This is a genomic window from Paenibacillus xinjiangensis, assembly GCF_059686975.1.
In genome coordinates, this window is sequence record NZ_JCAALS010000014.1 from 57672 (window position 1) to 115342 (window position 57671).

The 57671-nt window shown below is 46.9% G+C and carries 44 protein-coding genes (2 of these 44 cut by a window edge); 30 read left to right on the top strand and 14 right to left on the bottom strand.

The genetic code is table 11. The features are described from left to right. Positions 1-78 carry the end of an allantoinase AllB gene (gene allB / locus AC6ESP_RS15335; RefSeq protein WP_497097596.1) on the top strand. Its footprint begins 1386 nt before the window's first position, so 78 of the gene's 1464 nt are visible here — the last part of the coding sequence; its start codon lies beyond the left edge, outside the window; it ends in the stop codon at positions 76-78. Between the two features lie 39 nt (positions 79-117). Continuing rightward, positions 118-519, top strand: a complete 402-nt coding sequence (locus AC6ESP_RS15340) for a PucR family transcriptional regulator (RefSeq protein WP_497097597.1) — start codon at positions 118-120, stop codon at positions 517-519. Positions 520-581: 62 nt separating this feature from the next. Here the strand turns inward: AC6ESP_RS15340 and AC6ESP_RS15345 are convergent, their stop codons facing one another. Continuing rightward, positions 582-1187 (bottom strand): TetR/AcrR family transcriptional regulator, encoded by a 606-nt coding sequence (locus AC6ESP_RS15345; RefSeq protein ID WP_497097598.1) that lies wholly within the window; start codon positions 1185-1187, stop codon positions 582-584. Between the two features lie 286 nt (positions 1188-1473). Here AC6ESP_RS15345 and AC6ESP_RS15350 point away from each other — a divergent pair, with 286 nt between their 5' ends. Beyond that, positions 1474-1965 (top strand): SDR family NAD(P)-dependent oxidoreductase, encoded by a 492-nt coding sequence (locus AC6ESP_RS15350; RefSeq protein WP_497097686.1) that lies wholly within the window; start codon positions 1474-1476, stop codon positions 1963-1965. Between the two features lie 122 nt (positions 1966-2087). Here AC6ESP_RS15350 and AC6ESP_RS15355 read toward each other — a convergent pair whose 3' ends face one another. Further along, positions 2088-4052 carry an AraC family transcriptional regulator gene (locus AC6ESP_RS15355; protein WP_497097599.1) on the bottom strand — a complete coding sequence of 655 codons (1965 nt, stop codon included), beginning with the start codon at positions 4050-4052 and terminating at the stop codon, positions 2088-2090. A 196-nt stretch (positions 4053-4248) separates the two neighbouring features. On the opposite strand from AC6ESP_RS15355, the gene AC6ESP_RS15360 reads away from it, so the two are divergent. From AC6ESP_RS15360 to AC6ESP_RS15370, 3 genes are all read left to right on the top strand, one after another. Further along, the gene (locus AC6ESP_RS15360) at positions 4249-5889 is read left to right on the top strand and encodes an AraC family transcriptional regulator (protein WP_497097600.1); all 1641 of its coding nucleotides are present in this window, start codon (positions 4249-4251) and stop codon (positions 5887-5889) included. A 104-nt stretch (positions 5890-5993) separates the two neighbouring features. Next, positions 5994-6953 (top strand): ABC transporter substrate-binding protein, encoded by a 960-nt coding sequence (locus tag AC6ESP_RS15365; RefSeq protein WP_497097601.1) that lies wholly within the window; start codon positions 5994-5996, stop codon positions 6951-6953. 22 nt (positions 6954-6975) lie between these two features. After that, a complete protein-coding gene (locus AC6ESP_RS15370; RefSeq protein ID WP_497097602.1) occupies positions 6976-7755 on the top strand; it encodes a hypothetical protein in 780 nt (259 codons plus the stop codon). Positions 7756-7840: 85 nt separating this feature from the next. Here AC6ESP_RS15370 and AC6ESP_RS15375 read toward each other — a convergent pair whose 3' ends face one another. Together AC6ESP_RS15375 and cysC are read right to left on the bottom strand one after the other, a co-directional pair. Beyond that, the gene (locus AC6ESP_RS15375; RefSeq protein ID WP_497097603.1) at positions 7841-8569 is read right to left on the bottom strand and encodes a sulfotransferase family 2 domain-containing protein; all 729 of its coding nucleotides are present in this window, start codon (positions 8567-8569) and stop codon (positions 7841-7843) included. After that, positions 8566-9168: an adenylyl-sulfate kinase gene (cysC, locus tag AC6ESP_RS15380; RefSeq protein ID WP_497097604.1), complete on the bottom strand. Its 603-nt coding sequence runs from the start codon at positions 9166-9168 to the stop codon at positions 8566-8568. Before cysC ends, AC6ESP_RS15375 begins: the two co-directional genes overlap by 4 nt. A gap of 176 nt (positions 9169-9344) precedes the next feature. On the opposite strand from cysC, the gene AC6ESP_RS15385 reads away from it, so the two are divergent. The 6 genes from AC6ESP_RS15385 to AC6ESP_RS15410 all read left to right on the top strand — a co-directional run bounded on the left by AC6ESP_RS15385 (position 9345) and on the right by AC6ESP_RS15410 (position 21493). Then, a complete protein-coding gene (locus AC6ESP_RS15385; RefSeq protein ID WP_497097605.1) occupies positions 9345-9935 on the top strand; it encodes a hypothetical protein in 591 nt (196 codons plus the stop codon). A 313-nt stretch (positions 9936-10248) separates the two neighbouring features. Continuing rightward, on the top strand, positions 10249-17757 hold the full coding sequence (locus tag AC6ESP_RS15390) for a pullulanase (protein WP_497097606.1): 7509 nt from the start codon (positions 10249-10251) through the stop codon (positions 17755-17757). A 391-nt stretch (positions 17758-18148) separates the two neighbouring features. Continuing rightward, positions 18149-18814, top strand: coding sequence for a deoxyribose-phosphate aldolase (gene deoC, locus AC6ESP_RS15395; RefSeq protein WP_497097687.1), 666 nt, complete (start codon positions 18149-18151; stop codon positions 18812-18814). A 346-nt stretch (positions 18815-19160) separates the two neighbouring features. Further along, positions 19161-19445 carry a CD3324 family protein gene (locus AC6ESP_RS15400; RefSeq protein WP_497097607.1) on the top strand — a complete coding sequence of 95 codons (285 nt, stop codon included), beginning with the start codon at positions 19161-19163 and terminating at the stop codon, positions 19443-19445. A 121-nt stretch (positions 19446-19566) separates the two neighbouring features. Further along, a complete protein-coding gene (locus AC6ESP_RS15405) occupies positions 19567-21042 on the top strand; it encodes an amidase family protein (RefSeq protein WP_497097608.1) in 1476 nt (491 codons plus the stop codon). Positions 21043-21160: 118 nt separating this feature from the next. After that, the gene (locus AC6ESP_RS15410) at positions 21161-21493 is read left to right on the top strand and encodes an antibiotic biosynthesis monooxygenase family protein (RefSeq protein WP_497097609.1); all 333 of its coding nucleotides are present in this window, start codon (positions 21161-21163) and stop codon (positions 21491-21493) included. Positions 21494-21563: 70 nt separating this feature from the next. Here AC6ESP_RS15410 and AC6ESP_RS15415 read toward each other — a convergent pair whose 3' ends face one another. Together AC6ESP_RS15415 and AC6ESP_RS15420 are read right to left on the bottom strand one after the other, a co-directional pair. Continuing rightward, complete coding sequence (locus tag AC6ESP_RS15415) at positions 21564-21950, bottom strand: SET domain-containing protein (RefSeq protein ID WP_497097610.1); 387 nt, start codon at positions 21948-21950, stop codon at positions 21564-21566. 150 nt (positions 21951-22100) lie between these two features. Continuing rightward, on the bottom strand, positions 22101-22988 hold the full coding sequence (locus AC6ESP_RS15420) for a LysR family transcriptional regulator (protein WP_497097611.1): 888 nt from the start codon (positions 22986-22988) through the stop codon (positions 22101-22103). 122 nt (positions 22989-23110) lie between these two features. On the opposite strand from AC6ESP_RS15420, the gene aroC reads away from it, so the two are divergent. Together aroC and AC6ESP_RS15430 are read left to right on the top strand one after the other, a co-directional pair. Then, on the top strand, positions 23111-24166 hold the full coding sequence (gene aroC / locus AC6ESP_RS15425; protein ID WP_497097612.1) for a chorismate synthase: 1056 nt from the start codon (positions 23111-23113) through the stop codon (positions 24164-24166). Positions 24167-24349: 183 nt separating this feature from the next. Further along, positions 24350-24718: a DUF1304 domain-containing protein gene (locus tag AC6ESP_RS15430; protein ID WP_497097613.1), complete on the top strand. Its 369-nt coding sequence runs from the start codon at positions 24350-24352 to the stop codon at positions 24716-24718. Positions 24719-24777: 59 nt separating this feature from the next. On the opposite strand, the gene AC6ESP_RS15435 is transcribed toward AC6ESP_RS15430, so the two are convergent. The 3 genes from AC6ESP_RS15435 to AC6ESP_RS15445 all read right to left on the bottom strand — a co-directional run bounded on the left by AC6ESP_RS15435 (position 24778) and on the right by AC6ESP_RS15445 (position 28332). After that, on the bottom strand, positions 24778-25659 hold the full coding sequence (locus tag AC6ESP_RS15435; protein ID WP_497097614.1) for a DMT family transporter: 882 nt from the start codon (positions 25657-25659) through the stop codon (positions 24778-24780). Positions 25660-25946: 287 nt separating this feature from the next. Beyond that, positions 25947-26996, bottom strand: coding sequence for a cytochrome d ubiquinol oxidase subunit II (locus AC6ESP_RS15440; protein ID WP_497097615.1), 1050 nt, complete (start codon positions 26994-26996; stop codon positions 25947-25949). 4 nt (positions 26997-27000) lie between these two features. After that, positions 27001-28332: a cytochrome ubiquinol oxidase subunit I gene (locus tag AC6ESP_RS15445; RefSeq protein ID WP_497097616.1), complete on the bottom strand. Its 1332-nt coding sequence runs from the start codon at positions 28330-28332 to the stop codon at positions 27001-27003. Positions 28333-29125: 793 nt separating this feature from the next. Here AC6ESP_RS15445 and AC6ESP_RS15450 point away from each other — a divergent pair. Beyond that, entirely contained in the window at positions 29126-29614 is a 489-nt protein-coding gene (locus AC6ESP_RS15450) for an NEAT domain-containing protein (RefSeq protein WP_497097617.1), read from the top strand. A gap of 124 nt (positions 29615-29738) precedes the next feature. Next, positions 29739-33065, top strand: a complete 3327-nt coding sequence (locus tag AC6ESP_RS15455) for an NEAT domain-containing protein (RefSeq protein WP_497097618.1) — start codon at positions 29739-29741, stop codon at positions 33063-33065. A gap of 68 nt (positions 33066-33133) precedes the next feature. On the opposite strand, the gene AC6ESP_RS15460 is transcribed toward AC6ESP_RS15455, so the two are convergent. Further along, on the bottom strand, positions 33134-33898 hold the full coding sequence (locus AC6ESP_RS15460; RefSeq protein WP_497097619.1) for an exodeoxyribonuclease III: 765 nt from the start codon (positions 33896-33898) through the stop codon (positions 33134-33136). 335 nt (positions 33899-34233) lie between these two features. On the opposite strand from AC6ESP_RS15460, the gene AC6ESP_RS15465 reads away from it, so the two are divergent. Both AC6ESP_RS15465 and gdhA read left to right on the top strand, forming a co-directional pair. Then, positions 34234-35220 (top strand): diaminopimelate dehydrogenase, encoded by a 987-nt coding sequence (locus tag AC6ESP_RS15465; protein ID WP_497097620.1) that lies wholly within the window; start codon positions 34234-34236, stop codon positions 35218-35220. 202 nt (positions 35221-35422) lie between these two features. Next, positions 35423-36799: an NADP-specific glutamate dehydrogenase gene (gene gdhA, locus AC6ESP_RS15470; RefSeq protein WP_497097621.1), complete on the top strand. Its 1377-nt coding sequence runs from the start codon at positions 35423-35425 to the stop codon at positions 36797-36799. A gap of 109 nt (positions 36800-36908) precedes the next feature. Here the strand turns inward: gdhA and AC6ESP_RS15475 are convergent, their stop codons facing one another. Together AC6ESP_RS15475 and AC6ESP_RS15480 are read right to left on the bottom strand one after the other, a co-directional pair. After that, positions 36909-37682, bottom strand: a complete 774-nt coding sequence (locus AC6ESP_RS15475) for a 3'-5' exonuclease (RefSeq protein ID WP_497097622.1) — start codon at positions 37680-37682, stop codon at positions 36909-36911. 129 nt (positions 37683-37811) lie between these two features. Beyond that, positions 37812-38498: a PDDEXK family nuclease gene (locus tag AC6ESP_RS15480; protein ID WP_497097688.1), complete on the bottom strand. Its 687-nt coding sequence runs from the start codon at positions 38496-38498 to the stop codon at positions 37812-37814. Positions 38499-39261: 763 nt separating this feature from the next. Between AC6ESP_RS15480 and AC6ESP_RS15485 the strand changes: the two genes are divergently transcribed. The 4 genes from AC6ESP_RS15485 to AC6ESP_RS15500 all read left to right on the top strand — a co-directional run bounded on the left by AC6ESP_RS15485 (position 39262) and on the right by AC6ESP_RS15500 (position 41463). Next, positions 39262-40251 (top strand): phosphotransferase, encoded by a 990-nt coding sequence (locus tag AC6ESP_RS15485; protein ID WP_497097623.1) that lies wholly within the window; start codon positions 39262-39264, stop codon positions 40249-40251. A gap of 54 nt (positions 40252-40305) precedes the next feature. After that, a complete protein-coding gene (locus AC6ESP_RS15490; RefSeq protein WP_497097624.1) occupies positions 40306-40599 on the top strand; it encodes a 4a-hydroxytetrahydrobiopterin dehydratase in 294 nt (97 codons plus the stop codon). A gap of 78 nt (positions 40600-40677) precedes the next feature. Further along, on the top strand, positions 40678-41124 hold the full coding sequence (locus tag AC6ESP_RS15495; protein ID WP_497097625.1) for a DUF4395 domain-containing protein: 447 nt from the start codon (positions 40678-40680) through the stop codon (positions 41122-41124). Between the two features lie 27 nt (positions 41125-41151). Beyond that, positions 41152-41463, top strand: coding sequence for a Dabb family protein (locus tag AC6ESP_RS15500; RefSeq protein WP_497097626.1), 312 nt, complete (start codon positions 41152-41154; stop codon positions 41461-41463). A 66-nt stretch (positions 41464-41529) separates the two neighbouring features. On the opposite strand, the gene AC6ESP_RS15505 is transcribed toward AC6ESP_RS15500, so the two are convergent. Beyond that, positions 41530-41754, bottom strand: a complete 225-nt coding sequence (locus AC6ESP_RS15505; RefSeq protein WP_497097627.1) for a hypothetical protein — start codon at positions 41752-41754, stop codon at positions 41530-41532. A gap of 166 nt (positions 41755-41920) precedes the next feature. On the opposite strand from AC6ESP_RS15505, the gene AC6ESP_RS15510 reads away from it, so the two are divergent. Then, positions 41921-42589 (top strand): bifunctional 2-keto-4-hydroxyglutarate aldolase/2-keto-3-deoxy-6-phosphogluconate aldolase, encoded by a 669-nt coding sequence (locus AC6ESP_RS15510; protein WP_497097628.1) that lies wholly within the window; start codon positions 41921-41923, stop codon positions 42587-42589. 387 nt (positions 42590-42976) lie between these two features. Then, a complete protein-coding gene (gene fumC, locus AC6ESP_RS15515) occupies positions 42977-44362 on the top strand; it encodes a class II fumarate hydratase (RefSeq protein WP_497097629.1) in 1386 nt (461 codons plus the stop codon). Positions 44363-44451: 89 nt separating this feature from the next. Here the strand turns inward: fumC and AC6ESP_RS15520 are convergent, their stop codons facing one another. Further along, positions 44452-45315, bottom strand: a complete 864-nt coding sequence (locus AC6ESP_RS15520; RefSeq protein WP_497097630.1) for a Crp/Fnr family transcriptional regulator — start codon at positions 45313-45315, stop codon at positions 44452-44454. Positions 45316-45421: 106 nt separating this feature from the next. On the opposite strand from AC6ESP_RS15520, the gene AC6ESP_RS15525 reads away from it, so the two are divergent. The 6 genes from AC6ESP_RS15525 to AC6ESP_RS15550 form a co-directional block, all read left to right on the top strand. Further along, positions 45422-45904: a hypothetical protein gene (locus AC6ESP_RS15525; RefSeq protein WP_497097631.1), complete on the top strand. Its 483-nt coding sequence runs from the start codon at positions 45422-45424 to the stop codon at positions 45902-45904. Next, positions 45876-46535, top strand: coding sequence for a response regulator transcription factor (locus AC6ESP_RS15530; RefSeq protein ID WP_497097632.1), 660 nt, complete (start codon positions 45876-45878; stop codon positions 46533-46535). The genes AC6ESP_RS15525 and AC6ESP_RS15530 overlap by 29 nt, the downstream gene beginning before the upstream one ends. Positions 46536-46599: 64 nt before the next feature. After that, a complete protein-coding gene (locus AC6ESP_RS15535) occupies positions 46600-47670 on the top strand; it encodes a PAS domain-containing sensor histidine kinase (protein WP_497097689.1) in 1071 nt (356 codons plus the stop codon). 716 nt (positions 47671-48386) lie between these two features. Then, positions 48387-55487, top strand: coding sequence for a 5'-nucleotidase C-terminal domain-containing protein (locus tag AC6ESP_RS15540; protein WP_497097633.1), 7101 nt, complete (start codon positions 48387-48389; stop codon positions 55485-55487). Between the two features lie 115 nt (positions 55488-55602). After that, on the top strand, positions 55603-56352 hold the full coding sequence (locus AC6ESP_RS15545) for an SDR family NAD(P)-dependent oxidoreductase (protein WP_497097634.1): 750 nt from the start codon (positions 55603-55605) through the stop codon (positions 56350-56352). Positions 56353-56476: 124 nt separating this feature from the next. Continuing rightward, positions 56477-57671 carry the 5' portion of an ABC-F family ATP-binding cassette domain-containing protein gene (locus tag AC6ESP_RS15550; protein ID WP_497097635.1) on the top strand. 764 nt of this gene lie beyond the right edge of the window, so only the first 1195 of its 1959 coding nucleotides appear in the window; it begins with the start codon at positions 56477-56479; its stop codon lies beyond the right edge, outside the window.

Sequence of the window (57671 nt, forward strand, 5' to 3'; positions counted from 1 at the left end):
ATCCAGCTAGAACGTGCGGGGCTTGAATGCTCCTTAGGTTTGTCGAGAGAGTTATGTGGACCTTGGTATATGACGTAAGCAAGATCAACACTCGGAACGCTCTTGGAGGTTGATGCAGTGAAAGCTATTGTGAACAGGGAAGCGGAAAGAAATGATTTGGATAAAGAGTGGATGGAATTATTCGGGAAGCTGCCTCTTGCATGCAGAGAGGAATATGTTGAGACTTATCTCAGTAAATTATTGCCTGACAGCTCGAAGGTTTCGGAAACAAGGCGGAACCTGAAGGAACGGAATGAGAGAAGGCATCGAGCAGAGCTTCTGCTGACACTCGAAACCATCGTCGCTTGTGATGGGAATATGAACGAAATGGCTAGACAGCTATTCATACATCGCAATACGGCATCCTATCGGATTGATAAGCTGGAGAAGCTGCTTGGTATGCCGCTTAAGCAAGAGGATAACCTGCTTCGATTAAAGTTAGCATTCTTATTCCGAGATATGCCGGATGCACGTATGTAAGCTGACAAGTTGGAGCAGCAATACTAAGGAAAGGGCTCGACCATGATGGTCGGGCCTTTTCCTTAATTCGTGTTATGTTTGAATACGATATAGTCCATTTTGCTATTGATCAGCGTAATGAGCTGCTCCGCCATATAGCTGGCTGAATATTTGAAGTTGGTCTCTGACCAATGCATGATGACGCCTACGGTTGCTGACATCTGGTAGCTTAGCATGATTTCATAATCAATAGGCGGATCGCTCGCTTCCATCTCAATGTGCATATCCTCCCGCATCGATTCCCGCAGCCGATCGAACAGCTCAACCGTCATTCTGCCTCTTCCTACAGAGGATAATGCCTTGAACTCGTCTTTGTGGTTCTCCACATATTCGAACAGCTGGAGGGTAGACGGGTAGATCTTCGTAGCTTCAATACGATCCATCCCACTATATGGATTAAGCAATGTCTCGGCAAAGCCGCTTAGGAATTCATCGTGAATGTCCTGCAGCAGATTTTCTTTACTGAAGAAGTGTTTATAAAAGGTTCCTCGGTTATAGTCTGCTCGGCTTGCCACATCCATAATCGTAACCGAATCATAACCCTTCTCGAGTACCAGTTCAACGAATGCTGATTTCAAAGCTTGGCGGGTTCTTCTCGTTCTTCTGTCTAGTGTTTCTTCCAGTACCAATAGAATCTGCCTCCAAATAAGAATGTTGTTAGTATGATGAATGTGTGGATATATTAGCTGACCGTATTGTCTTAGCTGAGCTCTTCTAAAGGTAACAAAATAGACACAAATGTTCAACATGAATGGGAAAGAGTGACACTTGCCCACAAGGGTGTCGGTTAGCTGACATTAGCTGATTTATTGATTATTGAAGAGGCTGAGTAATGGGTGTAGCCTATTACTTAGAGAGAGGATAATCTTCTCGCCGACTATACTTGATATAGCCAATTCAACATAAAGGAAGCGAATATATAATGAGTGCAACACAAGTGAAAACAGCTGTCACCAAGCTCTTGACCTTGTCTATAATGTGAACGTACGTGGTGTATTCTTAGGTCTGCATTATGTCATTCCTGTGATGAAACGACAAAATTCCGGCGCTATTCTCAATACTTCGTCTCTGGCGGGCTTGATGGGTGCTCCTGGTATGTCTCCTTATATTATGTCCAAGCATGCTGTAATTGGTCTGACTCGCGTAACGGCTAACGAGCTTGCGCCACATGGCATCCGTGTCAATGCGGTATTGCCAGGAACGATTAACACCCAAATGATGCGTAAGATCGAGAATAACTTCGGCAGCGCAGAAGCTTTCAAAGCCGCTAACGAAGCTGCAACTCCAATGGGCCGCTATGGTGAGCCACACGAGGTCGCTGCTGTGATGAACTTCCTTCAATCTGATGAAGCATCATTCGTAACGGGTTCCTTGTATACTGTTGATGGCGGTATGATTGGACAATAATATCTAGGATAAGCGACTTTCGCTAGCAATGAGTAAAAGGGCGTTCCAACTGCAGTGGCATGATGATGCACTGTAGGAGGGACGCCCTTTTTGATCGACCATTTATCCTTTAAGGCAATTGTTTATTTCTTAGGTGCTTTGTCCAGCAGCTGCTCCATGATGAAGTCCAGCTGCTTATCAAGAGAGTAGATATCACTGTAGTAAGATAAGCCGAAGCTCAGCTCGATTAGTCGGCCTTCCTTAATAGCCGGAATGTTGTTCCAGATGGGGTTGTCTGATAAATCATCCATTCCTTCATAGGAGGAGCGGATAACAAAGTCTCCGATATAGTCAGGAAGCACCTCCATGGAGACCGAATCACCGGTAGCTTCTGTTGCTACATCAATCTTCTCCTGAATGATCGCAGGAGCTTTCAAGCCAAGATATTCATAAATAATCTGTGAGCCACGTCCGAATTGCTTGCTGGCGATAACAGCCATTTCTTTTCGTCCGCCTTCGATGATCGTTACCGTCTTGTCCATCAGGCCAGCTGCTTCCAGAGTCTGTTTGCTCTCTTCAACCTTGGTGGTGAAGTTGTCCAGCAGCGTCTGCATTTCCTGTTCCTTGCCGAATGTTTCGCCTAGCATCGCAAGTCTTTCCTCCGTTGTCATCGTTGCAAAGGGAACGATGACGGTTGGTGCAATATCCTTCAGCTTCTCATACGTTTCCTCAGAAGGAACGATGATGAGATCTGGATTAAGTGCCAGCACTTCCTCGGGATCGGGCTCGAACCAAGTACCCAGCGTCTGGATGCCCGTTAGCTCCTGTTCGAATGCAGCACCCTCAGACACATCAGAGACACCTACAGGCTTGATCCCCATGGCAATAATGTCTCCAAGCAAATAGAGTACAACAATCCGCTGTGGGTTAGCGGGGACCTCGATATCGCCTTTAATCGTAGACACGATTCTTGTCGTTGCTTCGCTTGCCTGATTCGTACTCTGCTCAGTCGTGTTGGCAGGAGCCGCTGCGGAGCCTCCGTTATTGCTGCTTGTTACCCCTGTAGAGCAGGCTCCCAGCAGAAGTGTTAGGCTTAGCAGTAAGCTTATAGCCAGACTTGTTGTCGTATTTCTTTTCATTCGTATAGACCCTCCACGTTTATATTGATAACGGTTATCATCGCCGTTATCAATATACCGTTTCAGTCTGGGTGATCCAATGGACAATCTGGTTACTCTGAATGGATGATCTTCTGATGTACGCTGCTTATGCTCTCCCTTCCGGAAGCCTGCCGGTGATACACCTTTGTATTTTTTGAAAATACGGCTGAAATAATAGGAGTCTGAATAGCCCACGGCGAGGGCAATTTCTTGTAGATCCTTATCCGTACGGAGCAGAAGCTCCGCAGCATGATGCATCCGTACCTGAATCAGATAATGAATGGGGCCGCAGCCGGTCTGCTCCTTAAACTTCATGGATAGATGGCTGGGGCTGTAATTCAGCGTCTCCGCGATCGATTCCAGCGTTATATTCTGTTGATAGTGTGCATCGATATAGCGGATAGCTTGCGCAACAAGATCAGGCTTCGGCTTGCCAATCTCCTGATTCATAAGCTGCTGCATCAGCTCATGAATGAACTGGTAGAAGAGTCCTGTAATAAGCAGCCGGTCCAGACTCTTGACATGATCCCAACGTTGTTCCATCTGAGTCAGGTATTGCAGCAATGGAAGAGGCTCCTCCGGCTGGAAGCCATACTGGAGCGAGAATGGGTGATGGCGATCGAGCAGCGAAGCTATATGGTTAATTCGAGGGAAGGGATAAGCGGTTCTATAGAACAGAATATAATAGTCGAAAGGCTCTACAGCCTCTATATCAAGGGGCATTCCTTTGCCCCCGTGCAGCATGTGGAATTGTCTTGCCTCATGTCTGACACCATCTAGCTGCAGAATGGCTGAGCCTCGAACACTATAGATGAAGCTGCTGGCGGGGAGCCTATAACCCTCAAGCAGCTCACCAGGATTCATGATGACATGACGAATATCTAATAGCTTAACTGCGGCATGATTCCATAACGTAATATGCTCTTCCAGATTCAATTGCGTTCTCATCTCCGATTCATCGCCCTGATATTGCAGATAGGGCGGAGCTGCGTAACAGCTCTACGATGTATCTATTGTAATTGATAATAATTATCAATTACAATATTAATTTAGTGAAGCAGCAGAGGCAGGAAGCCGTAATTGCTATAAGCAGGATAGACATTTACAATGTTTCTTAACAGGCACGGAAGACGGAGGTGTAGGCATGAACGATATAGAAAGGGACAAGGTCTATAAGGACTATGGCTCACTTGATGGCATGTGGTTCAGGCTTCGGGAGGTGGAGCAGCTTAGAAGTCAATTGAAAAAATGGCAGCTGAGGCTTCAATTTCTTGAATCCCATATGCTTCTTGTAGCGGCGAGCGGCCAAGGCTGGCTGACTATTGATGGGCAATTCATTGAGCTGAGACAAGGCAAGGTGTACATATGTAAGCCTGGTCAGCTTGTAGAGGCTGAGGTGCATTCCTATGATGAGCGTGGATTATATCATTTACGGTTCGATGTTTGCTTTGATTCCGGTGTGGCAGTGCATCCTATAAAGATTGTGAAGCGGGACAGCCAGTTCCCCGTCAGAGGGGAGGTCATTACTGCTTCGCCGGTTGCAGTCAATGAGAGGTGTGAAATGATACATGGCTGCCTGCAAGATACATCCCCATTGGAACGCTTCCGAGGTCAAATTCTGTTTCAAGAATTGCTGTATACCATCTTGCAGGATGCGCTCTATGTGGAGGGCAACGATGTGGAGAAAGGGCTTGAATCGGTCAAAGCCTATATCGAGCAGCATTATCGGGAAGAGCTCACAATCGAGCATTTGGCGGGAGTAGCAGGAATTAGCTCTCGTCATTTCATGCGATTATTCAAAAAAAGATATGGCAGTAGTGCAATAGATTATTTGACAGCCTTTCGGATTGGACAAGCACAGCAGTTAATGAGGATGGGCGAGCATTATCGGCTAAAGGATATTGCAAGGCATGTAGGCTATCATGACGATATTTATTTCAGACGGAAATTCAAACAGATATCAGGCATTCCTCCAGCGGCTTTCATGAGGAACAGCAGGCAGAAAATTGCCGCCTATCATTCCTTCAATATCGGTCAGCTTCTTGCCCTTCATGTTAGACCTAGTGCGGCACCTGGCGATCACCCATGGACGGATTATTATCAACGCAAGTATCGGACGGAATCTGTGCTGCCGCTCAGCTCTGTCGATGAGATTAAGAGAGAGGAGCTTAGGCTTGCTCAGCCCGAGTATATTATTGGCATTGACGTATTGGTGCCTGCTGAGGAACAGGCTTTGCTTCGCGAGATCGCTCCCGTTTTTTTTGTGCCTTGGATAGAGCAAGATTGGCGTGGACATCTGCGCTCAATCGCACAGTTTCTTGGCAGGGAGGCCATAGCTGAAGTCTGGCTGGATAATTATGAGCGTAAAGTGCGTTTTGCAAGAGAACAAGTGAGAGAGGTTGTTAAGGAAGATTGTCTGCTTATCCTGAGAATAACCGGAGAGAGCTGCCATGTACTTGGGAACAGGAGTCTGGGAACGGTGTTCTATGATGATCTGTACATAGCTTCTGCCAGCGGGTTCGATCGCTTGAAACAGGACGAGGAGGTGACACATTCACAGCTGGCAGATTTCGATGCGGATCGACTGCTCGTTATTGTGGATGAAGACTCTGTCTCGCAATCAGCATGGCAGGCACTCATACACTCCGAACTATGGGGTGATCTGAAGGCAGTCCAGAATGGACGTGTGGACTTCCTTCCTCCATACCCTTGGGTAGAATATACGGCATTTACCCATGAGCTATTGCTGGGTGAAGTATTAAAGCTATGGCAGAATCGTACATAGAATAATGTCGGTATCGTCAATATTCCGTAAACACAAAATCATTTATACTCCTGTTAGACGATAATGATTATCAATTTTAATTATAAGCAGGGGGATATCAGAGAATGAAGCGGTACGGGTATTGGAAAATGGGACTAGTTGCCCTATTAGCAGTAATCATGCTGTCGGCTTGTGGAGCTATGAATAATGAGCCAGACCAGACGAATACAGAGGCTTCCGATCAGGAGCGTTTTGTAAAGACCTCGAAAGGAGACATCAGCATACCGGTTAAACCTGAGAGAATCATCGGTTTGTCCGTTGTATATCCTGAATTTTTATATGCGCTTGGAGTAATACCGATAGCTGTACAGAACTATCATGAGGAGTTCCCGTCATATTTGCAGGAGCCCTTCAAGGATTCAGTGAAGATGGGTATTGCAGAGACGCCTAATTTCGAAGCGATTCTAGCTGCTGATCCAGACTTGATTATTGCACCTGAATGGTGGTCTGAGAAGGACTATGATCAGCTCACCAAAATCGCACCGACCGTACTATTGCCGCAGCGAGATGATTGGCGAGATGAACTGATTGATATTAGCGAGGTTCTTGATAAAAAAGAAATAGCTGAGAAGGTGATTCAGGATTTGAAGGACAAAGTGGCTGCAGCGAAGGTCAAGCTTGATATCCTTGTCGGTGAAGAGAAGGTCATGTATATGATGATTATGGCGAAGGAGCTTGTTATTTATGGGGAGAATATTGACCGTGGTAGCTTCATTCATAAAGAGCTGGGCTTAAATTCGATCACAGAAATTCCAGTGAGTGAGAACAGCGTCTCAATCTCATTGGAGAAATTGCCGGAGTATAATCCGGATCATATTATTCTGCAGCTTGATGACGAGGGTAGTGAAGAGGTACAGAATAGGTATAAGGCTTTAATGGAAAGCTCTCTATGGAAGAACATGACTGCAGTGAAGAACAAGCAAGTATACATGATGGGCGGCAAGGAATGGTTCAGCTTGGGCATGTCTCCATTAGCAGATAGCTTCGCTATTGATCAGGTTGTAGAAGCTTTTGAGAATAGGTAATAGAGGATAGGAGCTGGGCACAGTGGACCTGACACATCTGGAAGAGAAGTTTTTTCTCACTGTGCATGAACCAGAAGCTCCCGTGCTTATAATGCCTGGAGTCGATCTGCTCCATGCCGACAAGCTGCTGAACCTATTAGATGTATACAGTTCACTAATAAAGACAGATGAACGCTCGACGACGGCAGCTTTTCTATGCAGCTGGTATGCGGGAGTATGCGTTGCTATGCACAGTATGCTGGTGTATGAGGATGCTGAAGTCATGCTGGATTTATCGCTGTCCAATCTATCCGTTCAGTTATACAGAGTGAACCAATACCCATTATTTTCATTCAAAATGAATAAGATAAGCTATATTTCTTTGCCAAGTAAAAAACTTGATCGCGATGTGTGGTGCAAGAATGAGCTCTCTATCTTCTATCGGGTACAAGTAACGCCTGTGGTCGAGCTGCTGACCCGACTGACTGGCATAAGGGCGATTGATTTATGGGGACAAATCGTTAATGCGCTGCATGATTACGTGCAAGAAGAGATGCTGGGAGCAAGGGATAAGGACAGTAAGGAGAGTATTGGTAATCAATTCAGGGCACTCTCTCTTAGTGTTGATAGCAGCGCCTTCAGACTTCGCAGCAATCCGCTGATCGTTCCACTTCGATTCATTGAAAGCCAGAGCGATCCTGATCAGCAGGTGCTTGTCAAAGCGGCGTGCTGCTTAGCCTACCGTCTGAATACGGAGTTCGGCTACTGTTATACTTGCCCACGACTGAAAGAGACGAATCGAGCATTGCTAAGAGTGAGATAATTCCAACAAATGAGCACCTATATTGCGGACATTGGCTGTGCCCTAGAGCTCAGCGAATGAAAGCGACAGGGTGCTTTTTGGCATGCTAATTGTCCTGCTTATACTGACTAAGCTCACTCTGCTCAGCAGGAGAAAGGGAACGGAGTCTTTTGTCCAGCAGCTGGGCAGCGAAATGATATAGCTCCATATCAAGCTTGTTTTTGTTCATGATGAGCTCCAAAGTTTCGGAAGAAACCTGAGTTGCAAGTGGGCGGTAGGGGGTGGCGTTCAGTCTAGGGCAGCTAGCAAGCTCCCAATTCCTATCCTTCATGAACAGAAATTGTGATTCTACATACCTCTCGGTAATGCCGACAAAAGAAAAATGCCGAGCTAAGTTCGCTTTGGCTTTCTTAAGATTAGGGGTGGTGCTGCCGAGCTCCCCGCTAATGAGACGAGTCTGGAGGTTGATATATTCTTGATCGAAGCGGGAATCATGGATGAAGTCGCCAAGTGTTAAGCTCATATTGCAAAATTTGGATCGATGATTTCGATATTTGAAATAGAAGAAGGAAATAATCTGCTCGATAGGATCACGAAGCATCGTAATATAATGGCATGGGCGATCCGTCAAGGTATGAATACCGAATGGGAAATGACCGCAGAGGGCGTCTGCATCTCTTAAGCAATGTCTGATCTTCTCATCGTGGCTCGCAACCTCGAAGTAATAAACAAATCTCGGGCAATGATGGATAATGCTCTGTGTGAAGGAGGTTCCTCCTGTTTTAGGGATATGCACATATAGCAGTAGGGGGCTTGAAGCAGAATCAAGGCTCATAAATATCCGCCGTCCCACAAATAATCCATAATGATTTTGACCGATTCCTGTATCGTTTTTTTATCGCTCTCAATGGTGATTTCAGGATGCTCCGGCTTCTCATAGGGTGCTGATATTCCCGTGAAATACTGAATCTCTCCAGTACGAGCTTTCTTGTATAGCCCCTTCGGGTCTCTGCGTTCGCACTCCTCAGTCGAGCATCGCACATAAACCTCAATATACTCATTGGCTTCAAACAGAGCACGCAGTCGTCGGCGATCGGCAAGGTAAGGTGATATGGCAGCTGCCAATACGATAATGCCCGCATCGACGAACAGTCTTGCTGTCTCTCCCATCCTGCGAATATTTTCCGAGCGGTCACGCGGACTGAAGCCGAGTCCTAAGTTCAAACCTTGACGAAGATTATCACCATCTAGAACATAGCTGCGGATGTGGCGTTGATGCAGCTCGAGCTCGACTTCTGCTGCAAGGGTGGACTTGCCTGAGCCAGATAGACCCGTGAGCCAAATCACGCAGCTTTTATGACCATTTAACTGCTGTCTATCCTCTTTCTTCAGCTTGGATGAATGCCACATGATATTGGATTCCTCGGGAATCATCCCATCACCTCACTTCTAGTGGCCCTTGAATGGCCCTCTATTTATTACTATATGTAACAGCATCACGTGAGTTAATAGATTATTAAAAATAGGTGCCTCGTAGTCAAGCATGAACCTACACACCATTCTATTAATTTCCATACACTATTAGCAATTCACAAAAAGGAGATGATAGAATGTCACAAAAAGAAGGCTCCAAAAGCTCGGGCAGTCGAGACTATGGAAGCAAAGGCTCTAAAAGTCGCAGCTATGGAAGTAAATATTCAGGTGACAAAAGCTCAGGCAGTAAATACGACAAGGACAAAAGCTCGGGCAACAAATGCGACAAAGACAAAAGCTCAGGCAACAAATGCTGCAAGGACAAGAGCTCGGGTAACAAATGCTGTGAGGACAAAAGCTCAGGCTACAAGTGCTACAAGGACAAAAGCTCAGGCAACAAGTGCGACAAAAACAAGAGCTCAGGCCACAAGTACGACAAGAACAAAAGCTCAGGTCACAAGTACGACAAGGACAAAAGCTCAGGCAACAAAAGCGGGAGCAGCCATGTGCTAGCCATACTGTCACGAATTGGAGTAGGGACTCCTAATATCCGAATTCACTATAATGGTTTCTCTCCAGTTGGCGTGTTTTTAGGAATAACGGATGGTAGTGTCGTTCTGAATGTGAAGGGTGTTGTTACCTATATTAAAGTTTCCGTTATTGCTGCTGTAGAAGTCGGTGTTGTTGTCAAACGAAAAGTAAAATTTAGATGCAGAAAAGGTTGTTAAGCTTCTCAGACTAAGGAGAATGACGGTACAGTTGCTGTACCGTCATTATTTCTATACTAGAAAACCATTGACAACGCTTTAACGGCAGTATTAATATGGAAATTAAGCAAACGCTTACATCACGAGTTTTTTTATGCAGATAGAGCTTGGAGTCTTTTTTTTTACTCAATGCGCAAACGTTTGCGCAAACGGTTGAACAGGGCAGTAGAGTTTGCAGGAGGTGTTGTATCGGTAACAGAGGAGCAGCTTATAGCAGCTCTTGGTGCATGAGAAGTACAAGCTCTTACGAATGATTTGAGGAGGTTTGTGGGGAATGGGTATAACGATGAAACGCAAGAGGATGCTGTCTATTACACTAATTGCAGCTATGATCTTGTCCTTAATTGGCATGAATCCTTATCAAGCTTATGCTGCTGATGAAGCGCCGGTTACGGCTTTTCTGGTTGGGGATCTGCAGAGTGAGCTGGGAGCAGACCGTGATTGGAATGAAGCAGCGATTGAGACCCAGATGACTGATCTGGGCAACGGCTATTATAGCTTAACGGGTGATCTGCCAGCAGGCACTTATCAATACAAGGTAGCGCTGAATGGCAGCGAGGCTGAGAGCTACGGATCTGGCAGTTACACGAATCCAGACGGGGAATCGGAAGGCGGCAATATTAAATTGACGCTAACGGAAGCTGCCACCGTTACTTTTTACTATAATGACAACTCGAACAAAATCGCAGATTCGACCTATTATACGCCGATAGCTGCTGATAAGCTTCCTCGCGTTGTAGGCAACATACAGACATCCATTGGCGATGATGAGAATTGGAATCCGGCACTTGCTCAGTCGCTGCTGGAGGACAATGACTATGACAATACGTATTCGATTACCACAGATGTCCCTCAAGGCAGCTATGAATACAAACTTGCTCTAGGGAATGACTGGAGTACAGCATATCCTGCAGATAATCTACTACTGGAGCTCGCACATGATCTGCCTGTGACCTTCACATACGATGCTGACAGCCATGCTGTATCGGCAACGTATACAGAGCCAGAAGTGCCAGAAGAAGTGGTAGATCCTATTCCGGCTAACCATCTGCGCGTTCACTACAGCAGAACGGATGGGGAATTCGTCAACCAAGCCTTGTGGCTATGGGGTGATGTTGCTGCTCCATCGACTACTTGGCCTACTGCTGCAACCGCTTTCCCAGAAGGGAAGGTGGATGATTATGGCGTTTACGTGGATATACCGCTAGCAGCTAATGCCAAGCTTGTTCAATTTCTTGTCGTTAATCAAATAAGCGGTAATAAGGACGGTGGAGATAAAGCGATCACGCTAAACCTTCCTGGCCTGAATGAAGTTTGGATTAAGCAAGGCTCTGATAAGGTATATAACTATATACCGGCAGATCTTCCCGCCAATACGATAAGGATTTATTATGACCGGGCAGACAACAACGAAAAGGCCTTTGGTGTATGGTCATGGGATGACGTTGCGGTTCCATCAGATACTATCAATTACCCTGAAGCTGCTGCTGCCTTCACTGGAAAAAATCGCTACGGCGGCTATGTGGATCTGCCACTCAAAGAAAATGCGAAGCAGATCAGCTTCCTGCTCGTGAATCGTTCGACAGAAGCGAAAGACGGTGACAACCGTACCTTCACTTTGCTTGATAGCTATGACCAACTGTGGATTAAAGAAGGAGATAACAGACTATATATCTCGCCATATTGGGAGCTTCCTGTCAATCTATCATCTGCGGATGTCATTAACGAGAGTAAGCTTAGTCTTACATTCACGACTACTGAAGGACTCACAGCGAGTGCTCTGAAGGATGAACTTGTTATTCTAGACAAGAATGGCAAGCCTGTTGCCGTTAGCACAGTCGTTCTGAAGGCAGACAAGAAAACGGCTGAGGTATATGTGAATATTCAGTTGGACGATGCTCCACTGAGTGTAACCTATCAGACGAATACAGTCTCTGCCGCTGCAGGCTGGAGAATGCTTGATGAGTTGTATACTTACGAAGGGGATGACCTTGGTGCAACCTATAGCTCTGGCAGTGTGTCCTTGAAGCTATGGGCTCCTAAGGCAAGCTCAGTCACAGCCAATGTCTATGATAAGAATGACTCGACCGAGCTAGTGGGCAGCGTAGATCTGACGCTGGGCGAGAAAGGTGTATGGTCAGCCGCCATTGCACCAGCTGATCTAGACAACGAGGGCATAACGGATTTGAAGGGCTATTATTATCAGTACGAAGTAACGAATGACGGTGTGACCAAGAGCGTATTGGACCCCTATGCCAAATCGATGGCAGAATTCAGAACCAATACGAAGGGCGAAGCTGGACCAGATGGTGATCTTGTCGGCAAGGCGGCCATTGTTGATCTAAGCGGAACTGATCCTGTAGCTGATTATGATTTTGCTGATATTGATGGTTTTGAGAAAAGAGAAGATGCAATCATCTACGAGGTTCATACCCGGGACTTTACATCTGATCCTACTATCGCAGATGATCTGAATGCACGGTTCGGTACCTTCACAGCATTCAAGGACAAGCTGGGATATCTTAAATCACTAGGTGTTACCCATATTCAGCTGCTTCCTATTATGGCGTGGTATTATGGCGACGAAGCGAATATGGACGAAAGAGAACTTAACTATTCAACGAAAGACAATGAATACAACTGGGGCTACGATCCGCATAACTATTTCTCACCGGATGGTGCTTATTCGGCCGATGCCAAGGACCCCGAGCTGAGGATTAAAGAATTCAAGGATCTTGTTCATGCGATCCATGAAGCCGGTATGGGAGTCGTGCTTGATGTCGTATATACCCATATGGCCAAAGCAAGCCTTCTTGAGGATATCGTTCCGAACTATTATGCCTTCAAAGATGAGAAAGGCAACAATGTAGGCGAGTTCGGCAACAATCTGGCTACTTCGCACACAATGGCTGAGAAGCTAATGCTTGATTCTGTAGCTTATTGGTTCAATGAATACAAAATCGACGGTATGCGCTTTGATATGATGGGTGACGCCACCTATGGCTCCATCCAGAATGCTTATGATACAGCTGCTGCTATCAATCCCGATGCGCTATTCATCGGCGAAGGCTGGGATTCATTCGAAGGACACAAATCCGAGCCTGAACTAGCGGGCATGGGTGCAGAGATGAAATGGATGGATAAAACGGACAACGTCGGTGTATTCTCCGATGAGATACGCAATGAGCTGAAGTCTGGTTACGGCGCGGAAGGGGAGCCACGGTTCATCACGGGCGGCAAGAGAAGCATTACGACGATTCTGAACAATATCAAGGCACAGCCGAGCAATGTGCCGGCTGATGATCCAGGTGATATCGTTCCTTATATTGAAGCTCATGACAATCTAACCTTGTACGATATTATTGCGCAGTCCATTAAGAAAGATCCGGCTGTACCAGCCAATGATCTGGAGATTCATCAGCGTGTAAGACTGGGTAATTTGATCGTTCTGACTTCACAAGGAACTGCCTTCCTGCATGCGGGACAAGAATATGGGAGGACCAAGCAGTGGTTAGGAGAGGGAACACCAGAGCACAAATACCATGACCTAACCGATGAGAATGGCGTTTCGTTTGGTTATTTCGTTCACGACTCCTATGATTCTACGGACATCATTAATAGGTTCGATTGGCAAAAGGCTGATAATGCCGACAGCTATCCTATTAATCATGTGACGAAGGAATATACAGCAGGTCTTATCGAGCTTAGGAAGAGCACAGACGCATTCCGTCTGGGAGACAAGGATCTTGTTGACTCCAACGTGACACTTGTTCCATCAACGGATATTGCGACGGAAGATTTAGTTATTGGTTACAAAAATAAAGCAACAGACGGCACAGGCCATTATTATGTTTTCATTAATGCAGACAATACGGCAAGAACGTTGACCTTGTCTGAGGATCTTACGACAGGTACGGTGCTTGTTGATAGTGATGAAGCGGGCATTCAGGCTGTCGCTGAGCCATCTGGCTTTGTTTTGACAGCGAACGCAATTGAGCTTGCTCCTCTAACTGCAGTCATTATTAAGGTTGATGCAGACGCTCCGATATTCGCAGGACTTGAACTGGATAGCAATAGTTATCCGCTGAAGACTGGCGATACTCATCAGACGGTCACATACGCCAAATATAGTGATGGCAGCAAGAAGAGAGTAACAAGTGGCGTTGTATACACATCCAGCAATACAGCAGTGGCTACGGTAACAGCGAACGGCCTTGTCAAAGGAACCGGTGACGGCCAAGCAACGATTACCGCAACGTATGAGGGTGCATCTGTAAGCGCAGTTGTATCTGTATTATTGAAGAGCTATGTTCAGATCAATTACAGCAGACCGGATAAAGATTATACGGACTGGAATCTGTGGGTCTGGGGTACCGGAGCTAAGGTTGATCGAATAGATTTCGATAAAGTCGAGAAGGGTGTAGCGACGGTTCTACTGGAGATATCCCCTTACGCAACAGATATTGGCTTCCTTATGCGTAAAGGAAATTGGGTTGAGCAGGACATTAAGGATGATCGAGTCATTAACATCAAGCCTGGCACAGCCTTTACGAAGGTGAATATTACGAGTCAGGTCAAAGAGCTGGATATTCTGCCTACACTCAACGGACCGATACTGAATGACGGCAACATCACATTCGAGTACAGGGATTCCGGCTTGTTCCAGCAAGGTCAATCCGCTGACTTGACGAATGTTAAGGTGAAGGTTGATGGTGCAGAGCACGTAATGACCTACAATGCGGCGAAGGAATTGTACACGTACACACTTGAAGGTGTGGAGATCGGTACGTATGAATATTCATTCCTTGCCACCAAGAAGGGCAAAGGGGAGGTAGAGGTTACTGATCCGGCCAATACGGTAGATGGCAAGTCTCTCGTTACGTATCGCAAGCCTGCCGTTACGATGTCCTCCTCGGTCAATCCTATGGCGATCTCGTACAATGAGAGCGCGGTGCTGACAATCGTGCCAACCGCTTCAGAGGAGACAGCTTATCGGGAAGGGTATCTGGACCTAACAGCTGTTGGAGGACCTGCTAATGTCGCATTCGATACGAAGCTGATGGCGCAATCCATCACAGTGAAGGATACGATTACTGCGGGCAACAAGAATATACCGATTACGCTTATAGATCAGTATGGCAATAAACACAAGCACGTAGGCAAGCTGATCGTGAAGGCAAGAACGTCTACAGGTACTCTGGACTTTGATTGGGATGAGGCTCGGATCTATTTCGCACTAACCGATCGATTCGCGGACGGTGACGTGGCGAATAATGAGAATGTGGACAAAGATCAGATCGATGCTTACCATGGCGGAGATTTCAGAGGCATGATCGACAAGCTGGATTATTTGCAGGAGCTTGGCATTAATACACTCTGGATCACACCAATTGTTGATAACATCGACTTCAACAAGCGTACAGAGGAGAGCCCGCAGTATGGCTACCATGGCTATTGGGCGAAGGACTTTACAGCACTCGATGAGCATCTGGGTGATATGGATACGTTCAAGGAGCTGATCGATAAGGCACATGACAGGGGCATTAAAATTATGGTTGATGTCGTGCTCAATCACACAGGGTATGGTCTGAAGCCAGATGATAATGAACCGAGCATTACAGCAGAGGATAAAGCGCGTTTTGAAGACATGCTCAGAACGAATGGTGTAGCAGCTTCTGTGAATCCAATCGAAGGCGAGCTGGATGGGCTTCCTGACTTCAAGACAGAGGACCCATCTATACGAGAAACGGTCATTGGCTGGCAAACAGACTGGCTGGAGAATGCAAGAACAGAGCGCGGAGATACGATTGATTACTTCCGTGTAGATACAGTGAAGCATGTGGAGGAGACGACTTGGAAGGCATTCAGGAACAAGCTGACCTCGATTGATCCGTCCTTCAAGCTGATGGGTGAATTCTTCGGAGCGACGATTGACGGCAACGGAGGCAAGCTGAGCAGCGGCCAGATGGACAGTCTTCTTGATTTCAGCTTCAATAATGAAGCAAGTAACTTCGCGAACGGCTCTATCGATTCTGTTGATGCTTACTTAGCGAACAGAGAATTGAAGATGGACAACACAAGAACGATGGCACAATTCCTTAGCAGCCATGATGAGGACGGGTTCCTGAATCCACTCGTGAAGGGAGATAAAGGAAAGCTTCAGGTTGCAGCAGCTCTGCAAATTACGGCTAAGGGGCAGCCAGTCATTTATTATGGGGAAGAGCTGGGACGCTCTGGCTCTAACGATAAGAGCCAGAATCGCACCGATATGCCATGGGATAAGCTCGATGAAGAGCAAGTGCTTCATGATCATTACACGAAGCTGCTTAACATCAGAGCTAAATTCTCCAAGGTCTATTCCAAAGGGGCACGCACGAAGCTTGCAGGCTCTGATGCATTAGGTTATCTGGCATTTAACAAAACATATGCTGGGGTTGATGTTGTTACCGTTATTAATACCTCAGTTGACAGCCAATCTGTAACGCTTAAGGTTCCATTCTTGGTCGGAACAGAGGTAACGGATGAATATAGCGGAGCAACGTATAAGGTATCTGCAACTGGTGATGTTACCATTGATGTACCAGGCAGGAACGAAGGTGGAACGGTCATTCTAAGCGGCAACTCCTCTCCTGTTTCGGTTCCGGGCACATCAGGAGGGACGGTGACACCAACAGAGTCGGATGTTCTGTTCATTGAGGAAGGCAGCCTGAAGAACGGCAAGGATGGCAAAGTATCGATTCAACTGACTGAAGGCAAACGAGCAGCGTCCCTGCCGCTTGCATCATTGGACGCACTTGCAGGCAATGATCTGGAGCTGAAGGCAAGTGGAGTGACTGTTACATTGCCTAATGAATTACTAGCCTCCATTCAGAAGCTAGTGGCAGCTGATGAGTTAGATGGGGCACAGCTTGTACTTGATGTTAAGCAGCTGAAAGCAGCTGAAGCTGCAGGTCTGATTGGAAAGCTAGGCTTGAATCAGACCGGTGTGAAGCTTGGATCTGGCATCTATGACTTCACCTTGACTATTAAGCTTAAGAATGGGAATGTCATTCCAGTTACGGAATTCGCTGATCCGATTACGCTATCCTTCCAATTGAGTGGAGAGGTTAATCAGGATTTGATCGGCGTCTACTATCTGGGTGAAGATGGACAAATTATGTTCCTAGGCGGCACGGTGGAAGCCGGTGTAATAACTACGGATGTCTACCATTTCAGCATCTATGCGGTTCTGGAATATGACAAAACCTTCACGGATGTGCCTGCAAGTCACTGGGCGTTCAATGCAATTAGATCATTGGCTTCCAAGCATATTGTGACGGGTATTACGGATACGAAATTTGCTCCAGAAGCGAATGTAACCCGTGCAGAATTCGCAGCCTTGCTCGTACGTGCACTTGGCGTTCAAGCAGAAGGCACTTCAAGCTTCGCGGATGTGGAGGCGGACAAATGGTATTCGGCATACGTAGCAACAGCTGCTGAGCTGGGCATTGTCAAAGGACGCAGTGATACAGCATTTGCGCCTAACGCTACCATCAGTCGTGAGGAAATGGCTGTCATGATCGTTAGGGCGTATGAGTTCGACCAAGGGCAGGCGGTTGCTGGATCAACTTCAGTGACGGCATTCTCTGATCAGAACGAGATTAGCTCATGGGCGATTGACTACGTGGCAGTTGCTGCAGATCTTGGACTCGTTCAAGGTCGGGCGAATCAACTATTTGCACCACAGGGAACGATGACACGCGCCGAGAGCGCACAAGTGATATTCAATCTGCTAGGCAATTAAATACCAGTATGTATAAGAGGGATCCCCTTCCTAGAAGGGGATCTTCTTTTTTTGTGGCTCGCAAGCTCAACTATCTGAACAAAAGTTGATTTTAATATTATCATATGTTCATTTTAGTGTAAGCAATGTAATAAGAATTATCTCACCCAGCCGAAGTAATGCGCGAATAGGGTGCGGAAAGGCCCGAATAAGCTCAAAAACGACCAAAGAAGCCCCAACCTCCCCCTCAAACGGAGCAATAAGCCGCGAATCGACCTTAGCTCATCCCGACCAATGGATTCAGAAGTCATAATATAATCATATGTAAATGGACTTGTTTACACATGTTCATTCTCGTGATATTATAGGCATTAATTTAAGCAATGCTAGAGGGAAAGGTGACTGGATAATGTTGAACATAGCAGGAATGATTGATCATACACTTTTGCGCGCGGACGCCATACATGGTGATATTACACAGTTAACAGAAGAAGCAAATAAATATAGCTTTGCTTCCGTTTGCGTCAATCCAGCTTGGGTTGCGCATGCTGCGGAGCAATTGGTCAATAGCACAGTTAAGGTTTGTACAGTAATTGGGTTCCCGCTAGGCGCGGCGTCTCCTGAGACAAAAGGCTTCGAAGCAGGGAACGCTATTGCTAATGGCGCGACAGAGGTAGATATGGTCATTAACATCGGTGCGCTGAAGGATGGCGATGATGCCCATGTAGAGAAAGATATCCGAGCTGTAGTGCAAGCGGCAGCTGGTAAGGCCATCGTTAAGGTCATTATCGAGACTTCCCTGCTGACAGATGAAGAGAAGGTTCGTGCATGCCAATTGTCGGTCAAGGCTGGAGCTGATTTTGTGAAAACCTCTACGGGTTTCTCAACTGGCGGGGCAACCGCTGCTGATGTAGCGCTTATGCGGAGTGTAGTCGGAGATAAGCTAGGCGTTAAGGCTTCCGGAGGAATTCGCAGCCTAGAGGATATGGAGAAAATGATAGCAGCTGGAGCATCAAGAATTGGTGCCAGCTCAGGTGTGAAGATTATGGAAGGCCAGCAATCGACCTCCTCGTATTAGTAATAGAAGTCAGCCACTATACCGCTCCTTTTCTTGTAGGAGTGGTAGGGTGGCTGTTTTTTATGGACAGATGCTGAAGCTTTACAGTATTTTACTAATTATAGTAAAGTGAAAGAGCAGACGATTCATGCTATCGCTGTGTAGGGAGGTAGACGATGAAGAGCTATAAAAAGACAGCAAATGACACGCTCCATGCAGAGTCTATATGAAGGACAGGCAGTGGTCTGAATGGAGCTTAGAAGGAGCTGCCCGTCGTTGGCCTTGTGCTAACGCGATAGGAATATGGTTCGGCTTATAGGCTCTGCATCCTTATAACGCTAAAATTCGTTTAAGGAGCGGAGATAGGATGAAATATACCAAAGCCTCGGCGATCTTCCCGGAAGAGCTGCTGAAGGAAATTCAGAAATATGTACATGGAGAAATGATCTATATCCCTAACCCTGAGGGGCTGCGCAAGAAGTGGGGAGAGCATTCAGGAAGCAGGCAATCTATCCGTGACAGGAATGAGAGCATTCGTTCACAGTATGCATCAGGCATGACGGTTGATGAGCTCGCCTCTGACTATTACTTATCTCGAGACAGCATTAGGAAAATTGTCTATAACAGGAATGAAGAAACACGCGGGAGCTGATCCCGCGTGTTTCTTTGTAGGAGAGTATTTATAAGAACTGTTTTATCTATTTCACAATAACCCTGAGCGTTGTATGGTTAGTACAAGAATGACTGACATGAGGGGGCTGCTCACAACCATGATGAGACTAGAACAACAAATAATAGAAGCGGATATTCCAGCGCTTCAAGCGATGATGGAAGCTGGAAGCATAAGCTCGTTAGAGCTGGTGCAAGTGTATATGGAGCGGATTCGCAGGCATGACAGCAAGCTTCGATCCATCATTGAGATGAATCCAGATGCCTTGTCCATTGCGCAGCAATTGGATCAGGAGCGCGCTGAACAGGGTATCCGAGGCCCACTCCATGGCATACCTATTCTACTCAAGGACAATATCGATACTGGCGACAGCATGCATACGAGTGCAGGGACATTGGCGTTAGCTGAATCCATCGCTGCAAGAGATTCTTACGTTGCATCACAGCTTCGCAAGGCGGGAGCTGTCTTGCTCGGCAAAGCGAATATGACGGAGTGGGCGAACTTTATGTCGGATACGATGTGGGCGGGCTACAGCACAAGAGGTGGTCTTGTATTGAATCCCTATGGTCCGGGCGAGCTGTTCATAGGTGGTTCGAGCTCAGGCTCCGCTGCAGCAGCTGCGGCGAATTTGACGACAGCCGCGATTGGCACAGAGACCTCCGGTTCCATCATTAGTCCGGCAAGCCAGACCAATCTGGTAGGGATCAAGCCTACAATTGGATTGGTGAGTCGTTCAGGCATTATTCCAATTTCTCGAACGCAGGATACAGCAGGCCCAATGGCGAGAACAGTTACAGATGCAGCTATCATTCTCGGAGCTCTGACGGGTGTAGATGAACGGGATGCAGCAACGCAAGCGAGCGTGGATCACTTGGGCCAGGATTATACGGCCTATCTGGATATCGACTATTTGCAGCATGCGCGCATAGGGATTCCGAGATTTTATTATAAAGAATTGGATGAGGAGAGACTTGCTATTGTAGAGGCTGCTATTCAAGTTCTGAGGGAAGCGGGGGCGACCCTTATTGATCCTGTTGAGCTGCCGTGTGAGCATGTGCAATGGGATTGGGATCTGATGCGGTATGAATTCAAGGCTGGTGTGAATGAGTATTTGAGTGAGCTTCCTGCAAGTGTGCCTGTTCACTCCTTACAGGAGGTCATTGCCTATAATGAGCAGCATGCTGATCAAGCATTGAAGTATGGGCAGGGCACGCTCATCTGGTCGGAGGAAACGAGCGGTACACTTACGGAGCAAGCCTACTTGGATAGTAAAAGAAGAAATAAAGAGCAGGCCGGCAAGCTAGGCATTGACGCTGCATTAGTGGCACATCAATTGGATGCGCTGCTGTTTCTTGGAGATGAAGGTGGAGACGATCTGGCGGCGAGAGCGGGCTATCCGGTTATTACAGTTCCTGGAGGATACGCAAAGACGGGGATTCTTGCGCCAGGCGGGTACACAACGAAGGGGCCACAGGGCATCTCGTTTATTGGTACAGCGTTCAGTGAGCCGACATTAATTCGAATCGCTTACGGCTTCGAGCAACGGACGCAGCATCGTTTCCCTCCTGAGTTGGATTAACATGCAAATAAGTGATGCTGAGAATCGATTACATTCATTTTATTAATAGATGGACAGTTATTATAATGAATGGAGAATGTAGATAAGATGTGAGTTAGAAGAAGGAGGTCCCAGCATCATGGTTGGAACAACTAAGGCGCCTGAAGCTCCCTATTATGCTGTTGTTTTTAGCAGCAAGCGCACAGAAGGGGATAACGGCTATGGCCATATGGCGGATGCTATGGAGCATCTTGCCGCTCAGCAGCCTGGCTTCTTAGGTGTGGAGAGCGCAAGAGATACGTCTGGATACGGTATAACCATTTCCTATTGGGACAGTCTTGAGGCGATCAGCAGCTGGAAGCAGAATAAAGCCCATGGCGAAGCGCAATCACAAGGCAAGCAGCAATGGTATGAGAATTATGCTGTGAAAATATGCAAAGTGGAGCGGGAGTATTCTTTTGGCAGGGAATAAGTGTGGATGGAAATAAGAAAGACTGCCAGACTTGCGCTGACAGTCTTGTACGGTTAAGGGGAGGTGCAGCTTATTCGCTGTCCTTCTCATTGAACCAGAGCGGATCATCAATATCGACTTCGCCATTGTAATTGATCAACAGCTCATCGCCCGCTTGAATATCCGTATAGGCAAAAAAATCAACAGTGTGGTTATCGAAGTTGAGCTCGTAATAAGTATTAGGTGTATAAGAATGGTTGAACAGCATGCCATATCCTAATAGGATGGCAGTATGGTTAGCGCCATATTCGAATACATAGTCGGCAAGCAATGTTTGTTCTATGTGGACATGCTCCTCATTCGGATATGGAATGACGGGTGCTTCATGGATAAGAGTATCTTTGGCAATATCGACTTTCGCGAATACGCCTCTGTTATGCTCCCCATCACTTAGTGTGGATGTTTTAACCTCAATCATGTTCGTCACCTCTGCGATCTATAGTCTATCTTATTCCTAGCTTATGATCCATACGGGTAAGTAAGGAAGAAGGTAATCATTGTAACGTACCTCTCGTATTATGGCAATGTACGGCGAGACTATTCTCCCCATGTGAACTTTTCTCCTAGGCTACTTCTCCTCCGCGGCAAGCAATTCCATGAAATAATTGGCGACAATAGATAAGGAAGCGCTGCGCCTCGTTGCAACCCCAATTCCGCGAACGGGTATTGGCTCGGTTGTGTGCAGCTCGAAGAGCTTGCCGCTTCTTAGCTCTTTCTGGACGAAGGAGCGGGTCACGAAGGCTGCTCCATAGCCATGCTGGGCTAATTCAATGAGCATATCCGAGCTGTTGAGCTCAATATCGACATCAACCGTGTAGCCCTGTGCGGCGAGCCATCGTTCAATGAATTGTCTCGTGCTGCTCTCATGGGTATGAAGCAGCAGCGGAATGCTGATGAGCTCTGCAGTTGTGATTGGCTGCTCTGCCAGCTTGCGGTATGCGGGACCGACAACGAAGCAATCCTCAATAAGCGCGAGCTCCTCAATATGGAGGCTCGCATCTGTTAAGGGCAGATGCACGAAGCCGAGATCAATCTGTCCATCGGTAAGTCTGGCTGTGATATCAGCTGTCTTGCCTTGAGATAGCCGAATGCGAATGTCGGGGTACTGCTCCCGTAGCTTGTCCAGCGGAGATAAGAGCAAATGCTTAATGATCGGGCCGCTTGCTCCAATCCGGAGCTCTCCGGTCATGAGGTTCTTCAGCGCTGCCATTTGTCTTTCTCCTGAATCTAGAAGGGACAAGGATTGCTCCACATACTCCAAGAGAGCTCTGCCCTCGGCAGTGAGCGACACCCCTTTGGACAGCCGGTCGAACAGCTTCACACCGAGCCCCTCTTCTAACTGCTTAATCGCATAGCTGACGGAGGGCTGGGTAATCAGCAGCTCTTGTGCTGCTCTGGTCAGATTGCCAAGCCTAGCTGTATGCAGAAAAATACGATACCATTCTAAATTCATCATTGGTTTGATATAGAACACCTCTATGCCAAGGGATAGAAATCGCGATTTCATTTATTTCATTGAAGGTATTATAATCGAGACAAAGGAATTCGTCAAAAGATGAAGCATGGAGGTACACAACAATGGCAGGTAATTCATATGGTGATCTATTTAAAATAACGACGTTCGGTGAATCTCATGGTGAAGCAGTCGGTGTGATCGTAGATGGCGTAACGCCAGGAGTGGAGCTGGACGAGAGCTATATTCAGACGCAGATGAATCGCAGGAGACCAGGGCAATCCTCAGTCACAACTCCAAGGAAGGAATATGATATCATTCATATTCTGTCCGGTATTTATGAAGGGAAGACGACGGGAACTCCGCTCTTTATTATTCTGTACAACAAGGATATGCAGCCCTCTGCCTACAGCAGTATTGAAGAAATGTTCCGCCCAGGGCATGCCGATTTCACCTATTTGAAGAAATATGGTATTCGGGATCATCGGGGGAGCGGAAGAGCTTCAGGCCGAGAGACGGCAGCCAGAGTTGCTGGAGGAGCCGTTGCGCGCAAGCTGCTAGAGAACAGAGGCGTCAGCGTGGTTGCTTATACGAAAGAGCTTGGCGGCATCATATGCAACTCTTTTGTGGAGAGCGAGATTGAGAACAACATCGTTAGAGCATGCGACCCTATAGCTGCAGAGAGCATGGTAGAGAAGATCAACGATCTGGCTGCCAAGGGAGACAGCTGCGGCGGGATTGTTGAATGTAGAATTAGAGGCGTGCAGCCGGGGATCGGGGAGCCTGTATTCGACAAGCTCGATGCTGAGCTTGCCAAAGCGATGCTGTCGATTGGAGCGGTCAAAGGTATTGAATTCGGTGCAGGCTTTGCTGCGGCCGATATGCTGGGCAGCGAGCATAATGATCAGATGAATGAGGATGGCTTCATGAGCAACAATGCAGGCGGCATTATTGGCGGCATTAGCACTGGTGAAGAGATTGTGTTCCGTGTGGCCGTTAAGCCAACGTCCTCCATCTCCAAGCCACAGCAGACGATTAATATTCACGGTGAGAATGAAACGATCGTAACTGAGGGAAGGCATGATCCTTGTATCTGCCCGAGAATTGTTCCTATCATTGAAGCGATGGCTTGCATGGTCGTTGAGGATCATTACAAGCGTCAAGCGGCTATGCATAGTTAGCAGGGGATTGACCGGTAGTCTTTTAGGGACTGCCGGTTTTTTATTTGCTAACAAAAAATTTTCATATAAATACTAATGGGCTATACTGAACGATAGTTAAATTGTCTTTTTCTATATTTTTTTAGAAGGGCTATGGATATAATAGTCATAGTAATACGAAGAAATATTCTAGGAGTGTGAATTATGCTGATATTATCAGCCATTTTGGTTGCTATTGTAGCTGTAGAGCATGTGTACATATTAATTATGGAAATGTTCCTATGGACGACGGATAGAGTACGCAAAACGTTTGGGACGACAGAGGCTTTCGCAGAGGCATCGAAGGGTCTCGCTGCTAATCAAGGCTTGTACAATGGGTTTCTTGCTGCTGGTCTAGTATGGGGATTGCTTCATCCATCTGCCGGAACAGGCTATCAGATCCAGCTGTTCTTCCTTATCTGTGTGCTGATTGCAGCAGTATACGGAAGCTTGACGGCTAAACGTTCCATTCTTGTCACGCAGGGGGCTCCGGCACTGCTTGCACTTATTTTCGTCATCATTGCGAATGCATAAGCATAACGCAACGACAAAGGCCAGGAGTTCAATTGAGCTTCTGGCCTTTGTCGTTGCGATTAGGCATGCTTGCTGTGGCGCATAGCGAGCCAGACCCCGAATAGAATAAATAGGCCTGCTCCCATCTGGTAAACGGTCAGGGCTTCCTTGAGGAGCATCCATGCCAGCAATGAGGCAATGACCGGTTCCCCCAGAACTGCCATAGACACAGCTGTCGGATTCATATATTTAAGCAGCCAGTTGAATAGATAGTGACCGAATAATGTCGGCACGATCGCTAGCAGCAGGAATATTCCCCACTCATTCAAGCTGTAGCCGGTGAAAGCATTTCCTTGAACTAGATTGTAGAGAGCCAGCGCTGTTGCAGCGATAGAAAATACCCAAAAATTGTAAGCAAACGCACTCATATCTTGTCTGAGCTGCGTGCCGATGAGCATGTGTATAGCAACTGCAATGGTCCCTAATAAAGACAGGACATCACCAAGCAGCGCATCGCTGGATAGCTTGAAATCCCCCGAGCCAATGATGACAGAGCCAATGACGGCAATCCCCATCCCGATCAGCATCATGCGATTGGATTTGTTGCGGAACAAGAGGTAGGAGCCGAGCATGACGAGAACGGGCTCTAATGTTAGAATAACGGTCGAACTGGCGACGGTCGTGAGTCTAAGCGAAGCCATCCAGAGTAGAAAATGAAGGCCGAGCATAACACCTGATGCGGCGAGCAGACGCCATTGTCTGGCTGTTAAATAGAATAGCTCCTGTCGGTATTTCCATACTAAAGGAAGCATAATCAGGTTGGTGAGATACAGCCGGTACATAGCGATGACAGCAACGTCAGCGTTAGACCAGCGGACAAAAATAGATGAGAACGAGATAGCGATAATACCTACGATGTATAGCAGCTCATAGGCAGGCAAAGGCTTGTTGATGCGGTTCATAGTTGCAGCTTCTCCAATGCTTGAATGAATAGTGGCCGGTCAGTTCCGCATGTTATCTTACTATAGGACCCGCCCAACAAGCAATTGCGTGCTGTCATCGAGAGTGAATCTATGGCCTAGCGCTGGTATGCTCGAAGCGGAGGGGACAGCACAGAAGCTGCTCGCCAGCAACGAATCGTTCTGTAAGCTATGGTACGGCGACGAGAACTAGGCATGCAATGGGAATGACCGGGCAGCAGCTCTCATACGTGCTGCCCGGTCTTTTTGTTACGCGGCACGACTTTGCTCTATGATCTGGGCTCTGTATCCGGCTCCTGACGAATATATTTCTTGTCCTTGAGGAACAGCCTCCAGAATAGATAAAAGCCTGGAGCAAGCACGGCTATGCCAATCGTATAGGAGATAAGCAGCGAGTGGAATATGGACAGATTCGTGACTGCCTGCTCAATCGTCAAGTACGGGTAGATGAGGTAGGGGAGATGGGCGATTCCATACCCAATACTCGCGAAAAAATATTGACCGATAATAAACGTAATAGCCAGCCTTGGACGGCCAGGTGCTTCCTGCTTGCTCTTGAACCATAGGGCACTGTAGCCAATGCCGAAGGAAATCGCGGATAAGACGAACCAAGGCCATTGCTGACCTAATCGAGAGACGATCCATTCGGCCTCAGGCGCCATCGAGAAAGTGGTAATGACAGCTGTCGCAAGGGTTAACGGACCTAGAAGCTTGGCTGCCTTCCGATATACGCGATAAGCGGGATAATCATCAGCTTCATGCGCATAGTCGGACAGGAACAAGGCGGCAAGGAACAGCTCAGAGGAGATGCCGAATGCCAGATGGGCGTACTCCGTAGGTGAGCGCAGCAGCTGGCCGAACAGCAGCTGGGGCTGCGAGTCTCCCGACACTTCAACAAAGCCGCCTAAGGAAATAGGAAGGACGCTAAGGAGCAGACCTGGGATCAATACACCAGTCAAGCCCGAAATCCAGCGGAGCAAGCGGCTGAAGCGGCTGGTGGAGTAGCTGTACACCATGAAGCTGCTTCGGATCGTCAGCAAGAGCAGCACGAGACTGACGGGAACGATCAGAATAGAACCGAACCAGTAAGCACCCTTGGGAAAGAAGCCTACAACAGCTACCGCGATAAGCACCAGAAATACATTCGTGACCTCCCAAGAGGGAGAGAGGTAACGGTTCGCGATCTGAGCAGCCCTCGTATCGGACTTGCGGTCATAGACGAGTGCCCAGAATCCAGCTCCGAAATCAACAGAGCCAAGAATGGCGTAGGCAAAAATCAGTCCCCATACGATGGAGATGGCTACAGTGGCATGATCCATAAGGTTACCTTCCTTCTAGTGGAGCGAGTTCACGCCCCACAGGTCTTCTGCGGAAATAAAAGCGCATGACGAATATGGTAATAATCATCAGCATCGTGTAGAGACCGATGAACAGTACGAACAGCTTGCCGATGTCCTGCGACCTTGTAGCGGCGTCGGCTGTCAGCTGAATGCCGCTAATAACCCAAGGCTGTCTGCCCGTACAGCTGAATATCCATCCGGTCTCGATACCGATGATAGAGAGCGGACCAGCAGTGACGAGCACGGTTAGCAGCCATTTGGGCAAGGGACGCTTGCGGATGAAGGTGATGAACAGCGATAGGAAGGAGAGTGCCAGCAAGAAGCCTCCGATGACAACCATCAGGTTGAACAAGGTGTGGACATAGAGAGGCGGCCAGAGCTCCTGTGGGAAATCATTAAGCCCTCGGACGACACCATCGAAGCGATTCGTTGCTAAGAAGCTCAGCACCCAAGGAATCTGAATCCCCCCTGTCACGCTCTGCTGCTCTATATTCGTACTGCCGAATATCTCAAGAGGGGCATAAGCCATCGTCTCGAATAAGCCCTCTGCCGCAGCCAGCTTCAGCGGCAAATAATGATGGAGCATCTGTGCGGTTGCGTGGCCATTAAGCGCAGTGATTAACGAGCAGACAAACCCGACGGATAGAGCGAGCTGCAGACTTCTGCGGTGATAGGAACGCTCACGCTCTGTCTGCCCGCGCTTCAGCAGCTTGAATGCGGCAATCGAACCGACACAGAATGCGCCAGTCATGAAGGCTGACGCAACGACGTGAATAGCTGTAACTGCGAAGCTGGGATTCAATACAGCTTGAGCCGGATGAACATCGGTTACAGCACCATTCACCATTCTGAATCCGGTCGGTGTATTCATCCAAGCATGTACATTCGTAATGAGAACCGCAGATGCTGCTGAGCCTATGGATACCATAATGACACTGAATATTCTGAGCTTGCGGGACAAGCGGTCTGCGGCATAGATATAGATAGACATGAACAATGCTTCAAGGAAAAAAGCCCAGATCTCAATCTGGAAGGGCACAGCAATAACTTGCCCTACAATTTCCATGAATCCCGGCCATAGCAAGGATAGCATAACGCCGACAATCGTCCCTGACGGTATAGCGACGCCAAGCAGAATGGCCTGTGCCTTTGTCCATCTTTTAGCCATAACCGAATAGTCGGGGTTCTTCGTAATAGCCCCCATTATTTCTGCGAATACAATCATTAATGGGACGCCGACACCGAGGGTGGCGAAAATAATATGAAAAGCCATAGAGGTTCCGAATAAGGATCGAGCTAACACGACGTTGTCCACAGTTCCAACTCCTTCTAGATTTGAATGTCTATGGGGTAGTATGGCTTCTCAATTGGAATTTATGTGCAATTTGTAGAGAATAGCGATTCTCAAGGAGTCTATTGGACATTGCTATAGCGAGGTGTTTTGGTGGAAAAGAGTGGTTCGAGGTGACTAATCAGAGGTGAAAAGGGGAGTGCAAATACGAGAGAAAAGGGGGAATAAGTGAAAAGATGGGGTAATTATTTTTGGAGTTTAATTGAGAATAATAATCATTATTAGTACTGAAATTATTTGAATGTTATTTATTTATATTATAATAGAAAAGAGTATGACTTATAAATAATAATATTTATATTAAAATATATGTATAATATATCGAAATAATTAATTATTAATAATTAAATAAATCTATTAAATTGCTATAAGATGAGAATTACTATAAATTAAATAGAAATTTATGGTTGACAATATTTAGATATATAGGCTAGAATCAAGCTGTCGAATAGCGAAGGGATTCATATCCGACATCTGAAGGTGCTGCTGGCGGAGTAATCAAGCACACTTTTGTCATAGAAAGGGATATTTTTTTAAGCATCAATTGATAATGATAATCATTAACGTAGTTGATGTTTATCTATTTCTATGACGCACATCTGATCATGAGAGAGGAGGATTTCTTGTTACTGGGTAATCGTTCAATGGTCGTATTCCCTTCAACGCCGAAGGATTAAAAAAGCCATTATTCTTATCAGGTTCTGATCTTGTGAGACTGCAAACCAAATCCAATAACAATTAAGGGAGTGTATATAATATGGTGAAATCGATGATGCAAAAAGGGTTGGCTATGCTGATGTTGATGTTTGTTGTTGTGGCTTTTGTTCAAGTATCTCCGGTATCTGCTGCTTATCCAGGTGACGGGAACTACGAGATTGACTATCAAGTGATCAAAGCAAGCCCAGATGACAGTGTGTCTTCGATGGATGCTTATGTGACGGGTCCTGCAAAGCTTGTCGTTAGCGGCAGCGGAACGGTGAAGACTGTAACGGTTGAATTCTCCAGCACTAGCTACATCGAGTCCTTGAGCGTATATAACGACGCTACTGCTGCATATGAGGTTGCTTCCAGTGCTACGCCTTCCGTTACAGGCAACTATGCATTCAGCTTCGAAGTAGCAGATTTCTCTGAGTATGTAAAAATTCAAGCTCATATCAACATTCCATACCCAGTGCCAGGCTTCCCGAATGGCTACAATGTAACGCGTGAAGCTCGCCTAGCATTCGATGAAGACAGCGTTAACTAATAGTTAGCAGCTAGAATTGCCATTAATCCGTGTAAAGCGATCTGCCTTCTGGTAGATCGCTTTCATTGAGTACATATACTCATGAGAATGAAGTGAAGAAGAGGTTAAGAGGGAGGTAACAGAGGTGAGTAAGAAGTTTAACCGAATACTTGCAAGCCTATTGGCCATTGTATTATTCTTATCAACCGTTCAGCTGACTACGACCGTAAAGGCTGCGACAGCTGTACCAGATGGTGAATACGAGATAGGCTTCCGATATGTGAAAGACGGAGTTGCGACCGACTCTGTGATGCAGGGCTACGTTGTAGCTGGTACAGGGAAGCTGATCGTAAGTGGTGGCAAATTTCAGTTCCAGAATGAATTCAAAGATTACACCGCATTTAAGCATTTCTCTGCTCGTATCGATGGGAATGCAAAGGCTGTTATTAATGGTCAATCGATCATTGGCATGGAGGGCTATGAAGCTGTAGTAACAACCCCTGCAGGTGACGGAACAGACGAGGATCATGTCATTGGCCGTATGAATATTACAGATATAACGAAAATGCAGGATGTCCTCATTCATATCGTTATACCGGATATTGCTTATGACAATTGGTATAACGTGCAGCTGGAGCTGGACACGAGCACACTTCCTACTGCACCAGTTGAAGGCGGCGGGGAAACTGATCCGAGCGTCACTCTAAGCGACTTGAACCAATTGCTCACCGTTGCTGAGGCTACATACGGAGAGGCAACGGAAGGAACGGGTAATGGCTATTATCCAGCAGGCAGCAAGAGCACATTATACAGCTCGATTTCATTCGCCAGCGGAATAGCAGCTAACCCGAGCTCCTCCTCGAATGAAATAACGGCGGCGTATACTTTACTCGATGCAGCGGTTAAAAGGTTCCAGGCATCGCGTATTGTTGTTAACAAGAATGCATTACAATCGTTGATTACTGAGGCAGAAGCACTATACGCAACCATGAAGATATTCGGTGAGACGCTTGAGACCGCGTGGCTTCCGAACTCTACCGGTATTCTGACTGAGGGGGAATATCCACCAAGCGTAAAATCTGATCTATTTTCCATGATCAATTCAAGCAAAAAGGTTCATGATAATAGTCAAGCTACTCAAGCAGAGGTAGACAAAGCAGTCGTTAATCTAACGGCAACTCTAGAAGCAACGAAGTCTAATAAGCTTACGTCCAAGAACATACATGTTATGGCTCTTGATAGTGTTGGTCCAGATGCCAAAGAATCACCTGTAGCCTCATATTTCGACACAAGTGCTATAGAATTCCAATCTGACAAAAAAATATATTCACATATCAGGATTAATAACCATTCAAGTATGATTACTACAGGTGACGATAGAATAAGGTCTACAACGCCTCCAGCCTCTGGAGAGCTGACCAATGCTAGTGGAAGCCTGGGAACAGATCAATTCGTTATTAGTTTTAACCAAAGCAACTACACAACTCAGATAACACTTGCTTCAGCTAACAGGAATTTAACGAGCGGTATCGTACAACTGAAATATAGATTCACTGCTAATCCAACGGTTGTTGAATCCGTATACCTAACCTTCAATGTCGATGAGCTTACAGCGCTGCAGGAAGAGGTAGCTGCAGCACAGCTTAAGCATGACAATGCTGAAGTGGGTACGGCTATTGGTCAGTATGATGCAGATGACAAAGCTGAGTTCCAAGCCGTGATTGGTGCAGCTGCTAGCATTGCTAATAAATTGGCGTCAACTAGACCTCATATTGCGAAGGCTTCCGCAGAGCTGAAAGCCGCTGTTGCGGCATTCGAAGCTGCGGAAGTGAAGCCAATAGAGCTAGCCGATGGCAATTATTATATGGATTTCAATATTCTTAAACACGGAACGGATCAGATCTCTGTTATGCAGAGCTTTGTGGTAAGTCCTGCGCTGTTGAAGGTATCCGGTGATACGAAGACGGTATACTTCACAGTGAAACAGGATAAAGAAATTACCGGTTTGAAATATGGTGGCAGCAATGCAGCTGTTCATAGCCGGGATACAGAAGCGAATACGAGAATCGTTTATTTTAATGTAACGGACTTGTCGGCTATCACAGATGGCTGGGTGAAGATCGACTGGCCAGAGATGAGCTATCATCACGAATACGATGTTCATTTCTCATTCGATCAGAGCTCATTGCAGCCAACTGATGATACATTAGGCGAGCCTGATACGCCAATCGTAACGGAAGCGTTGGCAGCCCTAATTGCTGCAGCGCAGGGTACACATGATGGAGCGGTAGAAGGGACAGCTGTAGGTCAATATAAGGCTGGCTTCAAAGCCATTCTAGCGGCAGCCGTAGAAGCAGCGCAGCAGGTCCAAGCGAGTCCAGCTTCACAGCAGCAGGTAGATGACGCAGCAGATGTGCTTCAGCTAGCTTTAAATACATTCGCAGAGGCGAAGGTGCCAGATCCAAGTGTGCCTGTAATTCCGGGTACAGAAGGAATGGCCGATGGCAGCTACTATATTGATTTCACTATTCTCAAGCACGGAACGGATCAGACCTCCGTTATGCAGAGCTATGTAGTGAGCCCGGGTCTTTTGAAGGTATCAGGGGGAATTAAGAGGATTTATTTCACTTTGACACAGGATAAAGAAATTACGGGCTTGAAATTCAACAACAGCAACGTATCGGTGGAGAGCAAGAATACGGAAACCAATAGGAGAGTTGTATATTTCACTGTACCTGATCTGGCTGCCACAATAAGTGGTTGGGTGCAGATTGATTGGCCAGAAATGGATTATCACCATCAATACGACATTCAGCTGAAGTTTAATGAAGGCAGCCTTCGTTCAGCCGGCGCGAATCCGACCGTACCTGGACAAAGTGATGCAGAGACCGGCGGTGAGGATACTGAAGAGGATGTTGAGGTGCTGGAGCCTGATGTAACAAGCTTTAGCGATATTCAAGGTCATTGGGCGCAAGAAGCGATCGAGAAAGCCTTGTCCGAAGGTATTGCAAAAGGTTACACAGATGGCAAATTCCATCCGAATGGCGTAGTTACTCGTGCCGAATTCGCCGTGTTCCTCAGTCGTGCCCTTAAGCTGAAGGGTGGCGCTGACGGCTCGAGCTTCAATGATAAGCAGGATATTCCAGAGTGGGCTCAGACTCATGTAGCAAGAGTAGGGGAAGCAGGTCTGCTTACAGGCTATAACGATCAGACCTTCCGATCCAATCAGCAAATAACACGTTCAGAATTAGCGGTTATTATTGCACGTGCAGCGAAGCTTGCGACGAGTGAGGATGCTTCTCTATCGTTTGCAGATTCTGATAAGGTGCCTTCATGGGCGATAAAAGAAATCGCTGCTGCAACCCAAGCGGGGCTTCTCCTGGGCAAAGGCGATAATCTATTCGATCCTAATGCCAAGGCGACTCGAGCGGAGGCGCTCACACTGATCTTCCGACTGCTGGAGAATATGTAGTTCGAATACAGTCATAAGAAAGAACCTTCATCACCACAGTGCAGTGGTATGAAGGTTCTTCGTCGTGCTTATAGGGTAGGAATTGCGATATCCAGCTGAATAGGGCAGTGATCGCTGCCCAATCGGCCGCTATCGATGCTTGCATCGATGATGGAAGGGGCAAGTCTAGCAGAAACAAGGAAATAGTCGATCCGCCATCCGATGTTCCGCTCTCTCACCTTCGGCATGAAGGACCACCAGGTAAAAGCGTCTTCCTGCTCGGGGTATACATGTCTGAACGTATCGACGAATCCTGCATCCAGCAATTCGGTCATTTTACCGCGTTCCTCCAGCGTGAAGCCAGAGTTTCCGTGGTTGGATTTTGCATTTTTCAGATCAATCTCCTGATGGGCCACATTCAAATCTCCACATACTATAACAGGCTTCACGGCATCAAGCTGAAGAAGATAGCTGCGGAACCGATCCTCCCACTCCAATCTGTAATCGAGCCTTGACAGATCACGCTTGGCATTAGGTGTATAGACCGTGACGAAGTAGAAATCCTCGAACTCGAGAGTAATAATCCTTCCCTCATCCTCATGATCCTCCTCCATTCCATATCTAACGGAGAGTGGCTTAATTCTAGTGAACACGGCCGTGCCGGAATACCCCTTTTTCAGTGCATAGTTCCAGTATTGTGAGTACTCCTCGCCGTAATCAAGAGAGATTTGTCCTTCCTGCAGCTTCGTCTCTTGTACACAGAACAGATCAGCATCTGTCTCTGCAAAATAGTCGTTGAATCCTTTGGTTACACACGCTCTTAGGCCATTCACGTTCCACGATACCAGCTTCATTATGATCAATCTCCCAGCTCTCTAGCATTTGTACTATTAGTGTAACATACATACTAGAGTGTGGCTCACATAGGAGACAATTGATAGAATTTGCTATAAGGGGGCTCGGGAATGCGCTGATGAGCTTCATCACAGAACAAGAAATCGAACCGGCTGTTTGTCCTTAAACGGGCAGAGCAGCCTTTTTTGCAGGGTGGAAAATATTGTTATTATAAGGATTTGTTTATTTTACAAGGTTTATAGTTTACATTACGTGTAATATCTATATACTAGTACTGGTATGGCAACAACTAGGGAACCCTTACCTAAGGGACTACGACAAGGAGGGCTTTTATATGCAGACAACAATCAAAATCGGTATAGTAGGTTACGGTAATCTAGGCAGAGGCGTGCAAAAAGCAATTGCTCAGAATCCGGATATGGAGCTTGTAGCTATTTTCACTCGCAGAGAGCCTTCGACGATGGAAGCTGGAGCAGACGGTGTTAAGTTCGAGCATATGTCAGCAGCAGAGCAATATAAAGGCAAGATCGACGTTATGATTCTATGTGGTGGTTCGGCTACTGATCTTCCAGAGCAGACTCCAGTAATCGCTTCTATGTTCAATACAGTGGACAGCTTCGATACGCATGCCAAGATTCCGGCATTCTACGAAACGGTCAATGCTGCAGCCAAGCAAGCAGGTACGCTGAGTGTTATTTCGACGGGCTGGGATCCAGGCCTGTTCTCGCTTAACCGTCTGTTAGCTGAGGCTATTATGCCGCAAGGAACAGATTATACGTTCTGGGGCAAAGGGGTCAGCCAAGGCCATTCGGATGCTATCCGTCGTGTGCCGGGTGTCAAAGCTGGCGTGCAGTATACGGTGCCTGTTCAAGAGGTTATCGACCGTATTCGTGCAGGAGAAACTCCTGAGCTGGCTACGCGTGAGAAGCATCTCAGACAGTGCTTCGTAGTAGCAGAAGATGGTGCGGATCAAGAGGAAATTAAGAGTACAATCGTGAATATGCCGAACTATTTTGCCGATTATGATACGACTGTGACGTTCCTAACTGAGGAGCAGCTGCAAGCAGAGCATCAAGGCATGCCGCATGGTGGTTTCGTTATTCGCAGCGGTGTTACTGGCGAAGGAACGAAGCAAATTATGGAGTTCGGATTAAAGCTGGAGAGCAATCCAGAATTCACAGCGAGCGTACTCGTAGCTTGTGCTAGAGCTGGGTTCCGCTTGAGTGAAGAAGGTATCAGTGGCGCGAAAACCATCTTCGACCTGCCGATTGGCTATCTGTCACCGAAATCAGCAGAACAGCTTCGTCTGGAACTGCTGTAGAATAAAAAAATAAAAAAGAAGCTCTGTCATCATACCCATGATAGCAGGGCTTTTTGTCGTACATAGAATTATTTAATCAGCCCTAAAAATATTTTTAATTGGCACAAACGCCCAAAACTATTTAGTATTTTTGTTTATAAAGTACAAAGAAACAGACAATAAATACAAAAAGGGCTACCCTTTGAAGGAGTGCGAGGAGAAAATGTTAACGATCTCGACTGGTCGATCGACAACAGAAGCGGAGCAATATGTTCAAGCCGTGTATGAAACCATAGTGAAGCGCAACCCTTATGAAACAGAATTCCATCAAGCAGTTAGGGAAATTATTGATTCCCTTATTCCTGTTTTTGAGAAATATCCTGAATACATGAAACACAGCATCTTGGAGAGACTGGTTGAGCCGGAGAGAGTCATTTCCTTCCGCGTTCCTTGGGTAGACGATAATGGCAAGGTTCAGGTGAACCGCGGTTTCCGCGTGCAATTCAACAGTGCGCTGGGGCCTTACAAAGGCGGAATTCGATTCCATCCGTCTGTTAATGCCAGTATTATTAAGTTCCTTGGCTTTGAACAAATCTTCAAGAACAGCTTGACTGGTCAACCGATTGGCGGAGGCAAAGGCGGCTCGGACTTCGATCCCAAAGGGAAATCGGACAATGAGATTATGCGCTTCACTCAGAGCTTCATGACCGAGCTGTACAAATACATTGGCCCAGACACAGACGTTCCGGCAGGAGATATCGGCGTTGGTGCTCGGGAAATTGGTTATATGTTCGGACAATACAAACGCATTCGCGGCGGCAATGAAGCAGGCGTACTGACAGGCAAAGGCATCGGTTATGGTGGCAGCTTGGCACGTAAAGAAGCAACAGGCTACGGCTGTGTTTATTTCGTGAATGAAATGCTGGAATCAAAAGGCCTCTCGTTCAAGGATCGTACTGTAGTCGTATCAGGCTCCGGCAACGTATCGATCTATGCGATTGAGAAAGCTCAGCAGCTTGGCGCGAAGGTCGTTGCATGCAGCGACTCTAACGGCTATATCTACGATCCTAATGGCTTGCATTTGGATACGATTAAAAGCCTGAAGGAGCTTGATCGCAAACGGATTAGCGAATACGCTGAACTGCATGCTCAAGCTGTCTATACGGAAGGCTGCGAGGGCATCTGGTCTATTCCTTGTGATATCGCGTTGCCTTGCGCAACACAGAATGAAATCAATGAGGAATCCGCTGCCTTGCTGGTAGCCAATGGCGTACAAGCAGTAGGCGAGGGTGCGAACATGCCTACGACGCTCGAAGCTATTGATGTATTCCTTCGCGGTGATGTACTCTTCGGACCTGCTAAGGCGGCTAATGCCGGCGGGGTGGCTGTATCAGCACTCGAAATGGCTCAGAACAGCATGAGACTCAGCTGGACGTTCGAAGAGGTTGATGCGAAGCTTCACGACATTATGCGTAACATCTATCAGAGCTGCGTACTTGCTGCTGATGAGTACGGCTATACAGGTAATCTGGTTGTAGGCGCTAATATCGCGGGCTTCATCAAGGTTGCGGATGCTTCAATCGCTCAAGGTGTAGTATAAGCATAAGCGAGTAAGCGACAACAGGATTATGCAAGAAACCTCCAAGCCCATCCAGCATTATTGCGATGGGAGTTGGAGGTTTCTTTTTATATGGGAATAAAGGTGTGCTCTACTTAACGGTTTCCGCAGGCTGTTTCTGACCCCGCACAAGCTCTGCTTCAAAATACTGCTGCAGCTCCGCTGCCTTCCGTGGGTCCTCCAGAGATAGCTTGTCCGCCAAATGAGCGACCAAGAGTTCCCACTTCGGTGCAACCTTCTGGGCATTCATAGCCCGAATGCTGTTCTTCACCATTCGCCGTTCTTTGGCATTGGAGTATAAATCCTTGTAGTGCTGTGTATATTCGAAATCCAGCTGACTGAAGATTTTGCGGAAAATCTCAGCTGTCATTCGTGCATCATCCAGCGCTCGGTGAGCAGAACCCTCGGCTTCAATATGGAGATCGATCAGAGCCGCTTCGACACTGACGTCATTGGTTACATTTTTATAACGGAGGAAACCTTTCAACAAATCGTAATAATCGGTCGCCATCCAATAAGCATCGTCAAGCTTATGCATTCTCGTATCGAATACGATACGCTTCAGATCCTCTCCGCCCCATGTGACAAGAAGCACAGATTCGCTCTTATGCAGCCAGCTTAAGAAGTCTGAGATTACTTTTTTGAATCCGTATGCACGGTCGATATCCTCCTGAGGAATACCGGTCTTCGCTTTAATGAAGCTGTTCAGCTTGGAGAAATATACAGGCTTGATAAGCGCTGAGAATTCATCCTTGAATCGCAGGGAAGCATCTAATCGGACAGCTCCGATCTCAATAACCTCCATGGGTAAATCGCTTGCAAACTTACGGCCGTTAAATTCTATATCCAATATAATGTAGTCCAAACAAATAGCCCCCGATCTAGATCTCGTGCTTACCATTCTACCAGATTCAGATCAGGTTTGCCCAGCGTATGCGAACGGGGAGCTGCTGGGGAGAATGGGAGGGCCTAGGCGTATGCTGATGTTGATTGGCTAGACGAAGGGGATGTAGATCGATTGTTCATCTGACGGGGGAACTATTTCATAGTAGCGAACATATTTGCCTGTGCGATGAGGGCGCAGCATTCCTGCATTTGTTAGTGCTTGAAGTCGTTTGCGTGCAGTTCGGAAGCTGACCTTGCTGTGATCGACTACGTCTTTCAGTCGGATGGGCCGGTTCAAGCTCCAAGCTAGAGTAAGGGCCTCTCTGTCGGCTGGTGACAGGGATTCCTTAGCAGATGCAGGTGATAGTATGAAATAGGGGCTTAGCACAAGCTTCAGCAGCATGCGGCATATCTCGGGACGCTTCTGTATATCATCAACGGAGAAATGAATCATTGTCCAGCCCATGCCAGTCAGATAGGTCTCTCTATTCAAGGAGTAGCTGTGACGTTCTCGATCCATGTCCTTCACATGGCTTTGGAAGCCGTCGCATTCGATACCGAATTTACCGAATGGAGGGAGGAAGGCGAAGTCAAGAAATTGGGATTTGCGGTTCCAATCATAGTTTTCATATTCCGGATGCAAATAGTCAACATTTCCGAACAGTGGCCACCACACATTTTGAAGGAACAGCTTCTCGGCATATTGATGCCCTCTAACTAATCGCCCCTTTCTTTCGCCCGTTCGAACATTCTGATGATGCTGGAAGAACGCCTCTTGTGCCGTATCAAAGCTCATTGCCACCTGTGAATCTCCTCCTTATATGAAAAAAAGAACGTCCCTAAGCCAATGAGTGGCTAAAGGACGTTCTTCGTCTGCACAGAGTATAGCATGGCCGAAGTTTGGCAGACAAGACCTATTTGAGAATAGGTGGAATGCTAGTCACTACTGAAGTGGAATACTGCACAAGGAGCAATATGAGCGGTGGGGGCCTCGGATGGGCGATAATGCTGCATGAAAGTCAGCAATATGGGCGGTGGAGCTTCGGATGGGCGATAATGTTGCAGGAAAGTCAGCAATATGGGCGGTGTAGGCCTCGGATGGGCCATAATGTTGCACGAAAGTCAGCATTATAGGCGGTGTAGGCTTCGGATGGGCGATAATGTTGCACGAAAGTCAGCATTATGAGCGGTGGGGGCCTCGGATGGGCGATAATATTGCACGAAAGTCAGTATTATGGGTGCTAAGGCCTCGGATGGGACGCGGCAGCGAGATTTCCCTTCAATAGAGGAGCTAGTCCGACAGACAGCAGCATGCCGATATATAGTTGTAGGTTGATCCGATTCGCTGCCAAGTGTGCGCGAGCATGAGAATGACAAAAGCCCCGGACTGCTCCGAGGCTTCTTCTATTAATATATGGGTGAATCCGTATAGGTGAAAATACAAAGACCTTATTCAACATCCTAACAGAAGGGAAAGAAACAGTCTATATTTTTATTGGCATTTTGTATATATTTGGTTAGCCGGCCGGCAGAATAGAGTGGAATGGAGTGTCAATCTAATGGAAACTATTGCACGATTCATTCAGTCGGATCTGCAGCAGCAGATGGAGCAGGCTTTTGGGTCGAGCTATCATGTTGCTAGTGTGGACAGCGTTCGAGGTGGAGCCCAGAAGGTCGTTTATCATATTCATTGTACGAACGGCTTCTCCTGTATGCTATATATTTGGGATATCAACCTCAACTATTTTGCGCCAGAAAAAAGACTGGAGCGCTTCGATGAGCAGAAGGAGGGGAGTAATGCCGACGCCCAGCATTTTATAGAAAATCATGCATTCTTGAAGCAGCTGGGCATTCGGATTCCTGAATTGTATGCTGCGGGCGGTGCGGCTGCTTCAAGCTATCCATTCCATTATGCGCTGGTAGAATACGTGGCTGGGTCTTCTAATGTTGAACGATATTTCAACTCGGATGAGCGTGTGCGAGCTAAGGTGCTGGAGCAGCTTCATGAGATGCTTATGACCATGCACAGCACGGAGCGTACTGAGTTCGGGAAGCTTGGAGCAGGATATGGTGAACAGCTGGACTATCACATCCCCATTCTGACCAATGCGAAGGAGCAGCTGCGTTACGTTACTGCACATATCGAAGCTGTCGCGGAGAGACAAGTGGCTGTACAGGATAGACTGGAGCAGCTCCTGTCACGCATAGAGCCAAGAAGAAGCTACGGATATATTCACGGGGAGCTGGGGCCGGATCATGTGCTTGTGAACGATCGCCTTGAGCCGTATCTCATTGATATTGAAGGAGCGGAGTTCGGTGATATTGAGCATGAGCATAGCTTCCTGCAGTTCCGATTCGGAGAGCATTACCGCTATTTGCAACAGGATAATCTCGATCAGGATCGAATGTTACTATATAAGCTAAGTCATCATATATCATGCGCTTCTGGCGGACTGAAGCTATTGCATAGAGGCTATCCGAATCAACAGCTCGCACAGGATATCGCTGATTATAATGCTCGTCGCATCTTGCATATGGCAGCCACGTGATGAGCACGGATGAAGAGCATGCTTGCTTATGTAAATAGAAGGAGGTGTGCGCCAATGGGCAAGCGTGCGTTATTAACGAGGCAGGAGATCGAGATGCTGCTTGCGGAGCTGCCCGGTTGGAAGCTGGAAGAAGGCAAATGGCTGGTGAAATCCTATTTGTTATCCTCGTTCCCGGAAGCAATCTCCTTCGTTAACCGGGTGGCAGACAAGGCTGAGGAGATGGATCATCATCCGCTCATTGCAATCGACCATCGCAGAGTTACACTGAAGCTTACGACCTGGCACTCTGGCGGATTGACCTTGCTCGATGTGGAGTCAGCGCAAGCCTATGATGAACAAATAGATTGAAGAAAGAAATCATAGTTATCACATCGGATATGGCGGATAATAATCATATTGTGATTAGCTCATATAGGAGTGATAATAATGACTCAGCTTCAGACTCATAATCAGCCAGAAGTGCCTTCGGTGCCTATGCCTCTAGTACGGTTCAACAACTGGGTAACACTTGCTCTCTTGGCGATTAGTTGGCTTACTCAGCAGGCTTGGGTGGCAGCTATACCGCTCGTATATTGCGGGCTCGGTGCAGCAATAGGCTGGAATCCAGTCATAGCTGGTGCCAAGCGTTTTTTCAAAAGGCCGCCGTCCTCTTATGTGTCTGAGGAGAAAGCGCAGCTTCGGTTCAACCAGACGCTATGTACCATTATGTTAGGTGTTGCAATAGTGAGTGCAATAGCAGGGTGGAAGGCAGGATTCTACATCTTTACGATTATGCCTGCCCTTGCTAATATTGGCGCACTTGCCGGCTTTTGTGTGGGCTGCTTCATTCGGTTCCGCTGGCAGCAATATCGGTATGCGAGAAGCAAGGTCTAATCCCCTATTAATGAAGGAGTGATAGAGTTGTCACAATCACAGCAATGGATTCAGCACTCGGTTATTTTCACACTGAAGCATGAGAAAGGCTCTGTAGAAGAGCAGCGTTTCCTGGAGGATGGCCAGTCGATTCTAAGCGCTATTCCTTCTGTAGCCAACTTTCGGTTGCTGCGGCAAGTAAGCCCTAAGAATGACTATAGCTTCGGTTTCTCGATGGAATTCGCCGACCAAGCAGGCTATGATGCTTATAATGAGCACCCTGACCACGTGAAGTTCGTGCAAGAGCGTTGGGAGACAGAGGTAGCAGCGTTTCTCGAAATCGATTATACCGCCATCTAGCATAAGAAGAAGAGTCGATCGTCTAATGATGGTCGGCTCTTCTTATATATCCCTATCATATGAAGGCTAGCCTTCTGAAAAAAAGAAGGAGACTGCATGATCCATCATTACGTATTTGGTTACACTCGTGTCTGTGACAATCGTCAAATACGTCTGGCTATACGCCAATAGTGTTCCTTTCTCCTCGCCTGCTGAGGTTGTAATCGTAATAACATTGCCTTTGTTGCGCTTAAGGAGCGCATAGAGTGGGGTGCCCGGTAGGATAAGCTTCATATTGGATTCAACGGCCATGAATGAAATGCCCTTCTTTCCTATGGATTAACGAAATGAGATCTTGTAGATCTTGTAATAGATGTTTCTATGCATTGCTGAATTTGGGATAAAAGCATATAATAAAAACGGTAATGATCATACTTATTCGCACAAATATGAACATACAAAGGGGATACAGACCTTCATGAAAAAACTCAAAGTACTACAGCAAATCGCTGAAGCAGGCGTCGTAGCCGTACTTCGTGCAGACTCGCCAGAAGAAGTTGCGGAGATGGCACGCCGTTCGATTAAAGGCGGTATCAAGGTCATTGAAATTACGATGACGGTTCCGTTCGCGCTTCGTGCAATCGAGCAGCTGTCCAAGGAATTCTCCAGTACAGCAACACCTGATGCAGACAACTTCGCTATTATTGGTGTTGGAACGGTGCTTGATCCAGAAACGGCGCGTGCAGCTATACTTAGCGGTGCAGAGTTTGTTGTTGCTCCAGCTTTCAACCCAGATACTATTAAGCTGTGCAACCGTTATGCCATTCCGGTAATGCCGGGCACAATGACGGTTCATGAAATTCAAAGCGCGCTCGAGCTGGGTGTTGATGTGGTTAAGCTGTTCCCAGGCAACCTATTCTCGCCAAGCATCATTCCATCTATTAAAGGGCCGCTGCCACAGGCGAACATTATGCCGACTGGCGGTGTATCGCTGGACAACCTCAAGGATTGGATTCAAGCAGGTGCAGTTGCTGTTGGAATTGGCTCTGATCTGACGAAGGAAGCCGTTAAGACAGGCGACTTCTCGCATATTGAGCGTAGAGCCAATGCCTATATCGAAGCATACCGCAGCGCTAAAGGCTTGTAATCGTAGGTAATAGCGTCTTGTCGGAGAAGCGTCTTTCCTCGATCAGGCGCTTTTTTTCATGTGAAATGATAAAATATAGATTATTATATGTAAGCGCTCACGATAGGTGCGAATGCCTACAGACTTAGCTTGTTTAGATGATAAACGCAGGAGGAGATTCACCGATGGTTAGCTGCAAGGATATCCGAATTCGTGATCCGTTTATATGGGTGAGCTTATGCTGGCTATGCATGCTCCTAACAATCAGCCTGATGAACGAGCGGTCTTCATTGAAGTAGAAGAGCAGCAGGGTACGCTCACGAGAAAAGTCCTGTTGAAATAGTCGCATTAATATGTGTAAAGTAGTATTATGTGCATGGACACAACAGAGTGGAGGAGGCAATAAGGATGGAATACCGGATTGAGAAGGATACAATGGGTGAGATTCAAGTTCCTGCTGACAAGCTGTGGGGTGCTCAAACGCAGCGCAGCCTGCAGAACTTTAAAATTAGCGGTGAGCGGATGCCGATTCAAGTCGTATACGCGATGGCTATTATCAAAAAAGCAGCAGCGATTGCGAATAACAAGCTGGGCGTTCTTGATGAAGAGAAGGCTGGGGTCATTGGCGAAGCTGTTGATGAGATTGTTGCTAGCAAATGGGACGAGCACTTCCCTCTGGTTGTATGGCAGACAGGCAGCGGCACGCAGACGAATATGAACGTCAATGAGGTTGTTGCGCATCGTGCGAACCAATTGCTCGCTGAACGCGGCAGCGCTGCTCGTATTCACCCGAATGATGATGTGAACCGTTCGCAGAGCTCCAATGATACATTCCCTGCTGCTCTACATATCGCAGGCGTCGTAGAAGTGGAAGACCGTCTACTTCCAGCCATCGATGTTCTCGCTGCAACCTTCCAAGAGAAAATGGATAAGTTCGCTGATCTCGTGAAGATTGGCAGAACGCATTTGCAGGATGCAACACCAATTACGCTGGGTCAAGAAATTAGCGGCTGGCATGCTATGCTCGAGAAAACACGCAAAATGCTCGTGCAAAGCATTGATACGATGCGTGAGCTTGCGCTTGGCGGTACGGCAGTAGGAACAGGTCTGAACGCGCATCCTGATTTTGCTGTACAGGTAGCGGCAGAGGTTACTGCTCTAACGGGTAAAACCTTCATCACTGCTCCGAATAAATTCCACTCTCTTACAAGCCATGACCAAATCGTGTATGCACACGGTGCGGTTAAAGCGTTGGCAGCTGATCTAATGAAGATTGCTAACGATGTAAGATGGCTGGCAAGCGGCCCTCGTTGCGGCATTGGCGAAATCTCGATTCCAGAGAATGAGCCGGGCAGCTCCATTATGCCAGGTAAAGTGAATCCGACGCAGAGTGAAGCTATTACAATGGCAGTATGCCAAGTGATGGGGAACGACGCGACAATCGGGTTCGCAGCAAGCCAAGGTAATTTCGAGCTTAATGTGTACAAGCCGGTTATTATTTACAACTTCTTGCAATCTGTGGCACTCATGGCTGATGGTATGATCTCCTTCAATGATAACTGTGCAATCGGTATCGAGCCGAACTTAGAAGTCATTAAGCGTAATCTGGATCAATCGTTGATGCTCGTTACAGCGCTGAACCCGCATATCGGTTATGAGAATGCGGCAGCGATTGCGAAGAATGCCCATAAAAAAGGACTGACACTGAAAGAATCCGCTATTGCAAGCGGACTTCTGACAGAGGAGCAGTTCGATGAGTTCGTGAAGCCGGAAGCGATGATCGGCAAACGCTAAGACACAGCATATAGGTTAGTTAGTAAAAAGAAACCAGCAATGGCTAAGGGATTGATAGTCCCTTTCGCTTCTGCTGGTTTGTTTTTTTGTTATATTCTACATATTTCATCGGGGCATGCCGGGCAGTCAGGGCAACCAGCAAGCCTTCTTAAATCCTGTGCGCGTTCAATGACGATGCTGCCCCTCGAGGCGCCGATAGTCTCTTGGTCCTTCAGAGCAGCGAGCAGGCGGTTCACGCTTTCGCGAGTGGCGCCGATCATTTCTCCCAGCTCGGTGTGCGTGAGCTTCACATCAATCTTGATGCCAGTCGCTGTAGCAACGCCGAAGCTGTTGCCCAGCCGCAGCAAGCAGGAAGCTAGTGCAGACAGCTTCGGAGCATGGAGCAGATCGCGCAGCTTCGACTCGGCAATCTGCTGCTTATTCGCCATAGCTCTTGCGAATAGATAAGCAGCTTCACTGTCTTGATTAATGAGAAGATCGAAGTCTGAATGATAAATGATAGCGACAGTTGTATTCTGGGTGGCTTGAGCACTGGAACGATGAGTTGCGTCCAAGGTTGTATTGTAGGAATAAGGCTCACCAATCAAATCGCCGGGCCCTGCTATCGTCAAGAGCAGTGCCTTGCCGTCGTTCGTCGTTCTGCGAAGCTTAATGGAACCGCTGCAGACCGCATAAATGGCGCAGCTAGGTGTTCCTTCTCGGAACAGCTGCTGTCTTTCTTTGATTGTTTTATAAGTAAAGGATGCTGGTGAGAGCTGGAGCAGCCGCTTCATCAGGCGAGCGCTATAGCTGTTGCCGAAATTCCATTGCGTTCTTACAGATTGTGGAGAAGAGAGCGTCATTATCGAATCGCCTCCTGTTATAATGATCTTATATTCATCATAACGGTTGGCGTCACCATCAGGAATCAGGGAATCTGCTGAAAGATGCGCTGCTATTGTCCTGAATTTCATCCTGTAATTCAGGGTGCTCCCTTACATACAAACGCAGAGCTGCTCTATACAATGAGTATTAGAGTAGTGTCGGTGTAGTGTAGCATAAGGGATGGAGTGGATATAGATGGGGATCAGCCCTATGGATGAGCTTCTGATGAATGCGAGCGGATTCGATTTCTATGGCGTTTGTGAGCTGAGTGCAGATGCGAGGAAGCTTCGTTATGTCTGGACGTATGGGAGCAGAAGCAATCGGACCTTAAATATGGTACAGAAGAAAAGCACCGGTCTTGCTGGAGTGGCTATTCGCTCAGGCAGTCTTATTGTATGTGATGTTCTCAAGTGGCAGCAGAGGCTGCGAATGGAGACAGGGGATTGGTACGATAATGATCCGGTCATACTGGCGGAACGGCTGCAGTCAACGGCCGCCGTAACGATCATCAGGGATCAGCATGTTCGCGGGGTGCTGCTTGCAGGATATCGTTCGGAGCACAGCTGGAATGCTTCGGACAAGGATGCGGTTAGACAATTAGCTGCTTGCTTGGCCGGTTACAGTGACTGGAATCAACTGAGAAGGAGAGATGCAGGTGACCAAGCTTTTAATTGTTGATGATCATGCCGTAGTACGCTCCGGACTTGCTATGCTGCTGCATGGCAAGCAGGGTATGGAGGTAATTGGGGAGGCTTCAGAGGGTGATGAGGCGATTCAGCTGGCGCTTGCGAGCAAGCCGGACGTCGTGCTGATGGATTTGAGCATGCCCCATGGAAAAGATGGCTTAACCGCAACAGTCGAGCTGAAGAAGAAGCTGCCAGACACATCCGTCCTTATTCTAACGATGCATGATGATGATGAGTACTTATTTCGCGCTATACATGCGGGAGCTTCAGGCTATATTCTGAAGAATTCGCCGCATGAAGAACTCCTCACGGCTATTGCCTGTGTGGCGTCAGGGGATGCCTACTTATATCCGACCGCAACGAAGCGATTGATGGGTGAATATTTGACGAGGATCAAGTCTGGCGAGAATTTGGATGTCTATGAGTCGCTGTCAGAGCGGGAGAAGGAAATCTTCACTTGGATTGCCAAGGGCTATTCCAATAAAGAAATTGCCGACAGCTTAATTATAAGCGTGAAGACAGTAGAGACACATAAGAGCAATCTAATGGAGAAGCTGGGTATGCGTACACGTCCAGAGCTGATTAAATTCGCGATTAAGAGAGGGCTGCTGTATTTTGAATAAAGGGCAATGGGAAGAGCATGGTGGTAGATTAAGCGGTACTAGCAGAGGAGATCATCCTGAGGTCATTGGGCAGAATGTGGCGGCTTTGCTGAAGGAAATTGATGAGCAGGTGCCGAATTCGGCTTTCCGTCTTCAATTGCAAGATTCTTTGAAGCAGCTGGTTGATCTGAAGAATGCGCTGGATGAGTCCTCAATTGTCGCAGTGACCGATGCCAAAGGCAGAATCCAGTATGTGAATGACCGCTTTTGCGAGATATCGCAGTTCAGCCGTGATGAATTAATTGGGCAGGACCATCGCATTATTAACTCGGGCTATCATGGCAAAGCTTTTTTCGGGGAAATGTGGAAGGCGATAAGCTCTGGCCAAGTGTGGCGCGGAGAAATCCGGAACCGATCGAAGAACGGTCAGTTCTATTGGGTGAACACGACGATTGTGCCTTTCGTCGATGATGATGGAAACCCCTATCAATATATGGCTGTGCGCAGTGAGGTTACGAGGCTGAAGCAGACGGAGGAAGAGCTGCAGCAGATGATGAGCAAGGTGATGCAGATTCAGGAGGAGGAGCGGCGCCGTTTCTCTCGTGAGCTTCATGATGGGATTGGTCAGAGCTTGTTCTCCCTGCAGATTCAGCTGGACCGTCTTATATCAGAGCATGGTCTGGCCGAGCTTCAGCATGTACGCAAAGACGTCTCCCACATGATGGATGATGTGCGAAGTCTCGCTTGGGAGCTCAGGCCATCTGTGCTCGATGATCTAGGTGTTGTTCCTGCTATACGAACGTATATCGATAATTACTCCGAGCATTATGGCATTCGGGTAGAGCTGGCATGCAGTCTACGGAATAGACTCGACGTTCAACGGGAAACGGTGTTGTACCGTGTTATTCAAGAAGCGCTGACGAATATTGCGAAGTATGCGGCTGTATCGGAAGCTAAGGTCACGGTTAGTGAGACGGCGTCTACCGTAACGGCTCGTATCGTGGACGGCGGCTGTGGCTTCGTGCGTGATCGCAGCGGGAAAGGTGTCGGTCTATTCAGTATGGAGGAGCGTGCGCGTAGTGTTGGCGCCTCCTTATCTATTGTGTCGAACCCTGGGGAAGGGACAGCGGTGGAGCTGATCGTAGCGAAAGTGTAAGGCGTGATGTGGAGTGAAGTGCCTATTTTAGGCAGCATACAGGAGTGGCGAGAAGCTTGTCGAGAGACAGGCTTTTTTTGTTGTTAATGGCGCTCTTGGAATAAATGTGGAGAGGAAGTTTGAAAGGTTTGTATTTGCGGTAAAGATGGTATGAAGCACCATTCTCGATTTTAAAATCCTCAGTGAATTTCAGTCAGCAGCTACGCTTAAATCTTACCCTAAATGAGACATTTTCCTGAACAAAAACAAATAAATAAAATGAACAAATGTGCATTCGGCTGTGTGAATAGTGCCATTAACTATTTCTAGCGTTAATTAGTTAGTCGATTATTGATTTAATGTTAAGTTTGTGTAAAGAAAACGTCCTTTAAATGGAACTTTAACATTGTTTTTTTGGTAAAAGTTATTTACATACCGTCTACTCTACCTTATATTAGTTAGTATTACCGAAAGGTTGAGAGAATTATTTCCTTTTGTAAAACAGTTAATGAAATTTTGTAAAGTTGGGGGTGGATGTATTTGTGCAAAAAAGCATGATTTATCATGAAAATGGTATATTTCCATCATAAAACGTGCTTATTCAAGCTTTTGATTTGCATAAAGACATTTATGTTAGATAGTTGTTAGGTTTATGTAACTTATGTATGGTGGTTAGTCATCTTAGACAATAACAGAATTCGTTCTCATTCCAAATAAGGCAGGAGGCAATTGAATTTATGCAGATATTACTTAATTCACGTTCGAACAAAGCCATTAGTATGCTCCTTGTGTTTGTGTTGATGGTTACTGGGGTTTTGCCAAGTGGTCTTGGGGCCAATACAGCGAAAGCTGCTGGCGCTATTACGGTTGCTGAGGCTATTGCCAATAACAGTGGAACAGCTACGGTCGAAGGGTATATCGTTGGGTTTTATAGCGCTACCAATAGTGTTAATTTCGCTGGTCCGTTCGAAGTAAACACGAACTTTGCTATTGCTGATAGTCCGGATGAGACAGATACTTCTAAAATTTTGCCCGTTCAAATTCCATCAGGAACACTTAGGGAGGAAGGGCTTGCAGCGAAACCTTCTAATCTTAAGAAAAAAGTTCAGGTTAGCGGAACACTTTCACTTTTCTTCTCTGTTCCAGGATTAAGAACAGCTACCTCTATCACAATAATTAATACAGATCCAGTTACTGAAGCAGCTGCGGTAACAGCATCTCCTGCTTCCGGGGCTGTGCCTGCTGGGACGAAGATTAATTTATCAACTCCTACTGTCGGAGCGAGTGTATATTACTCTATCGATCTACTCGCAGACAAAGCAACCTTTATCCCCTATTCAACCCCCCTCACAATTACGGATGCTGTATCGATCCGTGCTTATGCAGCACTAGATGGTGCAAGCGACAGTGCAATAACACAGTATGACTACACACTTGCAGATGTAACACCCATTACAATTGCTGAAGCGCGGGCAGTAACTCCTGGTACTGACAATTCAGTGGCCGCAGTAAGAGGGATTGTTACCTTCAAGGAAGAAAGCGGCGGTGCCTACAACCTGTACATTCAAGATGAAACCGCAGGAATAGTTGTAAGAGGCAGTAACATATCAGCTGTCGTCGGTGACCGAATTGAAGCATTTGGTAAATTGAATGTTTATAATGGACTTCTTCAAATAGAGAAAGATGCTTCTGGCGGATATGTTACTGTTCTAGAATCAAATGTTGATCTTCCAGAGCCAGAGCTCATTACATCTGAAGCATTTGGCGTAGGTGATGACGATCTACGAAACAAATACGAAGGAAAACTGGTAAAGGTCGTTGATGTCAGTGTTGTTTCAGGTAGTGGCACTTATTATGCTACAGATACAGCTAGCTCTAAACAAATTCCTATCTATGACAAATATGCGACTACATCGTTCGTAGTGGGACAAGACTACAAGCAAGTAACTGGTGTAATGACGTACTATTCAAGCGTAGGCCTTGAAATTCTTCCTCGGAGTTCTTCTGATGTTATTCAGAATTTACTTACAGTGAATGCGAGCCAGCCATCCGGGGGAATCAAGCAAGGTGATGCTGTCACTCTTAGCACATTAGCTGAAGGTGGAGTTATTTATTACACGACGGATGGCACTACTCCTACTGCAAGCAGTACGGTGTATAGCGCAGCAATAACGATAAACGCAGATACAATAGTTAAAGCTATTGTCGTAGCAGGAGGAGAAACAAGTAAGGTATACACGTATTCTTATGAATCTCTTGATCAGCTAGACAGCATAGCTATTCACGAAATTCAAGGAAAACGACATGAATCTAAATATGCCAACGTACCCGTTACGAATATTGAAGGTGTCGTAACTTTTGTTGCCAAAGATAGCGAGTTCTACATGCAAACACCTGATGGAAGCACGGATAATGATGATGCTACATCTGAAGCGATCTTAATTTATAAAAGCGCTCATGGTGCCAAGGTTGGGGACAAGGTTACTGTCTCAGGTACAGTGAAGGAATATGGTTCTAATGCGACTCTGCTTAAGCTGACTGAAATTGCAGCAACAACGATTACGACAACGGCAAGTGATCAGCCATTGCCAGCTCCAATCGTGGTTGGAACGGGTGGACGTATTATTCCGAAAGCGATTGATACGGACAGCTTTGGAGAGTTCAATCCAGACACGGATGCAATCGACTTCTTCGAGAGCCTAGAGGGCATGCGAATTCAATTGAATGCTCCTAGTATCACTGGACCTTACGCGAATTCGGTCGTTCCTGTAACAGTGGATAACGGTGCGAACAATCCGATTAAGACGGATGCAGGCGGTATCGTACTCAGAGGCGACAGCGAGATTCCGTTCGAGAGCACGCTTAATCCACAGAAATTCTATATTGATACAACTAAGCCTGCGGGTGAGGATATCAAAACAGGTGATTATTACAACGGCTCTATTACGGGTATTCTGACTTATGCAGGCGGACTATTCAAAGTGAAGCCAGAAAGTCTCCCTACTATTACAAATGTAACACGAAGCCAAGCAACAACAACGATTGAAGAAGCAGAAGATAAACTGACAATAGCAACATTCAATGTAGAGAATTTCAGTAAATCGCAAGCATCCAAAGCTGCGAATATCGCTTCCATTGTTGTTAACAATCTGAAGCAACCGGACATTATTGGCTTAATGGAAGTGCAGGACAATAATGGTGAAACGGACAATGGAGTAGTTGATGCAAGCGAAAGCTTCCAAACTTTAATTGATGCCATCACAGCTAAAGGTGGACCAGCTTATTTATACACCAGCATTAATCCTGAGGATAAAAAAGATGGCGGAGCACCAGGCGGGAATATCCGCGTCGGCTTCCTATACAATCCCGAGCGTGTAAGCTTGGCTAGTGGTATTGCAGGAGATGCGACTACCTCAGTACAAGTTAACACTAATGGAAGCCTGTCTGTAAATCCGGGTCGTATTAATCCGACAGATGAGGCATTCGACGCTTCCCGTAAACCGCTAGTAGCCGAGTTTATATTCCAAGGCGAACGTGTTGTGGCAATAGCGAATCATTTCAACTCCAAAGGCGGCGATGGTGCCCCATGGGGAGCTATACAGCCAGTCGTTCGCTCGAGTGAAGTTCAACGCTGGAAGCAAGCGACAATCGTCAACAGCTTCATTAAAGAACTGGAACAGAAGGATCCTGATGCGAATGTAGTTGTATTAGGTGACTTGAATGACTTCCAATTCTCGAAGACAATTGATATTCTCAAAGGCAATCAATTGATCAACTTAGTGGATACTATGCCAGAAAAAGATCGTTACTCTTATATTTATGACGGCAACTCACAAACGCTTGATCATATTCTGGTGAGCAAAGCTCTTGCATCATACTCGGATATTGAAGCCGTCCACGTTAATGCTGATTTTGCAGCATCACATGGACGTGTGAGCGATCATGATCCGCTGCTGGCTCAGCTGGAGTTTGCAAGCAAACCAGAGCCAGGCAAAGAAATTGATCTTCGTGTGTTGCATACGAATGATACACACGGACATCTAGACAATGTGGCGCGTCGGATTACTGCTATTAAGCAAGCAACGAATGATAATACTTTGCTTGTTGATGCAGGCGATGTATTCTCGGGTACGCTGTATTTCAATCAATACAGTGGACTTGCGGATCTATGGTTCATGAACTACGTCGGCTATGACGCGATGACGTTAGGTAACCACGAGTTCGATAAAGGCCCATCAGCGCTAGCTGACTTCATTAATGGCAAAGGCGAGTTCGAAGGGGTGAAGTTCCCTCTAGTAAGCTCGAACCTTGATTTCAGTAAAGATGCTTCTCTTAAGGATCTGTTCGTGAATGAAATTCCTACAGTTGAAGGAACAGAGGCAGACGGTAAAATTTATCCAGCAATCATTAAGGAAGTAGATGGAGAGAAAGTCGGTATCTTCGGCTTGACTACGCCAGATACGATATCACTGGCATCGCCAGGTGCAGTCGAGTTCAAAGATTACATCGCAAGCTCGAACGCAACGATAGCTATGCTGGAAGAGGAAGGCGTCAATAAAATTATAGTGTTGACTCACTTGGGCTACACGGATGACCTGAAGCTTGCGGAAGCGGTAGAAGGCATCGATATTATTGTCGGCGGCCACTCTCATACTCAGTTGAATGAGCCTGAAGTCGTGAATGAAGCTGGTGCTCCAACGCTTATCGTTCAGACTGGTGAGTATGGTGTGAATTTCGGACAGTTAGATGTAAGTTTCGACGAATATGGTGTTATTAAGGAATGGAATGGCAAGCTGATCAACGTTGATGCACAGAATGCGGATAAATCATATGTCTATGCAGATGATGTGGCAGCGGCAGCTAAGCTGGCTGAGCTCAAAGTACCTCTAGAAACGTTGAAAAATACGGTTGTTGGCAAGTCCGACGTAGTTCTTGACGGCGTACGTGATAACGTTCGTGCAAAAGAAACGAACCTAGGCAACCTGGTTGCAGACGGTATGCGTGACAAAATGAAGAGCATCTTGAATGTTCCAGGAGTAAAAGGCTATGTAACGATTCAGAATGCAGGGGGCATTCGTGCTTCAATCGACAAGGGTGATATTACACTTGGTGAGCTGCTGACTGTGATGCCATTCGGTAATAATCTAACTGCGCTGAAGATGACAGGGGAAGAAATTATTGCTGCCCTTGAGAACGGCGTGAGCGGAATAGAATCGAATCAAGGACGTTTCCCTCAAGTATCAGGTATGAGATTCTACTATGATTCGAAGAAGAAGCCTGAAGTGTATGATTCGGTAACCGGAGAGTATACCCAAACAGGTGAGCGAATTATCAAAGTAGATATTAAGAATGACGATGGAACCTATAGTGAAATTGATCCTGCAGCTTATTATATGGTTGCGACGAACTCCTTCATGGCTAACGGCGGTGATTTCTATTACTCGATGCTTGAAGCCAAAAATGATGGTCGATTGTATGAGCTGAACTTGGTAGATTATGAAGTCTTTAAGGATTACCTGACCAAAATTGGCACGGTAACGAATGGTACCGAGGGACGGATTAAGAATCTGCTTGGTACGACTCTGACAGGCACAGAAATTGACCTTCGTGTATTGCATACGAATGATACGCACGCACACTTAGACAATGTGGCGCGTCGGATTACAGCTATTAAGCAGGCTACCAATGCAAACTCATTGTTGGTTGATGCAGGGGATGTATTCTCTGGCTCACTATATTTCAACCAATATAACGGGCTGGCAGATCTGTGGTTCATGAACTACGTTGGCTATGACGCGATGACGTTAGGTAACCACGAGTTCGATAAAGGCCCATCAGCGCTAGCTGACTTTATTAAAGGCAAAGGCGAGTTTGAAGGGACGCAATTCCCAATCGTAAGCTCTAACCTTGATTTCAGCAAAGATGACTCACTTAAAGATCTATTCGTCAATGAGATTCCACTAGTTGATGGAACAGAGGCAGGAGGCAGCATCTATCCAGCTATCATTAAAGAAGTAGATGGTGAGAAGGTCGGCATCTTCGGATTAACTACACCAGATACGATCTCGCTGGCATCTCCAGGTGCTGTTGAGTTCAGAGACTTTGTCGCTAGCTCTAATGCAACAATTGAGCTGCTGGAGGAGCAAGGAGTTAATAAGATTATCGTATTGTCTCACTTGGGCTACACGGATGACCTGAAGCTTGCTAATGCGGTTGACGGTATTGATATTATTGTTGGCGGTCACTCTCATACGCAATTGACCCAACCGGTAGTCGTTAAAGGCGACGAGGCGAATAGTGCTCCGACTCTAATCGTTCAGACTGGCGAATATGGCGTTAACTTCGGTCAGTTAGACGTAAGCTTTGACGGCAACGGTGTAATTGATGCATGGAATGGCAAGCTGATCAACGTTGATGCACAGAATGCTGATGAATCATATGTATATGCAGATGATGCGGAAGCTGCGGCTAAGCTAGCTGTGCTTAAAGTGCCTCTTGAAGCATTGAAAAACACAGTAGTCGGCAAATCTGATGTTGTTCTAGATGGTCTGCGTGATAACGTGCGTGTAAAAGAGACGAATCTAGGTGACCTGATAGCAGACGGTATGCGCGATAAAATGATGAGCATCCTTAAAGACATCCCAGATGTACAAGGCTACGTAACGATTCAAAATGCAGGAGGCATACGCGCTTCGATTGATGAGGGCGACATCACATTAGGTGAGCTGTTGACTGTTATGCCATTCGGCAATAACCTGACAGCGCTGAAGATGACAGGGGAAGAAATTATTGCAGCACTAGAGAATGGTGTGAGCGGTATAGAAACAACTCAAGGACGCTTCCCGCAGGTATCTGGTATGAGATACTCGTATGATTCGAGCAAGAAGCCGGAGATTTATGATTCGGTATCGAAAACGTACACGCAAGAAGGCGAGCGAATCATTAAAGTTGAAATCAAGAATGAGGATGGCACTTACAGTGCGATCGATCCAGCGGCTTACTACATGGTTGCGACGAACTCCTTCATGGCTAACGGCGGAGACTTCTACTTCTCTATGCTGGCAGCTAAAAATGCAGGCAGACTCTATGAATTAAACTTAGTAGATTATGAAGTGTTCAAGGATTATCTGACTAAGATCGGTACAGTTAACATCGGTACTGAAGGCCGGATCACGGATGTGAAGGGTACTACACCGACTCCGACTCCGACGCCAAATCCAGGTACTTCGACACCAACACCAACACCAACGCCAACACCAACACCAACACCAACACCAACACCAACACCGGAACCAGTGAAGCTGACAGACATTGCTGGACACTGGGCGGCGCAGGCTATTGAAGAGGCGGTAAAGCTTGAGATTGTCAAAGGCTTCACAGACGGTACATTCCGTCCGGAAGCAACGGCAACACGCGCTGAGTTCGTAACCATGGTCAGCCGTGCGTTCAAGCTGACAGGTGGCACAACGGAGCTATCTTTTGCAGATTTGAGCAGTATTCCAGAATGGGCACGTCCATTCGTTGCACAGCTGGTGCAGGCAGAATTAATAAGCGGTTATACCGACAATACATTCCGTCCGAATGGCAAGCTTACACGTATTGAAATGACAGCCATCATCGTAAGAGCACTCGGATTGCCAATTGACGAGACAGCGACTCTAACATTTGATGATGCTAGCGAAATTCCGGCATGGGCACGTCCTTATATTGCTGCAGCTTCCCAAGCAGGTATTGTGAATGGAACAGGCAATAATAAGTTCTCTCCTAATGCAACAGCTACAAGAGCAGAAGTGGTTACATTGCTCTTGAATGCTTTGGAGTACGCAAGCAAAAGCTAACTGAAAACATGAAGCAGGGATATCCTCTAGTAGAGGGTATCCCTGCTTTTATGTATCAGCAGAACAAATCCAGTACTTGGCTCGTCTATCTTATGTATCAAGGAATAGGGAGGGATTGGTCATAGCTAAGGGTGTATTCATCATAACGGGAGCATCACGCGGAATTGGAGAAGCGTTAGCGCTGTTATTATTGAAGGAAGGGTATCAAGTAGTAGGTTTGTCTAGAGGTGAATCTAAGCAATTAAGAGGTCAGACGAACTATACTCATTACCCGGTTGATCTTGGCCAATGGCGTGATATGGATGAGTGGATGGAAGAGTTGGTAGCATCTTTGAACCTAACCGATAATCCTATGATCGGATTAATTAATAATGCTGCAATGCTGGAGCCGCTGAAGCCAATTGAGCAGTGTACAGCGGATGAAATACGTTCCCATATCAATCTCTCGTTAACAGTGCCTATGCAGCTGACAGCTGCATTCCTGAGAGCCGGACAAGCACTAAGCATTCGCAGGAAGGTTGTGAATGTGACATCAGGGTCAGGTACATATGCGAATCCGGATATGAGCGTATATTCTACAGCCAAGGCAGGAATAGATATGTTCACTCGATGCGTTGGCACTGAGCAGGCTGGTTGTGAGCATCCTGTTGAGATTGTAGCGATAGATCCAGGCATGGTTGATACTCACATGCAGCAGACGGCACGAGATCGAGGAGAAGATGGCTTTGCTCTGTCAGCTTATTTCAAGCAGGCCTATTCGAGCGGACAGCTGCAATCTGCTGAAGCGTGTGCGAAGCGCCTGCTGAATATCATTCTAAGGCAAGATAACGCCGGTGCAATTATCCGAAGCTCGGAGGAGATATAAACGCAGAGTCTGCGCAGCTATAATGCCAGTCCTAAGTGATCGCAATCGCTGTTTATGGTATGATACGAGAGTGGTGTGAAGCTCCAATTAGCCATATACTTCTGATGTAAAGTAGGTTTGTCTAATGCATTTATTATCTGTTGAACATATAACGAAAAGCTATGGTGAGAAAATGCTGTTCGAAGACGTCACTTTTGGCGTGGAGGATGGCGATAAGATTGGTATTATCGGTGTGAACGGTACGGGAAAATCGACGTTCCTGAAGGTGATCGCAGGCCTTGAGCCAGCGGATGCTGGCAATGTATCGATTGGCAATCGCGTGTCGATTCGAATGCTCGCTCAGGACCCGGCCTTTGCACCTGGAGAAACAGCGCTAGAGCATGTATTGGGAGGGGATTCCCCTCAGCTACGAGCAGTGAGGGACTATGCGGCTGCACTAGAAGCGCTCGAGTGGAACCCGAATGATGCAGCGCTACAAGAGAAGCTGATTAGTGCGAATCAACGGATGGACGAGCTCGATGTGTGGCAGTTGGAGAGTGATGCTAAGATGGCACTCTCCAAGCTTGGCATTCATAACTATGAGGATAAGGTTGATACGATGTCTGGTGGTCAGCGGAAGCGTGTCGCAATGGCAGCAGCACTGCTGCAGCCATCTGATGTGCTCATTCTGGATGAGCCTACCAACCACATTGATAATGATTCGGTGGCGTGGCTTGAGGGAATGCTCCAGAAGCGTAAAGGTGCCCTATTGATGATTACGCATGATCGTTATTTTTTGGATCGTGTTAGTAATCGTGTTATTGAGCTGGATAAAGGCCGTGCTTATTTCTATGAGGCCAACTACAGCCGATTCCTCGAGCTGAAGCTGGAGCGGGAAGAGCGTGAAGCTGCTTCAGAGGACAAACGGCAGAACCTGCTGCGTAATGAGCTTGCTTGGATTCGGCGTGGAGCTAAGGCGCGTTCGACGAAGCAGAAGGCGCGTATTGATCGGTTTGAGGCGTTGAAGAATCAAGCGCCTAAGCAGGCAGGCGGCAAAATGGATGTGTCTGTAGCATCCACGCGACTAGGCAGGAAAATTATTGAAATAGAAAATGTAGCGAAACGGTTCGGAGAGCGGACGCTTATCCGTGACTTCAGTTATATTGCTGTTCCAGAAGACCGCGTCGGTATCGTTGGCCGCAATGGCAGCGGGAAGTCAACGCTGCTCAAGCTTATCGAAGGACGGCTTCAGCCGGATGAAGGCTCTGTTGTATTAGGTCCGACGGTTAACCTCGGATGGTTCTCTCAAGAGCATGAAGAGATGGATGAGTCGCTTCGCG

What these genes read in the sequence shown, in the direction of transcription:
- AC6ESP_RS15465 (WP_497097620.1), top strand. Translation starts at nt 34,234, where the DNA reads ATGCAGACAACAATCAAAATCGGTATAGTAGGTTACGGTAATCTAGGC.
- AC6ESP_RS15420 (WP_497097611.1), bottom strand. Translation starts at nt 22,988, where the DNA reads ATGATGAATTTAGAATGGTATCGTATTTTTCTGCATACAGCTAGGCTT.
- AC6ESP_RS15495 (WP_497097625.1), top strand. Translation starts at nt 40,678, where the DNA reads ATGACTCAGCTTCAGACTCATAATCAGCCAGAAGTGCCTTCGGTGCCT.
- AC6ESP_RS15360 (WP_497097600.1), top strand. Translation starts at nt 4,249, where the DNA reads ATGAACGATATAGAAAGGGACAAGGTCTATAAGGACTATGGCTCACTT.
- AC6ESP_RS15530 (WP_497097632.1), top strand. Translation starts at nt 45,876, where the DNA reads ATGCAGGTGACCAAGCTTTTAATTGTTGATGATCATGCCGTAGTACGC.
- AC6ESP_RS15405 (WP_497097608.1), top strand. Translation starts at nt 19,567, where the DNA reads ATGAGACTAGAACAACAAATAATAGAAGCGGATATTCCAGCGCTTCAA.
- fumC (WP_497097629.1), top strand. Translation starts at nt 42,977, where the DNA reads ATGGAATACCGGATTGAGAAGGATACAATGGGTGAGATTCAAGTTCCT.
- AC6ESP_RS15510 (WP_497097628.1), top strand. Translation starts at nt 41,921, where the DNA reads ATGAAAAAACTCAAAGTACTACAGCAAATCGCTGAAGCAGGCGTCGTA.
- AC6ESP_RS15355 (WP_497097599.1), bottom strand. Translation starts at nt 4,052, where the DNA reads ATGAGAACGCAATTGAATCTGGAAGAGCATATTACGTTATGGAATCAT.
- AC6ESP_RS15460 (WP_497097619.1), bottom strand. Translation starts at nt 33,898, where the DNA reads ATGAAGCTGGTATCGTGGAACGTGAATGGCCTAAGAGCGTGTGTAACC.
- AC6ESP_RS15410 (WP_497097609.1), top strand. Translation starts at nt 21,161, where the DNA reads ATGGTTGGAACAACTAAGGCGCCTGAAGCTCCCTATTATGCTGTTGTT.
- AC6ESP_RS15400 (WP_497097607.1), top strand. Translation starts at nt 19,161, where the DNA reads ATGAAATATACCAAAGCCTCGGCGATCTTCCCGGAAGAGCTGCTGAAG.
- AC6ESP_RS15525 (WP_497097631.1), top strand. Translation starts at nt 45,422, where the DNA reads ATGGGGATCAGCCCTATGGATGAGCTTCTGATGAATGCGAGCGGATTC.
- AC6ESP_RS15440 (WP_497097615.1), bottom strand. Translation starts at nt 26,996, where the DNA reads ATGGATCATGCCACTGTAGCCATCTCCATCGTATGGGGACTGATTTTT.
- AC6ESP_RS15415 (WP_497097610.1), bottom strand. Translation starts at nt 21,950, where the DNA reads ATGATTGAGGTTAAAACATCCACACTAAGTGATGGGGAGCATAACAGA.
- AC6ESP_RS15505 (WP_497097627.1), bottom strand. Translation starts at nt 41,754, where the DNA reads ATGGCCGTTGAATCCAATATGAAGCTTATCCTACCGGGCACCCCACTC.
- AC6ESP_RS15540 (WP_497097633.1), top strand. Translation starts at nt 48,387, where the DNA reads ATGCAGATATTACTTAATTCACGTTCGAACAAAGCCATTAGTATGCTC.
- cysC (WP_497097604.1), bottom strand. Translation starts at nt 9,168, where the DNA reads ATGATTCCCGAGGAATCCAATATCATGTGGCATTCATCCAAGCTGAAG.
- AC6ESP_RS15485 (WP_497097623.1), top strand. Translation starts at nt 39,262, where the DNA reads ATGGAAACTATTGCACGATTCATTCAGTCGGATCTGCAGCAGCAGATG.
- AC6ESP_RS15375 (WP_497097603.1), bottom strand. Translation starts at nt 8,569, where the DNA reads ATGAGCCTTGATTCTGCTTCAAGCCCCCTACTGCTATATGTGCATATC.
- AC6ESP_RS15385 (WP_497097605.1), top strand. Translation starts at nt 9,345, where the DNA reads ATGTCACAAAAAGAAGGCTCCAAAAGCTCGGGCAGTCGAGACTATGGA.
- AC6ESP_RS15450 (WP_497097617.1), top strand. Translation starts at nt 29,126, where the DNA reads ATGGTGAAATCGATGATGCAAAAAGGGTTGGCTATGCTGATGTTGATG.
- aroC (WP_497097612.1), top strand. Translation starts at nt 23,111, where the DNA reads ATGGCAGGTAATTCATATGGTGATCTATTTAAAATAACGACGTTCGGT.
- AC6ESP_RS15435 (WP_497097614.1), bottom strand. Translation starts at nt 25,659, where the DNA reads ATGAACCGCATCAACAAGCCTTTGCCTGCCTATGAGCTGCTATACATC.
- AC6ESP_RS15365 (WP_497097601.1), top strand. Translation starts at nt 5,994, where the DNA reads ATGAAGCGGTACGGGTATTGGAAAATGGGACTAGTTGCCCTATTAGCA.
- AC6ESP_RS15430 (WP_497097613.1), top strand. Translation starts at nt 24,350, where the DNA reads ATGCTGATATTATCAGCCATTTTGGTTGCTATTGTAGCTGTAGAGCAT.
- AC6ESP_RS15520 (WP_497097630.1), bottom strand. Translation starts at nt 45,315, where the DNA reads ATGAAATTCAGGACAATAGCAGCGCATCTTTCAGCAGATTCCCTGATT.
- AC6ESP_RS15490 (WP_497097624.1), top strand. Translation starts at nt 40,306, where the DNA reads ATGGGCAAGCGTGCGTTATTAACGAGGCAGGAGATCGAGATGCTGCTT.
- AC6ESP_RS15480 (WP_497097688.1), bottom strand. Translation starts at nt 38,498, where the DNA reads ATGAGCTTTGATACGGCACAAGAGGCGTTCTTCCAGCATCATCAGAAT.
- AC6ESP_RS15390 (WP_497097606.1), top strand. Translation starts at nt 10,249, where the DNA reads ATGGGTATAACGATGAAACGCAAGAGGATGCTGTCTATTACACTAATT.
- gdhA (WP_497097621.1), top strand. Translation starts at nt 35,423, where the DNA reads ATGTTAACGATCTCGACTGGTCGATCGACAACAGAAGCGGAGCAATAT.